The organism is Burkholderia sp. B10 (genome assembly GCF_004368385.1).
In the GTDB taxonomy this organism is placed as follows: domain Bacteria; phylum Pseudomonadota; class Gammaproteobacteria; order Burkholderiales; family Burkholderiaceae; genus Burkholderia; species Burkholderia vietnamiensis.
In genome coordinates this window covers 1-56183 of sequence record NZ_PQMX01000035.1, presented here as the reverse complement: position 1 = coordinate 56183, position 56183 = coordinate 1, and the positions used below count along the sequence as shown (strand labels likewise).

Annotated in this window: 54 protein-coding genes (1 of these 54 running past the window's edge); 29 read left to right on the top strand and 25 right to left on the bottom strand. The window is 65.6% G+C overall.

Annotated features, from left to right (window positions below):
- From C3Y15_RS18435 to C3Y15_RS18425, 3 genes are all read left to right on the top strand, one after another.
- Positions 1-246: the 3' end of a LysR family transcriptional regulator gene (locus tag C3Y15_RS18435; RefSeq protein ID WP_011881088.1), read on the top strand. 681 nt of this gene lie to the left of the window's left edge; only the last 246 of its 927 coding nucleotides appear in the window; the start codon falls outside the window, past its left edge; its stop codon occupies positions 244-246.
- Between the two features lie 111 nt (positions 247-357).
- The gene (gene folE / locus C3Y15_RS18430; RefSeq protein WP_011881089.1) at positions 358-987 is read left to right on the top strand and encodes a GTP cyclohydrolase I FolE; all 630 of its coding nucleotides are present in this window, start codon (positions 358-360) and stop codon (positions 985-987) included.
- Positions 987-1790 (top strand): SDR family oxidoreductase, encoded by an 804-nt coding sequence (locus C3Y15_RS18425; RefSeq protein ID WP_011881090.1) that lies wholly within the window; start codon positions 987-989, stop codon positions 1788-1790. Before folE ends, C3Y15_RS18425 begins: the two co-directional genes overlap by 1 nt.
- Before the next feature lie 178 nt (positions 1791-1968).
- Here the strand turns inward: C3Y15_RS18425 and epsC are convergent, their stop codons facing one another.
- Positions 1969-2889, bottom strand: coding sequence for a serine O-acetyltransferase EpsC (gene epsC, locus C3Y15_RS18420; protein WP_041494248.1), 921 nt, complete (start codon positions 2887-2889; stop codon positions 1969-1971).
- Positions 2890-3024: 135 nt separating this feature from the next.
- Positions 3025-3258, bottom strand: a complete 234-nt coding sequence (locus C3Y15_RS18415) for a hypothetical protein (protein WP_011659947.1) — start codon at positions 3256-3258, stop codon at positions 3025-3027.
- Between the two features lie 238 nt (positions 3259-3496).
- Here C3Y15_RS18415 and C3Y15_RS18410 point away from each other — a divergent pair, with 238 nt between their 5' ends.
- From C3Y15_RS18410 to fnr, 3 genes are all read left to right on the top strand, one after another.
- Positions 3497-3751: a hypothetical protein gene (locus tag C3Y15_RS18410; RefSeq protein ID WP_124259652.1), complete on the top strand. Its 255-nt coding sequence runs from the start codon at positions 3497-3499 to the stop codon at positions 3749-3751.
- A 180-nt stretch (positions 3752-3931) separates the two neighbouring features.
- Positions 3932-4399 (top strand): universal stress protein, encoded by a 468-nt coding sequence (locus C3Y15_RS18405; protein ID WP_045578369.1) that lies wholly within the window; start codon positions 3932-3934, stop codon positions 4397-4399.
- A 125-nt stretch (positions 4400-4524) separates the two neighbouring features.
- Positions 4525-5271, top strand: coding sequence for a fumarate/nitrate reduction transcriptional regulator Fnr (gene fnr, locus C3Y15_RS18395; protein ID WP_011881094.1), 747 nt, complete (start codon positions 4525-4527; stop codon positions 5269-5271).
- 50 nt (positions 5272-5321) lie between these two features.
- Here the strand turns inward: fnr and C3Y15_RS18390 are convergent, their stop codons facing one another.
- Positions 5322-6215 (bottom strand): LysR family transcriptional regulator ArgP, encoded by an 894-nt coding sequence (locus C3Y15_RS18390; protein ID WP_059475327.1) that lies wholly within the window; start codon positions 6213-6215, stop codon positions 5322-5324.
- Between the two features lie 104 nt (positions 6216-6319).
- Here C3Y15_RS18390 and C3Y15_RS18385 point away from each other — a divergent pair, with 104 nt between their 5' ends.
- The 8 genes from C3Y15_RS18385 (at position 6320) to C3Y15_RS18350 (ending at position 15275) form a co-directional block, all read left to right on the top strand.
- Positions 6320-6940 carry a LysE/ArgO family amino acid transporter gene (locus tag C3Y15_RS18385; RefSeq protein WP_034193423.1) on the top strand — a complete coding sequence of 207 codons (621 nt, stop codon included), beginning with the start codon at positions 6320-6322 and terminating at the stop codon, positions 6938-6940.
- A gap of 292 nt (positions 6941-7232) precedes the next feature.
- Positions 7233-8177: an aldo/keto reductase gene (locus tag C3Y15_RS18380; protein ID WP_014724229.1), complete on the top strand. Its 945-nt coding sequence runs from the start codon at positions 7233-7235 to the stop codon at positions 8175-8177.
- 387 nt (positions 8178-8564) lie between these two features.
- Positions 8565-8918, top strand: coding sequence for a hypothetical protein (locus C3Y15_RS18375; protein ID WP_069240571.1), 354 nt, complete (start codon positions 8565-8567; stop codon positions 8916-8918).
- Between the two features lie 136 nt (positions 8919-9054).
- On the top strand, positions 9055-11403 hold the full coding sequence (locus tag C3Y15_RS18370) for an FdhF/YdeP family oxidoreductase (RefSeq protein ID WP_069246398.1): 2349 nt from the start codon (positions 9055-9057) through the stop codon (positions 11401-11403).
- A complete protein-coding gene (locus C3Y15_RS18365) occupies positions 11393-12787 on the top strand; it encodes a cytochrome ubiquinol oxidase subunit I (protein ID WP_034193427.1) in 1395 nt (464 codons plus the stop codon). The genes C3Y15_RS18370 and C3Y15_RS18365 overlap by 11 nt, the downstream gene beginning before the upstream one ends.
- 43 nt (positions 12788-12830) lie before the next feature.
- Positions 12831-13820 carry a cytochrome d ubiquinol oxidase subunit II gene (locus C3Y15_RS18360; protein WP_011881102.1) on the top strand — a complete coding sequence of 330 codons (990 nt, stop codon included), beginning with the start codon at positions 12831-12833 and terminating at the stop codon, positions 13818-13820.
- A gap of 105 nt (positions 13821-13925) precedes the next feature.
- Positions 13926-14270, top strand: coding sequence for a DUF4148 domain-containing protein (locus C3Y15_RS18355; protein WP_011881103.1), 345 nt, complete (start codon positions 13926-13928; stop codon positions 14268-14270).
- Between the two features lie 96 nt (positions 14271-14366).
- Positions 14367-15275 carry a LysR family transcriptional regulator gene (locus C3Y15_RS18350; protein WP_011881104.1) on the top strand — a complete coding sequence of 303 codons (909 nt, stop codon included), beginning with the start codon at positions 14367-14369 and terminating at the stop codon, positions 15273-15275.
- Positions 15276-15394: 119 nt separating this feature from the next.
- Here C3Y15_RS18350 and C3Y15_RS18345 read toward each other — a convergent pair whose 3' ends face one another.
- The 9 genes from C3Y15_RS18345 to C3Y15_RS18305 all read right to left on the bottom strand — a co-directional run bounded on the left by C3Y15_RS18345 (position 15395) and on the right by C3Y15_RS18305 (position 26026).
- Complete coding sequence (locus C3Y15_RS18345; RefSeq protein ID WP_014724234.1) at positions 15395-15967, bottom strand: DUF3331 domain-containing protein; 573 nt, start codon at positions 15965-15967, stop codon at positions 15395-15397.
- Positions 15954-16904 carry an AraC family transcriptional regulator gene (locus C3Y15_RS18340; protein WP_080484442.1) on the bottom strand — a complete coding sequence of 317 codons (951 nt, stop codon included), beginning with the start codon at positions 16902-16904 and terminating at the stop codon, positions 15954-15956. The genes C3Y15_RS18345 and C3Y15_RS18340 overlap by 14 nt, the downstream gene beginning before the upstream one ends.
- Before the next feature lie 770 nt (positions 16905-17674).
- Positions 17675-18451, bottom strand: a complete 777-nt coding sequence (locus C3Y15_RS18335) for a substrate-binding domain-containing protein (RefSeq protein WP_045578484.1) — start codon at positions 18449-18451, stop codon at positions 17675-17677.
- 91 nt (positions 18452-18542) lie between these two features.
- Entirely contained in the window at positions 18543-19529 is a 987-nt protein-coding gene (locus C3Y15_RS18330) for a malate dehydrogenase (RefSeq protein WP_011881108.1), read from the bottom strand.
- A 104-nt stretch (positions 19530-19633) separates the two neighbouring features.
- Positions 19634-20785, bottom strand: coding sequence for a TDT family transporter (locus C3Y15_RS18325; protein WP_069240573.1), 1152 nt, complete (start codon positions 20783-20785; stop codon positions 19634-19636).
- Between the two features lie 414 nt (positions 20786-21199).
- Entirely contained in the window at positions 21200-22237 is a 1038-nt protein-coding gene (locus tag C3Y15_RS18320) for a fimbrial protein (protein ID WP_060122673.1), read from the bottom strand.
- Positions 22234-22950 carry a molecular chaperone gene (locus tag C3Y15_RS18315; RefSeq protein WP_041494249.1) on the bottom strand — a complete coding sequence of 239 codons (717 nt, stop codon included), beginning with the start codon at positions 22948-22950 and terminating at the stop codon, positions 22234-22236. Before C3Y15_RS18315 ends, C3Y15_RS18320 begins: the two co-directional genes overlap by 4 nt.
- A 21-nt stretch (positions 22951-22971) precedes the next feature.
- Positions 22972-25449: a fimbria/pilus outer membrane usher protein gene (locus C3Y15_RS18310; protein ID WP_069246397.1), complete on the bottom strand. Its 2478-nt coding sequence runs from the start codon at positions 25447-25449 to the stop codon at positions 22972-22974.
- A 64-nt stretch (positions 25450-25513) separates the two neighbouring features.
- Positions 25514-26026 (bottom strand): fimbrial protein, encoded by a 513-nt coding sequence (locus C3Y15_RS18305; protein ID WP_011881114.1) that lies wholly within the window; start codon positions 26024-26026, stop codon positions 25514-25516.
- Between the two features lie 659 nt (positions 26027-26685).
- On the opposite strand from C3Y15_RS18305, the gene C3Y15_RS18300 reads away from it, so the two are divergent.
- From C3Y15_RS18300 to C3Y15_RS18290, 3 genes are all read left to right on the top strand, one after another.
- Entirely contained in the window at positions 26686-27396 is a 711-nt protein-coding gene (locus C3Y15_RS18300; protein WP_034193433.1) for a PadR family transcriptional regulator, read from the top strand.
- Between the two features lie 37 nt (positions 27397-27433).
- Positions 27434-28258: a siderophore-interacting protein gene (locus C3Y15_RS18295; RefSeq protein WP_185499729.1), complete on the top strand. Its 825-nt coding sequence runs from the start codon at positions 27434-27436 to the stop codon at positions 28256-28258.
- A 117-nt stretch (positions 28259-28375) separates the two neighbouring features.
- Positions 28376-28600, top strand: coding sequence for a hypothetical protein (locus C3Y15_RS18290; RefSeq protein ID WP_014724245.1), 225 nt, complete (start codon positions 28376-28378; stop codon positions 28598-28600).
- A 37-nt stretch (positions 28601-28637) separates the two neighbouring features.
- On the opposite strand, the gene C3Y15_RS18285 is transcribed toward C3Y15_RS18290, so the two are convergent.
- The gene (locus tag C3Y15_RS18285) at positions 28638-29219 is read right to left on the bottom strand and encodes an undecaprenyl-diphosphatase (protein ID WP_059460616.1); all 582 of its coding nucleotides are present in this window, start codon (positions 29217-29219) and stop codon (positions 28638-28640) included.
- Positions 29220-29656: 437 nt separating this feature from the next.
- Between C3Y15_RS18285 and C3Y15_RS18280 the strand changes: the two genes are divergently transcribed.
- The 4 genes from C3Y15_RS18280 (at position 29657) to C3Y15_RS18265 (ending at position 33106) form a co-directional block, all read left to right on the top strand.
- Positions 29657-30397: an acetoacetate decarboxylase gene (locus C3Y15_RS18280; RefSeq protein WP_011881119.1), complete on the top strand. Its 741-nt coding sequence runs from the start codon at positions 29657-29659 to the stop codon at positions 30395-30397.
- Positions 30398-30450: 53 nt separating this feature from the next.
- Complete coding sequence (locus tag C3Y15_RS18275; protein ID WP_014724248.1) at positions 30451-31236, top strand: 3-hydroxybutyrate dehydrogenase; 786 nt, start codon at positions 30451-30453, stop codon at positions 31234-31236.
- 130 nt (positions 31237-31366) lie between these two features.
- Positions 31367-32584, top strand: coding sequence for a patatin-like phospholipase family protein (locus C3Y15_RS18270; protein ID WP_014724249.1), 1218 nt, complete (start codon positions 31367-31369; stop codon positions 32582-32584).
- 57 nt (positions 32585-32641) lie between these two features.
- The gene (locus tag C3Y15_RS18265; protein ID WP_011881122.1) at positions 32642-33106 is read left to right on the top strand and encodes a hypothetical protein; all 465 of its coding nucleotides are present in this window, start codon (positions 32642-32644) and stop codon (positions 33104-33106) included.
- Positions 33107-33170: 64 nt separating this feature from the next.
- On the opposite strand, the gene C3Y15_RS18260 is transcribed toward C3Y15_RS18265, so the two are convergent.
- Positions 33171-34055: a LysR family transcriptional regulator gene (locus C3Y15_RS18260; RefSeq protein ID WP_069246396.1), complete on the bottom strand. Its 885-nt coding sequence runs from the start codon at positions 34053-34055 to the stop codon at positions 33171-33173.
- Between the two features lie 118 nt (positions 34056-34173).
- On the opposite strand from C3Y15_RS18260, the gene argC reads away from it, so the two are divergent.
- On the top strand, positions 34174-35121 hold the full coding sequence (gene argC / locus C3Y15_RS18255) for an N-acetyl-gamma-glutamyl-phosphate reductase (RefSeq protein WP_069246588.1): 948 nt from the start codon (positions 34174-34176) through the stop codon (positions 35119-35121).
- A gap of 216 nt (positions 35122-35337) precedes the next feature.
- On the opposite strand, the gene C3Y15_RS18250 is transcribed toward argC, so the two are convergent.
- On the bottom strand, positions 35338-36261 hold the full coding sequence (locus C3Y15_RS18250) for a LysR substrate-binding domain-containing protein (protein ID WP_011881125.1): 924 nt from the start codon (positions 36259-36261) through the stop codon (positions 35338-35340).
- A 118-nt stretch (positions 36262-36379) separates the two neighbouring features.
- Between C3Y15_RS18250 and C3Y15_RS18245 the strand changes: the two genes are divergently transcribed.
- A complete protein-coding gene (locus C3Y15_RS18245; RefSeq protein ID WP_034193772.1) occupies positions 36380-37465 on the top strand; it encodes a tartrate dehydrogenase in 1086 nt (361 codons plus the stop codon).
- Between the two features lie 292 nt (positions 37466-37757).
- Here C3Y15_RS18245 and C3Y15_RS18240 read toward each other — a convergent pair whose 3' ends face one another.
- The 4 genes from C3Y15_RS18240 to C3Y15_RS18225 form a co-directional block, all read right to left on the bottom strand.
- Positions 37758-38237 (bottom strand): nuclear transport factor 2 family protein, encoded by a 480-nt coding sequence (locus tag C3Y15_RS18240; RefSeq protein ID WP_045578361.1) that lies wholly within the window; start codon positions 38235-38237, stop codon positions 37758-37760.
- Between the two features lie 59 nt (positions 38238-38296).
- Complete coding sequence (locus C3Y15_RS18235) at positions 38297-38911, bottom strand: TetR/AcrR family transcriptional regulator (RefSeq protein ID WP_059462441.1); 615 nt, start codon at positions 38909-38911, stop codon at positions 38297-38299.
- Positions 38912-39631: 720 nt separating this feature from the next.
- Positions 39632-40660, bottom strand: coding sequence for an L-threonine 3-dehydrogenase (tdh, locus tag C3Y15_RS18230; protein ID WP_011881129.1), 1029 nt, complete (start codon positions 40658-40660; stop codon positions 39632-39634).
- A 13-nt stretch (positions 40661-40673) separates the two neighbouring features.
- On the bottom strand, positions 40674-41873 hold the full coding sequence (locus C3Y15_RS18225) for a glycine C-acetyltransferase (RefSeq protein WP_011881130.1): 1200 nt from the start codon (positions 41871-41873) through the stop codon (positions 40674-40676).
- 160 nt (positions 41874-42033) lie between these two features.
- Between C3Y15_RS18225 and C3Y15_RS18220 the strand changes: the two genes are divergently transcribed.
- The 3 genes from C3Y15_RS18220 (at position 42034) to C3Y15_RS18210 (ending at position 44264) form a co-directional block, all read left to right on the top strand.
- On the top strand, positions 42034-42645 hold the full coding sequence (locus C3Y15_RS18220; RefSeq protein ID WP_011881131.1) for an XRE family transcriptional regulator: 612 nt from the start codon (positions 42034-42036) through the stop codon (positions 42643-42645).
- Positions 42646-42772: 127 nt separating this feature from the next.
- Positions 42773-43150, top strand: a complete 378-nt coding sequence (locus tag C3Y15_RS18215; protein ID WP_011881132.1) for a DUF2471 family protein — start codon at positions 42773-42775, stop codon at positions 43148-43150.
- A 100-nt stretch (positions 43151-43250) separates the two neighbouring features.
- Entirely contained in the window at positions 43251-44264 is a 1014-nt protein-coding gene (locus C3Y15_RS18210; RefSeq protein ID WP_046425777.1) for a tyrosine-type recombinase/integrase, read from the top strand.
- 140 nt (positions 44265-44404) lie between these two features.
- Here C3Y15_RS18210 and C3Y15_RS18205 read toward each other — a convergent pair whose 3' ends face one another.
- Positions 44405-45586 carry a DNA-binding protein gene (locus C3Y15_RS18205; RefSeq protein ID WP_069246395.1) on the bottom strand — a complete coding sequence of 394 codons (1182 nt, stop codon included), beginning with the start codon at positions 45584-45586 and terminating at the stop codon, positions 44405-44407.
- A 1800-nt stretch (positions 45587-47386) separates the two neighbouring features.
- On the opposite strand from C3Y15_RS18205, the gene C3Y15_RS18200 reads away from it, so the two are divergent.
- Entirely contained in the window at positions 47387-48751 is a 1365-nt protein-coding gene (locus C3Y15_RS18200; RefSeq protein ID WP_059476111.1) for a replication initiation protein, read from the top strand.
- A 95-nt stretch (positions 48752-48846) separates the two neighbouring features.
- Here the strand turns inward: C3Y15_RS18200 and C3Y15_RS18195 are convergent, their stop codons facing one another.
- Together C3Y15_RS18195 and parA are read right to left on the bottom strand one after the other, a co-directional pair.
- On the bottom strand, positions 48847-49908 hold the full coding sequence (locus C3Y15_RS18195; RefSeq protein ID WP_014724257.1) for a ParB/RepB/Spo0J family partition protein: 1062 nt from the start codon (positions 49906-49908) through the stop codon (positions 48847-48849).
- Between the two features lie 23 nt (positions 49909-49931).
- Positions 49932-50594 (bottom strand): ParA family partition ATPase, encoded by a 663-nt coding sequence (parA, locus tag C3Y15_RS18190; protein ID WP_059476112.1) that lies wholly within the window; start codon positions 50592-50594, stop codon positions 49932-49934.
- Between the two features lie 1064 nt (positions 50595-51658).
- On the opposite strand from parA, the gene arsC reads away from it, so the two are divergent.
- Entirely contained in the window at positions 51659-52015 is a 357-nt protein-coding gene (gene arsC, locus C3Y15_RS18185; protein WP_059476113.1) for an arsenate reductase (glutaredoxin), read from the top strand.
- 184 nt (positions 52016-52199) lie between these two features.
- Here the strand turns inward: arsC and C3Y15_RS18180 are convergent, their stop codons facing one another.
- The gene (locus C3Y15_RS18180; protein WP_059476114.1) at positions 52200-52409 is read right to left on the bottom strand and encodes a zf-HC2 domain-containing protein; all 210 of its coding nucleotides are present in this window, start codon (positions 52407-52409) and stop codon (positions 52200-52202) included.
- Positions 52390-52986 (bottom strand): RNA polymerase factor sigma-70, encoded by a 597-nt coding sequence (locus tag C3Y15_RS18175; RefSeq protein ID WP_011881140.1) that lies wholly within the window; start codon positions 52984-52986, stop codon positions 52390-52392. The genes C3Y15_RS18180 and C3Y15_RS18175 overlap by 20 nt, the downstream gene beginning before the upstream one ends.
- A 361-nt stretch (positions 52987-53347) precedes the next feature.
- Between C3Y15_RS18175 and C3Y15_RS18170 the strand changes: the two genes are divergently transcribed.
- Positions 53348-53902 carry an NADPH-dependent FMN reductase gene (locus C3Y15_RS18170; RefSeq protein ID WP_046425781.1) on the top strand — a complete coding sequence of 185 codons (555 nt, stop codon included), beginning with the start codon at positions 53348-53350 and terminating at the stop codon, positions 53900-53902.
- Between the two features lie 56 nt (positions 53903-53958).
- Here C3Y15_RS18170 and C3Y15_RS18165 read toward each other — a convergent pair.
- Positions 53959-56183, bottom strand: a 2225-nt coding sequence (locus C3Y15_RS18165) for a hybrid sensor histidine kinase/response regulator (protein ID WP_243860240.1), incomplete at its 5' end; no start/stop codon positions are given.

Below are 56183 nucleotides of genomic sequence, written 5' to 3'. Positions count from 1 at the left end.
CACTTCATGAGCCTGCCGTTCATCCTGAGCCGCACCGACCTGATCGCGACCGTGCCGCATGCGATCGGCTACGCGTATGCGGCCGAGCACGCGTTCATCGTGCCGGTCGAGCCGCCGCTGCCGCTGCCGCGCTTCGACCTGAAGCAGCACTGGCATCGCAAGTTCCACAACGATCCGCGCACCGCGTGGCTGCGCGGCGTCGTCGCGTCGCTGTTCAACGACGAGCAGGACGAATGGCCGAAGTAGCGGACGCGCGCGGCAGGCGGTACGCACGTACGCACGGGCGGCCAAAGCATGAAACAATGTCCGGATATCCGCGCCGCCGCTGGCGGCCGCATTCGATGGAGCGATCAGAAGATGGGTAAGAAAACCACGCGGCCCGAACCGGCCGCCTCCCGGCCGACCCGGGAAGAAGCCGAGGATGCCGTTCGCGTGCTGCTGCGCTGGGCCGGCGACGATCCGGCCCGCGAAGGCCTGCTCGACACCCCGGCGCGGGTCGTGCGCGCATACGAGCAGTTCTTCGCCGGCTATGCGCTGGAGCCGCGCGACATCCTCGCGCGCACCTTCAGCGAAGTCGACGGCTACGACGAAATGATCGTGCTGAAGGACATCCGCTTCGAGAGCTACTGCGAGCATCACATGGTGCCGATCATCGGCCGTGCGCACGTCGCCTATCTGCCGAACCATCGCGTCGTCGGCATCTCGAAGCTCGCGCGCCTCGTCGATGCCTTCGCCAAGCGCCTGCAGATCCAGGAAAAGATGACCGTGCAGATCGCCGATACGCTGTTCGACGTGCTGCAGCCGAAGGGCGTCGGCGTGATCCTCGAAGCCGCGCACCAGTGCATCTCGACGCGCGGCGTGCACAAGCCCGGCGTGGAAATGGTCACGTCGCGCATGCTCGGCACGTTCCGCACCGATCCGTCGACGCGGCGCGAATTCCTGTCGATCGTCGCGAACCCTTCTTCAGTCAACCTCACCAACACGTAATGCAGCCCCTGAAGCAAGCGGCGAACACGCCCGTCGTGCTCGTGACCGGCGCCGCGCGCCGGGCCGGGCGCGCATTCGCCGAGTATTTCGCCGATCACGGCTACCGCACCGCGATCCACTACGATCGCTCGGCCGACGCCGCCCATACGGCTGCCCGCGCGATCGCCGAACGCGGGCACGATTCAGTCGCGCTGCAGGCCGACCTGTCGGATGCCGCGCAGATCAGCGCGCTGATCGATCAGGTGTATGCGCGCTTCGGCCGCCTCGACGTGCTGGTCAACAATGCGTCGGTGTTCTGGCAGGACCATTTTCCGAGCTTCGAACTCGCGGCGTTCGATCAGGCGTGGGCCGTGAACTGCCGCGCGCCGATCCTCCTCACGCGTGCGTTCTACGAGCGGGCGCGCGCGGCCGGCGCGCAGGGCGTCGTGGTCAACGTGGTCGATCAGAAGATCAAGGAGAACTTCCACCGCGACCACTTCAGCTACACGGTCGCGAAGGCGGCGCTCGGCAACCTCACGCAGATGCTCGCGCTTTCGTCGGCGCCGGTGCTGCGCGTGAACGCGGTGTTCCCGGGGCTGATGCTGCCAAGCGACGATCAAACGCAGGCCGACTTCGAACACGCGAGCCGCGCGTCGACACCGCTCGCGCGCATCGCCGGCCCCGACGACGTGGCGAGCGCGATCCTGCTGCTCACCGGCAGTGCCTACAACGGCGTGGATTTCGTCGTCGATGCGGGGCAGAACCTGATCCGCGTCGATCAGGACGTGCTGTACAAGCACCGATCGCCGGCCGGCAAGCATTGACGCCGGATGAGCGGCGGCGCAGCGCGCTGCCTGCAGCCGCTGGCAACCGGTATCCAGTATCCGGTATCCGGGATGAAACGCATGTCGCCTCGCTGACCGCGAGGCCGGTCGTCGGCCGCCGCGCCGGCCGCTGCGTCGGATGCCGCGCGACCGCGCGCGGCCCCGCTCGCCCGCCGCGTTACGGCTTCTCGGCGCTGCCGCCCTCGCGGACCTTGCCCTGCGCGACGCTCGTGCCGGGCGGCACGCTGTGCGTGAGCCACACGTTGCCGCCGATCACCGAGCCGCGCCCGATCGTCACGCGGCCGAGAATGGTCGCGCCCGCGTAGATCACCACGTCGTCCTCGACGATCGGATGGCGTGCGTTGCCCTTCACCAGCGCGCCGTCGCCGTCGGCCGGGAAGCTCTTCGCGCCGAGCGTGACGGCCTGGTACACGCGCACGCGCTCGCCGATGATCGCGGTTTCGCCGATCACGACGCCGGTGCCGTGGTCGATGAAAAAGCTCGGACCGATCTGCGCGCCGGGGTGGATGTCGATGCCGGTGGCCGAATGCGCGATCTCGTTGATGAAGCGCGCGAGCAGCGGCACGCCGAGCTGGTGCAGCGCATGGGCGAGCCGGTGGTGCATCATCGCGAGCACGCCGGGATAGCAGAGCAGGATCTCGGTGATGTGCTGCGCGGCCGGATCGCCCGCGTACGCCGCCTGGATGTCGCTCACCAGCAGCGCGCGAATCGACGGCAGCTGCCGCCCGAACTCGCGTGCGATCTCGAACGCGCGTTCGTCGAGTGCCGCGAACGGCGTGTCCGCGTGCTCGGGCAGGAACGGCAACGCACGGCGAATTTGTTCAGAGAGGATCCGCAGCGTGCTCTCGAGCGTATGACCCACGTAATAGTCGACGCTTTCGTCGGTGAGATCCGGCGCGCCGTAATGCGTCGGAAACATCGACGCGCGCAGGCCGGTCACGATCTTGCAGATCGCGTCGCGCGACGGCAGTTCACGGATGCCGCGCGGATGGCGGGTGCGATGCAGTTCCTCGCGCGATTCGCGCAAGCCGGCAACGATTTCTTCGAGGCCCCACTGACGGGCGGGTGATGTCGACATATGCCAATGCAGGCGGCCGCGCATCGGCGCGGCCGCTCATGAAGTAACGGGTTCCGCAAGATTACCGCGTTTTCGAGCGGCAGCGGCACGCCGGGCTATCGGCCGGATGGCCGACGCGGTTGCCGCCCGGCGACGTCAGATCGTGATGCTGCTCGCGTCGATCCAGCGCACGGCCCAGTCGCGCGCGTGCGCGATCGCGTCGCCTTCGTCGTTGAACTGGAGCTCGGTCGGAAAGAAACGGTTAGCGACGAGCTCCCCGTCGCTCGATCGGGAGATCACGACGTAGGGCTTGAATGAACCGTCGCTCGCGCGCGCGGGCGCGCAATTCAACAAATAACCGCGGTGCGTGAAGGCAGTAGTCGCTTGCATGAATCCGCCACCTCTAGTCCCTTGTTTGTTGTTCGCTGCCCGTCGTTAAGGGTGTTGCGGCGCCCCGGTGCGGGCAGAGGCGGCGAGACTGCGTCCCCTGTCGCCGCTTCGCAGGAAAGGAATCATACTCTGTAGGAAACGCGGGTTCTAGCTGAAATAAATCAGGACAAATCAGCGCACGCCGCACGACTGTGGCGACCGCCCACCCACCGTTTTCCCGTCGTGTCCGGAACGGGATTTGCTTCGATTCGACACACTTCGCCGCGAGAAAAGCGTCGGCGCGAGCGCCCTTCCCGCACCGTCCGGCATCGAATTCAACGACGTCGACACGCCCGGCGGCGCCATCGGCAAGCCCCTCGCGTTTCAATCGAACGTTCGAAACGCTGCCTGTCGCCGCACACGCCCATCCAGCGCCGTGCCGACACATCCGGCAATATCGGCATCGTCCGTGAAGGACACCCCGCCCGCGCCGGTTTCGATGCACCGGAATTGATCGACGTCATATCCGCGCGAGATTATTGCGATTCAATGAACGCTGCGTACTCATGGGCGCGCGCCGCCCGGCACGACGCTGCAGAATCACGGCCGTTGGTTTACGCTGCCCCGCAGCCGTGCACGGTCGGCTCGGCCATCCGGCCGGCTTTCGTCGTTCAACCCGCCACTCGGAGACACCATGTACAAGCGCATCCTCGTTGCCATCGACGGCAGCGACACGTCCCGCCACGCATTCGACGCAGCCCTCGCGCTCGCGAAGGAACACGGCGCCGAACTGCAACCGTTCTACGTCGTCGAAAACGCCGCGATCTATTACAACGTGCCGGGCTACGATCCGTCCGTGCTGCGCGACCAGTTGCTCGCCCAGGGCAACGCGCTCGCGGCGGAGTTCTCGAAGCAGATGGAGGCGGCCGGCGTGAAGGGCGCCACGCGGATCAACGAGGCATCGTCGCTGAACGACGTGTCGGCGCTGATCCTCGACGGTGCGAAGGCGTTCGGCGCCGACCTGCTGGTACTCGGCACGCACGGGCGCCGCGGGTTCCGCCGGCTGGTGCTCGGCAGCATTGCCGAACAGTGCGTGCGCCATGCGACGCTGCCCGTGCTGCTGATCCCGGCCGCCGCGCACGCGGACGAACAGCACAGCTGAACGATGCGCGCCCACCGCGTGCGACGTCCGTGGCAGGTGCGCGCCATCGCGACGTTTTGTCACCCGACAGCCCGAGCTTGCGGTGGGACAATGATTTCATCAATTCAAAGCCGGAGTAAACGATCATGTTGACGCCCGTCGCCACGCGTCCCGCCGCCACGTCTGCTGCGGCCAACTGGGCTCCCCGTCAGGCACCGCACTGCTCGTCGTGCGCGATGCGGCACCTGTGCATGCCGCAGGGCCTGGCGCCCGAAGTGCTCAGCCGTCTCGAGTCGGTGATCTGCGCATCCCGTCCGGTCAAGCGCGGCGAAGCGCTGTTCCGCGAGGGCGACAACTTCGACAACCTGTTCGCCGTGCGCTCCGGTTCGCTGAAAACCGTCGCCACGCGCCACGACGGCCGCGAGCAGGTCACCGGCCTGCATCTGGCCGGCGAAGCGCTCGGCCTCGACGGCATCTGCGACGACACGCATCCGCGCACCGCGGTCGCGCTGGAAGACAGCTCCGTCTGCGTGATTCCGTACAGCGCGCTGAAGTCGCTGTGCTCGGAAGCGGGTTCGGTGCAGTTGCGCATGCACAAGCTGATGAGCGAGCAGATCGTGCGCGAAACGACGCAGACGATGCTGCTCGGTTCGCTGAACGCCGAGGAGCGCGTCGCCGCGTTCCTGCTCGACGTGTCGTCGCGCTACCTGAAGCGCGGCTACTCGCCGTCGGAGTTCAACCTGCGGATGACGCGCGAAGACATCGGCAGCTACCTCGGCATGACGCTCGAAACGGTCAGCCGCACGCTGTCGAAATTCCAGAAGCGCGGCCTGATCGAAATGCGCGGCCGCCTCGTGCAAATCGTCGACTTCGACGGCCTGCATCACGTCTGATCTCGCGGCGGCGCACGACACGCGCGCCGCCCGCAGCCTTGCCGCGCCGCTCAGTCGAGAAACAGAGCGGCGCGCGCCTTCAGCGCCGCACTGAAATCGTCGAGCCAGCCGATCGACAGGCGCCAGCTCTGCCAGTACAGCTCGATATCGACGGTCCGTCCGCGTGACATGTCGACCAGTTCGCCGGCGGCGAGCTGGCGATCGACCATCCGGTCCGGGCACATGCCCCATCCCAGCCCCGTTTCGCATGCGCGCAGATAGCCCGCGACGTGCGGTATCCAGTGTTGCGGCGGATCGAGATCCGCGCGCGTCACGCGCCGGATGAAACGCGCCTGCAGCCCATCCTTCGGATTGAACATCACGCACGGCGCGCGACGCAGCGCATCGCGCGTGATGCCCGCGCCGAAGTAGCGATCGTGGAACGCCGGCGAGCATACCGCGCGATAACGGATGCGCCCGAGCCGGATCGACCTGCATCCCTGGATCGGTTCGGCCTGCGCCGTCACCGCACCCTGCACGCTGCCGTCGCGAATGCGTGCGGCCGTGTAGTCCTGGTCGTCGATCACCAGATCGAGCAGCGTCTCGCGCTCGGTGCAGAACGGCCCGACCGCATCGATGAACCACGTCGCGACGCTGTCGTCGTTGACGGCCACGCGCAACGTCGGCCATGCGCCCGCAATCTGGCCCGGCAACGCCGGCATCCGGCCGCCCAGCTCGGCTTCGAGCAGTTGCACGCGCTCGGTGTGCCGGCACAGCAGCGCGCCGGACGTCGTCGCGACGCACGGCTGGCCGCGCTTGACCAGCACGCTGCCGACGCGCTCCTCCAGCAGCTTCACGCGCTGCGATACGGCCGATGGCGTGACGTTCAGCTCCTTCGCCGCCCGTTCGAACGAACCGTGCCGAATCACGGCCGCGAGGGCGTCGAGCAACGCGTAGTCGAGCATTAGATTTCCTTAATCCGCATTATGTGAATTAGCTTCTCTTATCTGGACGCTGCCCGCAGACTAGCGCCAACCGATTCACCCGTCTACTGCCTCGATTCCCCATCATGAACTGGATTGCCTTTTCCCACGGCGCCGCGCTGTGCGGGTCGCTCATCGTCACCATCGGCGCACAGAACGCGTTCGTGCTCCGGCAAGGCATCATGCGCTCGCATGTCGGCAAGATCGTGCTGCTGTGCGCGCTGTCCGACATGATCCTGATCGGTGCGGGCGTCGGCGGCGCGTCGGTGCTCGTCGAGCGCTATCCGACCTTCGTTCACGTGGTGCTGTACGTGGGCCTCGCCTATCTCGCGTGGTTCGGCGTCAATGCGCTGCGCCGTGCGCTCAAGCCGGGGCACGACACGCTCGACGTGCGCGGCGACGCGGTCGCGCCGCCGCCGCAACGCGCGGTGTCGATCGTGCTGATGACGCTGGCGTTCACGTGGCTCAACCCGCACGTCTATCTCGACACGTTCCTGCTGATCGGCACGGCCGGCGCGCGGGAGCCGGAAGGCGCGCGACTCGCCTTCGCGATCGGCGCGATGTCGGTGAGCATCGTCTGGTTCGTGGCGCTCGGATACGGCGCGCGACTGCTCGCGCCGTGGTTCCGCAAGGCCGTCGCGTGGCGCGTGCTGGATGGTGCGATCGGCAGCATGGTGCTGTTTCTGGCGGCCGTGCAACTGCGATAGCGAATGCTCGATCGGCCGCTGCGCGCCGGTGGCGGCTTGCCGGTTTTCGTATCGCCTCGGCCGGGCGCGGCGGCTGGCGTATCTGCCGCAGCAGCAAGTATTGCGTCCATCGTGGACGGATCCTCCGCCATTCACCGCCATTTCTCCGTGTCGACGGCGCTGCACGCGCTGCACGTTCCGAGCCGATCAGCGAGAATGTTCGTGCGCCCCGCGACACCGACGCAGGCAGTTCGATCGTTCGCCATCGCGTCGGATTCGGTCCGGGCCCATCCCGCAGATTCCGGAGAACAGCATGGCACTACGCACCCTCGGCACGTCTGACATTCAGGTTTCCCCGCTCGCCTTCGGCGGCAACGTATTCGGCTGGACCGTCGACGAGAACGCATCGTTTGCGCTGCTCGATGCACTCGCCGACACCGGCATCACCTTCATCGACACCGCCGACGTCTATTCGGCCTGGGCGCCCGGCAACCGCGGCGGCGAGTCGGAGACCATCATCGGCAAGTGGCTCAAGCGCTCGGGCAAGCGCGAGCGCGTCGTGATCGCGACCAAGGTCGGCATGCTCAAGGGGCGCGAGGGACTGAGCCGGGACAATATCCTGAAGGCCGCCGACGATTCGCTGCGCCGCCTGCAGACCGACTACATCGACCTGTATTTCTCGCACCGCGATCTGGCCGACACGCCCCTCGAAGAAACGCTCGGCGCGTATCAGACGCTGATCGACGCGGGCAAGGTGCGCATCATCGGCGCGTCGAACTACAGCGGCGCGCGGCTGCGCGAAGCCGCCGACATCAGCACGCGCCACAGGCTCCCCGCATATCAGGTGATCCAGCCGGAATACAACCTCGTCGACCGCGCCGAATACGAGCGCGATCTCGAGCCGGTGGTGCGCGAGCTGAAACTCGGCGTCGTGAACTACTACGCGCTCGCGAGCGGCTTCCTGTCCGGCAAGTATCGCAGCGAGGCGGATCTGAAGAAGAGCGTGCGCGGCGATCGCGTCGCCGGTTATCTCGATGCGCGCGGCCTGCGCATCCTCGCGGCGCTCGACGAGGTGTCGGCGAAGCACAGCACCGAGCCGGCCGCGATCGCGCTCGCATGGCAGATCGCGCGCCCGACGATCACCGCGCCGATCGCGAGCGCCACCTCGCTCGCGCAACTCGCGCTGCTCGGCGAAGCGATGCGCGTGACGCTCGACGACGACGATATCCGCAAGATCGACGAGGCCAGCGCGGTTTGATATCGCGCGCCGCATGCCCGCGTACCGGAACGCATCCGCCATGCGCTACGGCAGGCGCGCGCCGCCCCGGCTGAATCCGTAAAACGGCGCGGCCAGATCCTCCACAAACTGCGAGCGGCGTTCGACGCCGCTCCTGTCACGCACCGCATCGGTATCGAACCGGCCGCCGCCTTTTCGTCGCAAGCCTGCATTTTTCCGCTCGGCTCGGTCGCCACCCGCGCCGGTTGTGCGGCTTCGCGCCCTCGCCTCGCCCGCCATCGTGCAAATCGACCGCACGCCGGGCGAATTCGAAAGCCCTCGCGCACGCGAACGGGCAACATCGGCTCATGCATTCACCGCTCGCCCACGCCGGCTCGCATCGGCGTCCGTTCTGCCCGGAGAGTTGACATGAAGCCGATCGACATCAGGTCCATGAAGCCTTGGCGCGCGGTCGCGCTGGCCGCCGTGGCGGCCGTGGCCGCCGCGCTCACCCACGTCGCCGGATTGCCGACGTTCGACGACGCCGTGCTTTCCGTCGGCGCCGACATGCAGTTGCCGCTGGAACGCATCGCAAGCGATGCGCCGGACGCATCCGCACCGGCCGAAAGCGCAGCGTATCGCCCGGCAGCGCGCTCCGCCGCGGCGCATGCGGCGCAGCTGACCGGTTCGAGCGATGCGCTGCCCCCGCGCGCGACACATCGCGCGTCGCATTCCGCGCCGGCCGACCGGCCCGCGGCCGGCGCTTCGAAAAACTGGATCTGAACCCGCACCGCACGACGCACGCCGACGCACGCCGACACGCACCGCAACGTGCGAATCCGCAACGCGCAAGGCAACGACTCAATCGCGCCGAACGCGAAGCGACGACGATCGAAGCTACCGAAACGAGGAATCTGACATGGCTCGCAACAAAGTCGTACGCATCTACAGCGAACCCGCCGGCGGATGGGGTGCGCTCAAGGCAACCGGCGAAGCGCTCGCGGTGCAGGGCATCGCCGTGTCGGGCGCGAAGACGCTGCTGCAGATGAACCAGCCCGAAGGGTTCGACTGCCCCGGCTGCGCGTGGCCCGACCCGAAGCACACGTCGTCGTTCGAGTTTTGCGAGAACGGCGCCAAGGCCGTGGCCTGGGAAGCCACGGCGAAGCGCTGCACGCCGGCGTTCTTCGCCGCGCACAGCGTGGCGGAACTCGAAACCTGGGACGACTACGACCTCGAAATGGCCGGGCGCCTCACGCACCCGATGGTCTACGAGCGCGCATCGGACCGCTACGTGCCCATCGAGTGGGACGCGGCGTTCGCGCTGATCGGCAAGCACCTGAATGCGCTCGACCATCCCGACCAGGCCGACTTCTACACGTCGGGCCGCGCTTCCAACGAAGCGGCATTCCTCTATCAGCTGTTCGTGCGCGAATTCGGCACGAACAATTTTCCCGATTGCTCGAACATGTGCCACGAGGCCACGAGCGTCGGGCTGCCGCAGTCGATCGGCGTCGGCAAAGGCACCGTGCTGCTCGAAGACTTCGAGCACGCGGACGCCATCTTCATCTTCGGACAAAACCCCGGCACGAACAGCCCGCGCATGATGAGCGACCTGCATGCGGCGTCGCGGCGCGGCGCGAAGATCGTCTCGTTCAATCCGTTCCGCGAGCGCGCGCTGGAACGCTTCGCCGCGCCGCAAGACCCGCTCGAAATGGCGACGCTCGGCTCCACGCCCATCAGCACGTTCCTCTATCAGGTGCGCGTGGGCGGCGACGTGGCCGTGCTCAAGGGCATGATGAAAGCGCTCGTCGAAGCGGACGATGCCGCGCTCGCCGCAGGCGCGCCGCGCATCCTCGACACCACCTTCATCGCCGGCCACACCGTCGGCATCGACGCGTTGCTGGCCGACCTGCGCGCCACGTCGTGGGACGCGATAGAACGCCACGCCGGGCTCTCGCACGCCGACATCGCGAACGCCGCGCAGGTCTACATGCAGGCGCGCAACGTGATTCTGGTCTACGGCATGGGGCTCACGCAGCATCGGCGCGGCACGGAGAACGTGCAGCAGATCGCGAATCTGGCGCTGTTGCGCGGCAATATCGGCCGTCCGGGCGCGGGCATCTGCCCGGTTCGCGGCCACTCGAACGTGCAGGGCAACCGCACGGTCGGCATCACCGAAAAGCCCACGCCCGCGCTGATGGACGGCATCGAGCGCGCCTTCGGCTTTCGCCCGCCCGCCGCGCACGGCCACGACGTGCTGGCCGCCATCGATTCGATGATGCGCGGCTACGCGCGCGTCTTCATCGCGCTGGGCGGCAACTTCGCGGCGGCCGTGCCCGACTGGGTCCGCGTGCAGGCCGCGATGCGCACGCTCGACCTGACCGTGCACGTGGCGACCAAGCTCAACCGCAGCCATCTCGTGCATGGCAAGGACGCGCTGATCCTGCCGTGTCTCGGCCGCACCGAAATCGACCTGCAGGCCGACGGGCCGCAATCGATCACCGTCGAGGATTCGATGTCGATGGTCCACGCGTCCGCCGGGCGCAATGCGCCGGCCTCGGCCCACCTCCGCAGCGAGCCGGCGATCGTCGCCGGCATCGCCCGCGCGACGCTCGGTCATGCGTCGCGCGTGCCCTGGGAGCAGCTGGTCGCGAACTACGACCGCATTCGCGACGCCATCGAAACCGTGTTGCCGATCTTCCAGGCCTACAACGAACGCATTCGTGTGCCGGGCGGTTTCCATCTGGCTTCCACGGCGCGCGAGCGCGTGTGGGCCACACCGAGCGGACGCGCGAATTTCTTCGTGTTCAGCGGCCTCGATGAAGACCTTCATCACGACGATCCCGATGCGCTGCGGCTCACGACCATGCGCAGCCACGACCAGTACAACACCACGCTCTACTCGCACTCGGACCGCTATCGCGGTGTGTTCGGGCAGCGCGACGTCGTGTTCATGAATCCGCGCGAGCTCGGCAGACGCAACCTGCATCCCGGCGAGCGAGTGGACATCGTGGCGCTCGCGGCCGACGGCATCGAACGCATCGTGCGCGGCTTCAAGGTGGTCGAATACTCGCTGCCCGACGGCTGCTGCGGCGCCTACTATCCGGAAGCGAACCCGCTCGTGCCGCTCGACGCCTTCGATCCGCAAAGCCGCACGCCGTCGTACAAGTCGGTGCCGGTCAAAGTGGTGCGCGCGGCCGCGGTCGGGCCGGACTCCGCCGCGTTCGCCGTGGCGCTCAACGCCGGGGAGCACGATCATGCTCAGTGATGTCGTCAGCCTGTCGCGGGCGCAGTTCGCCATGACCGCGATCTTCCACATCCTGTGGCCGATCCTGACCATCAGCCTCTCGGCGTTTCTGCTGCTGGTCGAAGCGCTGTGGATTCGCACCGGCGACGCGCTGTATTACCGCCACGCGCGCTTCTGGAGCCGCCTGCTCGTGCTGAACTTCGCCGTGGGCGTGGTGAGCGGCATTCCGATGGAGTTCCAGTTCGGCACCAACTGGGCCGGGTTCGCGCAGTTCAGCGGGTCGTTCTTCGGCAACATCCTCGGCTTCGAAGGCGCGATGGCGTTCATGCTCGAAGCGGGGTTCGTCGGCGTGATGATGCTCGGCTGGAACCGCGTGTCGCCGAAGGTCCACCTGTTCGCCACGTCGATGGTCGCGCTGGGGTCCACGCTCTCCGCGTTCTGGATCATGGTGGCGAATTCGTGGATGCAAACCCCCGCGGGCGTGAAGCTGGTGGACGGCAAGCTGGTGGTGACGGACTACGTGGCCGCCATCTTCAATCCGGACATGGCATGGGGCGTGTCGCACATGTGGGTGGCCGCGATCGAGACGGGGATGGTCGTGATCGCCGGCATCTCCGCATGGCAGATGCTTCGCCGCCGCGAACCCGCGTTCTTTGCGCGCTCGTTCAAGCTCGCGCTCGTCATGCTCGCCGTGGTGGCACCGCTGCAGATCTGGCTCGGCGATTCGAGCGGCGTCAGCGTATTCGCGACGCAACCGGCGAAAGGCGCGGCCATCGAGGGCCACTGGACCACCAACGCACCCGGCACCGGCGCGCCGTGGTCGCTGCTGGCGTGGCCCGATCGGCAACGACAGCGCAACGACTGGTCGATCGAAATCCCGGGGCTGTTGAGCGTCATCGGCACGCATTCGCTGCACGGGCAGGTGAAAGGCCTCGCCGACTTCCCGCGCGCCGACCAGCCGCCGATGATCCCGCTGATCTACTACGCGTTCCGCGCGATGGCCGGCATCGGCTTCGTGCTGGCGCTGCTCGCCGGGTGGACGGCGTACGCGGTGTATCAGGCGCGCGGCGACCTGGCCCGGCTGCTCGCGAGGCGCAGGCTCCTCATCGCGTGGGTGCTCTGCATTCCGCTGCCGTACGTCGCCGTGGAAGCCGGCTGGATCGTGCGCGAGGTGGGGCGGCAACCGTGGGTGATCTACGGGCTGCTGCGCACGAGCGACGCCGCGTCGGCCGTGGCGGCCGCCCCGGTGGCGGGCAGCCTCGCGATGTTCGCCGCGTTCTACGTGGTGCTGATCGTCACGTTCTTCGCGCTCGCGCGGCGCTGGTTGAAGCGCGGCCCCGACCTCGCCGCGCCGCTGCCCGGCGCCGTCGCGGTCCGCGAGCAGGCGACCGCCGTGACCTATTGATTTCTTATCGACCTCTTTGCGCGCCCCTGCGGGCGAAATGACGATGAACACTTCCGCTCATTCGATGCTGGCCTTCACGTGGTTCGCGCTGATCGGCCTGATGCTCGTCTTCTATGTCGTCACCGACGGCTTCGATCTCGGCGTCGGCATGCTCACGTTGCTCAAACGTACGCGCGACGAACGCGACGTGATGGTCGAGACGATCGGCCACGTGTGGGATGCGAACGAGACCTGGCTCGTCGTGGTGGGCGGCGCACTGTTCGGCGCCTTTCCGGCCGCCTACGCGCTGTTGATGCAGAGCCTCTACGTGCCCGTGATGACGATGATCGCCGGACTCATCATGCGCGGCGCGGCGATCGAATTTCGTCACGGCGACCGGCACGGGCCGGCGTGGGATACGGTATTCGGCGCGGGCAGCCTGGTGGCCGCGATTTCGCAGGGCGTCATGCTCGGCCGCATCGTCACGGGGCTCGCGCCCGGCGCGTTCGGCGTCGCGTTTTCCGGCGTCGCGGCGCTCGGCGTGGTGACGGGTTATGCGTTGCTCGGCGCCACCTACGTCGCGAAGAAGACGGTGGGCGCCCTCGAACAGTGGGCTCGTCGTATCGCGTTGCTGTGCGCCGTGCTCACCGTGGCGGCGGCGGCCGTGCTGACGGCGGCCACCTGGGCCGGCAGCGCGGTGGGACGCGAGCGGTGGCTCGAGCCCGGCGTGTTCCCGGTGCTCGCGGCACTGGCCCTGTGCGCCGCACTGTCGTTCGCGTGGCTGGTCGCTTCGCTCTATCTGGGCAGCGTGCGCGGGCCGTTTCGCGCCGCCGTGGCGCTCTTCGTGGTCTCGTTCACGGGGCTCGCGGTCAGCGTCTATCCCGACTTCGTGCCCGGCAGGCTCGCCATTCTCGCGGCTTCGTCGGATACGGCGACGCTGGTGTTCATGCTGATCGGCATCGGCTTCATCTTTCCGGTGATGATCGGCTACAACCTTTATCAGTACTCGGTCTTTCGCGGCAAGGTGACGGGGACGGCCCGAGCGGGCGACTGACCCGCTCCGCGCGGCACGACGATCGTTCGGCGGGTCTCGACGTCGCCCCACGCGGGGAGGCAGGGATCGTTGCGGCGTACTCAACCGAACCGAAGGAGTCTCATCATGAAAACGCTCGCATGCATCGCGCTCGTCCTCGGCACCCTCGCCGCTCCTGCGTCGGGCTTCGCGCAAAGCAACACGCCGCTCACGCGCGCACAAGTCCGCGCCGATCTGGTCCGCGTCGAACGCGCTGGCTATAATCCGGCACCCGGAAACGATCCTCGGTATCCGTCGGACATCCAGGCAGCCGAAGCGACGGTCGCCGCGCAGCAGCAGGCGGCGAGCGGCTTCGGCAGCGCGCCGGCGGACGGCACCTCGGCAAGCGGCAAGCGCATTCACGCGGCTACGCGCGCAGGCGCGTCGTGCGTCGGCCCGGCGAGCTTCTGCAATTCCTATTTCGGCAGCTGACCGCACGTGCCGTACACCGTCCAGCCGAGGCCGCCCGCCGGGCAGCCCGGCCCGGATACGTGGCGCGCGGGGCAGCCGGCCTCTGTCCCGCACTCTATGAACTTCACTCACCTTCTCGCCTTTTACGAAGTCGCGCGCGCCGGCAGTATCAGCGCAGGTGCGGAACGACTGCACGTCAGTCAGCCGGCTGTCACCCGCGAGGTCCGCGAACTCGAGGATCGCATCGGCGTCGTGCTGTTCGACCGGCTGCCGCGCGGCGTCGCGCTGACCGAAGGCGGCAAGCTGCTCTACGAGTATGCGAGCCGCATCTTCACGCTCGCCGATACGGCCGAGAAAGAGCTCGCGGAGCTGGCGGGCCTCGGGTCGGGCCACATGAAGATCGGCGCCAGCGGCACGCTCGGCGTGTTTTTCGTCCCCGAAGCGATTGCGCGGTTCAATGCGCTGCATCCCCGTGTCGCGATCGATCTGACCGTCACGAACACCGAACGCGTGGAAGCGGGCCTGCACGACCTGACCTTCACGATCGGTTTCATCGAAGGGCCGTTCGACGAGTCCATTCTCCATGCCCGCCGTATCGGCTCCGACGAAATTGCCGTCATCGCAGCGGCCGGTCACCCGCTTGCGGGCAAGAAAGTACGGGCGCGCGATCTGGCCGAACGCGCCGTCATCATGCGTGAGCCGGGGTCCGGCACGCGCGCGATCGTCGAAGAATCCTATCGTCGCGCCGGCCTCGAAATCGAGCCGCTGATGTCGGTGAGCCATACGGAGGCGATCAAGCGGATGCTGCTGTCCCAGCACGCGCTCGGCTACATTTCGACGCTCAGCGTAACGGACGAATTGCGACGCGGCGAGCTGACCGTCATCGAAGTCGACGACATGAAGATCGTCAGGCCGCTGCACATGGTCTGGGCGAAAGGGCGCTCGCTGTCCCCCAGCGGCCAGGCATTGTTCGACCTCGTGGCGAGCGGCACGCTGAACACCGCGATCGCTGCGGGCGCCGAGTAGCCTGCTGCTTGCCGCCGCGTTGCGTGCTCAGCGCCGCGCGGGGCTCGCACGGCGTTGCGCGCGGCGAGCGGGCACGCGAGTGTTGCGTTTGTTGGGTGCTTGCCGCGTCGCCGCCGACGTCAGCGATCGGTTTCGGTTTCGGCTTCGGCTTCGTGCAGCACCGACTCCAGAATCATCGCCCCGGCATTGAGCGGCTTCGGACGCGCACGCGGTTGATAGACGGCGTCGCCGATGCGAACGGGTTCGCCGCTGAGCGCACACACTCCGCTGGCGCGGGCGCGTGTCACGTGCCAGGTCTGGTCGCCATACGAGCAGTGCGTGGAATCGCGCCATGCGATCGTAACCACGGTCGAGCTGACACGATCGACGAAACTCACCGAAACGGCTCGGCGCTCGGCATCGCTCGCTCGCACGTTTGCACGATGCGCCATCCCGCGCGCGCGCAGCGGCTCGCGCGCCGGCGCGCGCAATCGCAGATCGTCACGGCACAGTTGGGACAGCAGACTCAGCGTTTGCTGCCACGGATCCAGCGCGATCACATCGGTCGAGACGTTCATCGTCGTCCTCATTGCGTCATGGGTTGAACCGTTGCGGCGAGCGTGCTGCGCGATCGCGCGGGCGTCGCTCGATGCGCCGCGAAGAAATCCATCGCTGACGGCCAGGAAGGCCGTGACCCGTTCATTGATCGACATTCGTCTTCGCCCTCCAGCAAAACGGCGTCTCTCCGACGAAGCGTTTGAACACCGTCGTGAAATGGGCTTGCGAGCGGAAGCCGCAGCCCAGTGCGACGTCGAGCAGCCCGTCGCGTGATTCGAGCAGCAGCTGCTGCGCGCGCTCGATGCGCCGCCGCATCAGATACTCGTGCGGCCGCAACCCGGTGGCTCGACGAAACTGCGCGGCAAAGTGCATCCGCGTCAGCCCGACACTGTCTGCCATGTCGGCAAGGCCGATCGGCTCCGCGAGGTTCGCTTCGACGAACTCGACCACGCGACGCATGCGCCACGACGGCAGCGCGGCCGCAACGCGCACCTCGCTCCGGTTGGTCGAGAAGTGGCGAAGGACCACGCGCGACACGATCGCGAGGCTGATGCTGTCGGCGAACACCTTGCCCAATGCCGCGTGCTCCTTGTGCGACACGGCAAGCGCCTGACCGAGCCGCTCGAGCGCCGGATCGCGGATCAGCCGCGGATCGTCGATGACGATGTCGCCCGCATGGGGGCGGCCGAAGAGGTCGGCGTAGCACTCGGCCAATACCGTCTGGGACGCGAACAAGTGCAGCACGTCGCTCGGCGCGCCGAACACGGCGCGACACGCGACGCCGGGCGCCGTTATCTGCGCGGTACCGGCCGTCAACCGGCCTTCGACGAGCGTGCGGCCCGCGTGCGAAAAAGTCAACGACGTGCATTTGAGGTTGATGCCGATGCAGTGCCAGTTCTCGCCGCAGTCGTTCGCCACTTCGAGCGTCTGCGCGCCATTGCGTGTCCAGCGCGAAAGGGCGATATCGATATCGCGGCCGACGCCCGGCTCGCGCCACGCGTGCTCCGCAGCAATAGGGCTGGACGCGCGCGCACCGGCAAGCACGTTGAAACCGGCGGCTGTCTTGCAAGGACTCGACGACGAAAGAATCATGGCTGGCTACCTGACGGGAACATGAAGCGTTACGCACGAGCGGTGCAGTGAATCCACGGTATCGAAACGACACGCGCTGCACCAGTTATACGAAGGGTTGCTCGAACCGCATCGATGGATGAGGCCGGTCATATCGACGTTCAATTCACGATTCGGCACGGCGGCAACCGAACGCCATCGCGTGCGCGGCCGGAACGCCGGCGGCCGATCTCCCGTCGCGGCAGACACCTGCCGCTCGCGGCAACGGCATCGCTCGCGCGTCGTCGCGCCACGAACCGGCGGCCCGAGCCGTGCGGACGTATCGGCAAGCGCGCGAAGCCGGTGCGCTCCTCGCTCCATCGCCGGATGATTCCGCGCGCCGTAGCGTGGCCGTTGGTTCGTGGATCAGGTCGTTCATCGCTGACACCTTGCATAAGCGGTGAGGTGCGCATCCTTGGCGATCACGAGGCACGTCGCCGGATACGGTCGTTGTTCAGTGCTCCCATTGTGATGATCCGACTTGACCTCAGTCGAACACGCGGATGACAAAACTGAAATCTGCGCCGCAGCCACACGCGCGGATGAACCGGGGCTGCTTGTCGGCTACCGGCGTATCCCGGCGTGCGATGGTGCGTACGTAACCGTCCCGAGATGAGGTGAGGTAGTCATCGCGTGTGTTGAAAACGGGCAGTGGCTGCGCGGCCGCCATGCATATCGACTGCGGCAAGACATACGTGTCGCGGGCCGTTCGCCTGGGAACGCACGTTCCGCCGTCGCGCTCCGTCATCCGCTCAACGCACCCAGCCCTCGGTCTTCATGATGGCGGCGCCGCGATCGCTGTTCAGGAAATCGAGGAATTGCTTCGCTTCAGGATCGGCATCCGGGGCGAGCGCAACGTTGACGTCTCGCCAGATCGCCCGGTTCGCGGACAAGCTCACGTAATCGGCTTGGTCGGGATGCGTGATCGGCCAGTCCGGCCAGGTGATCCAGGCATCCGCGTCCTTGTCGACGAACATCCTGAAGCTCGGCCCGCTGCCCTTGCCGAATCCGACGATGTTCCGCCGGAACCGCCTGACGTCGTCGAGACGTCCCATGCGGCCGGCGATGTCCTCCCACGTGCCGGTGCCGGACGTATTCGCCACGCCCGCGCCTTCGGTGACGACGATGCGCATGCCGTCCGCGAGCAGATCGTCGAAGCCGTGGATGTGTTTCGGATTGCCCTTCTTCACGGCGATGACGGCCGGGCGAACATAGATCGGCGTCACGTCGCCCCATCGAAACACCGTGTAGGTTTCGAGCAGCCCGGCCATATCCTCTTCGGAGGTGCCCCACAGAATGTCGGCATCGGCCTGCGCCTTGCGGCTCCACGTGGGCTCCGGTCCGCCGGTCACTGCCACCTTGATGCCCGTTTCGTCGGTGAAGACCTTCGCGACTTTCGCGAATGCGGTATCGGGGCCGCCTGCGCCGTACAGGCGCACGACGCCGTCGCGCGCATCGCGCCGTATCGTCGGATCGGCCGTTTCGTGGGCGGACGCACCGCACGCGAACAGCAGTAACGCCAATGACATGGCCATGTTCTTTTTCAATGCGTTCAGCACGATGGATTCCTTTAGGTGGGTCGTTCGAGCGGGAGTCGGCTTCGATGCGCTTCGGATCGCGCTACAGCGCCAGAATCGCGCGCACGGCCTGCATCTCGTCCACGAGTTCCGCAACCGACGCATCGATGCGCGCGCGCGCCAGCGCGTCGATCTCGAGATCCGGGACGACGCGATAGCGGCCTTCGCTGCAGATCGTCGGCATCCCGAACATCAGGCCGCGCGGAATGCCATACTCGCCGCCGGACACGATGCTCATCGACACCCAGCGCCCGCCGCTGCCGCGAATCCAGTCGCGCATCTGGTCGATCGCCGCATTGGCGGCCGACGCCGCCGACGAGGCGCCGCGCGCTTCGATGATCGCCGTGCCGCGGCGCGCGACTTCGGGGATGAACGTGTCGAGATACCAGCGCTCGTCGCCGACACGCATCGGCGCAGGCTGCTGGTCGATCAGCGCGTGACGGTAGTCGGGGAACATGGTCGGCGAATGATTGCCCCACACCGCCATGCGGCTGACGGCATCGACCGTTACGCCGCATCGGGCGGCCAGCTTCGACACGGCGCGATTGTGGTCGAGACGGATCATCGCGGTAATCGCATCCGCCGGCAGGTCGGGCGCGTAGTGGCGGGCCACCCACGCGTTGGTATTGGCCGGGTTGCCGACGACGAGCACCTTCACCTGCCGGTTCGCCACTTCGTTGAGCGCCTCGCCCTGGGAGCGGAAGATGGCGGCGTTCGCGGCCAGCAGATCGCGCCGTTCCATGCCTTTGCCACGCGGGCGCGATCCGACGAGCATCGCGTAATCGGCATCGCGGAACGCGACGCGCGGATCGTCGCTGATTTCGACCGACTGCAGCAGCGGGAAGGCGCAGTCTTCCAGTTCCATCACCACGCCGCGCAGCGCGTCCAGCGCGTGCGGCAATTCCAGGAGCTGAAGGATGACGGGCTGATCGTCGCCGAGCAGATCGCCGCGGGCGATTCGAAACAGCAATGAGTAGGCGATTTGACCGGCGGCTCCGGTCACGGCGACACGGCGGGCAGGTTTGGACATGCTGGATCTCCTTCGAGGTTGGGTTCGGTGACGCGGATGGAAAGCTGCGCTGCGGCCGGCCGCGTGTTGCACGTGCCGCCGGCGGCAGCGGTTCGACGACGGGTTCAACCGAGCGCGGGCTGCGCACGGACGACGAGACACGGAGCGTGAAACAGTTCGCCGCGGGCGAGGCCGCGCAGCGTGCGGGACAGCACGATCAACCAGAGGCTGCCGAGCAGCGCCGCCAGCGCCATCCCGAGCACGGCGAACGCGGCAAAGCCCGTGGTCCGATAGAGACTGAACGTCACGACGGTGTAGACGCCGAGCGGGAACGTGAAGCCCCACCATCCGAGATTGAACGGCAGCCCGTCGCGGGAATACCGCAGCGTGAACAGCATCGCCGTGGCGAGCCACCACAGGCCGGTGCCCCAGAGCAGCAAGCCGCCGATCACGCCGATCTCGCGCGCGACGAGCGCGGTCGCCTCGAACGCCGTGCCGGCGAACGCGTCGGGCGCGACGTGGCCGAGAGCGAGCAGGCCCAGCGCGCCCGTTCCGATCGGCCCGAGCGTCAGCCAGCTCGACGGACCGAGATCGCGATGCGGCAGCTTGTGGATCACCAGCCGGAAGAACACGACCGTCAGCACGGAAAACGCGAGCGGCACCGACACGGCCCACAGCACGTACCCGGCGGCCACCAGAAAGCGCGCGGTGTATGCGTCGACATGCGGCGCGAGGACGGCGGCGCTCGACGCCGCCACTTCCGGCGCGACGATCGGCAGCAACAACACGGCCGTGATGCGCTCGAACGCATGGTCCTGCGCGGTGAACATCATGTACGGCACGCCGACTGCGACGGCGAGCGCCAGTACCGCATCGACGCACCACAAGCCGTAGGCCAGTTGGCTCGCCGCTTCGCCCGCATGCGAGCCGGCGAACATGACCAGCCCGTTGATGATCGGCGCGAGCCCCATCGGCACGGCGCCGAGGAACATCGACTGCAGCGGGTGATGCAGCATCGGGCGGATCGTTTCCGGATAGAAGATCCAGCGTGCCAACAGCATGCCGGCAAACACCATGTAGAGCGCGCTGTCGGCCACCCACAGCGTGTGGGCCAACGCCATCTGCCCTGCGAAGTGCCACGGCAATCCGGCAAGGACGAGGAATACGATTCCGTTGCCCATCGTCATCGCGAACCAGTTCGGGGTGAACTGCCGAATCTTGTCAGCGAGATTTTGTCGGCTATGGGCCGCCGTCGTGCCAGGCCTTGTCGGATTCATCGCTGTTCTCTCGAAAGGGATCGAATATCGACAATGTAGGTGCGTGCGAAGCATAGGGAAAATACATACTTCGCATGCTTGGCATGCTTTGTATTTATGGATCGCGGCGGGCTGGGCGAAATAGGCTGGGGCGGCCCGATGTGTATCGGCAGAGTTTTGATTGGCTGCCGGGCAGCCGGTAGCCGAGCGGCGACTGGGATTTGCTGCGGTAGACGTCGACGTAGTCGAAAGAAAGCCGGCGTCGGAACGTCGCAAACACGATGGATGCGCGTACCGTCCTCAGTTGCCACGTGCGGAAGTGCGTCGCCGACGTGGGAGGCAAGCCGGCGCTCGCGCTGCGGATAACGAAGAGACCGCTTTCGTCGTCTTCACCACCCGCAGCGCGAGCGACGCGTTCCGCGGTGTCCGGCGACCTCAATCGTAGAGAATCTGCACCGTCGCCGTCACGGTGAACGGACCGATCTTCGGTGTCCCCAACGACCTTAGCACCGCGCTCATCGGCACGTCGATACGCGCTTGTGTCGCCGAGAAGTTCGCAAGATCGAACGGCTCGCGCAGCGGCACCTGGCGCCCGTTGCGGTCGAGAATCTCGACGCCGAAGCCGCTGTCGGCTGACGGCAGGACGACGTTGCCCTGCACCGGATTCGGCGTGTCGAAGTACCCCTGAATCTTCACGGGCGTGTCGCATTGCCGCTTGTCCAGCGCAAGCGAGAACGGTTGAGTCGGCGTCTCCGGAGAAAAACCCGTCGGGGTCGCCTTCACTTTCCCGAAATCGACGAGGCCCGGCTCGGGCGTCACGGTCACGTCGACGACGCAGGGTGACGGCTTCAGGTTTTGCATTCCGCTCAGGGTGTACCGGAAGCTCGTGTTGCGCGCATTGATCCCCTTCACGCCGTCGAACTGGAACGCCGCATAGCTGTCCTGCGGAATCCCCACCCACGTCCCCGCCTTCCTGATGACGACCTGATACGTGATGCTGACCGGAATCCTCGGGCATCCCCCCAACTTATTAAAATCCCGACGGCTACAGGGCGGCACGACGATTCCGGTCGGCACCCCCGTGCCCGGCTGGTTGCCCGCCCCGAAATAGTCGACGCCGCGATAGCGGATGCCAATCTCGAGCCCCCACGCCAGCGGGCTCTCGCCGTTCGGGTTCGCGTAGAACGAAATCGGATCGTCGAACGTCAGCGACTCGCCGCCAAGATCCTTGTAACAGTAGCCGGTGGTCGTGCGCGTCGGCGAGATCCAGATCACATAGCCGTCGGGTGCGTTGATCGGATAGGTCTGCACGGAGCCGATCGGCTGGACGAACCGGTCGACTCCGTCGCTCGTCACGCACCGGACGGCCCACGCGGATTGCGCGACGACCAGGCAGCCGAGCAGCAACATTACGCGCGAGAACAGCCCGATGAGACGGGCACGCACGCCGCGGCGCGAAATCGCCGCGCTCATTTCGGTTGGCTCCGGCATGCGGATGCATCGCACGCGTACCTGACGGCGGTTTCGCCGCCGGAGTCGTTGATGTGCACGACCGACAGCGTTGCCGGCAGCGGGCCTGCCACGTCGGTGGTCGCGGCCGACATCGGCGCCACCATCAGGCCGCCGAACTTCAGCGGTGTCTTGCTCTCCCCGGCGAACAGCTTGACCACCGTGACGTGATACGGCGTGGGGTTGTCCAGCACGAGCCTGTGCGTCGACGGATCGAGACGCACCGTCATCGGCAGCGTCGGATCTTCGTCCGCCGCCGGCTGCAGCCCCTTCGGGCGATAGAACAGCTTCAGCTTCGAATGCAGCGCGATCTGCAGCGCATTGACGGCATCCGTTTTCGGCGGAATCTCGCGGATGTTCAGATAGAACACCGACTCGCGATCGCTCGGCAGTGCATCGCCCGGCAACCGGACGATTCGCAACACGTTGCGCTCCGTCGGCTCGATCCGCTGCAGCGGCGGCAGCACCATGAACGGCGACGTGATCTTCTTGCCGTGCTCGTCTTCGATCCACGACTGGACGACGTACGGGTACTTCTCGCTCTTGTTTGCCACGGTCACGCTCTGCCACTGCGCATCGCCGTCGTAGATCACGCGCGTACGGTCGGGCACGACGGCCGCATGCACGGTCGCAGCCGCGATCAGCATCGTCACGCCGACGGCGGCCGCGAGCCGCATCAACGGGTTCGAATTCATCATTTATCTCCGGGAAAGTGTGTCGGGCTCGGCGCAATCGAGTGGAACCGGATCGGCGCCGAGCGTCATCGATTCAGGAAGGACGGGAAGCCGGCAGATGTCGCGGTCGACCACGCGCACCACCAGCTCGGCGTCCTTGCGTACACCGGTCAGATAGGTCACGCCGTGTTCGCCGACGATGCCGACTTCCTTGCCGGTGCGACGGTCGACCACCGATGCGCCGAACGGCGCGTCCTTGCCTGACGGCAAGCGCAGCACGACGAGCGCGTTCCGGCCGTGCGTCGTATCGAAATGCACGTAGCCGATCGCGCCGTCGGTCAGGACGACGCGCTGCACCGGGTTCGACACGGTCGTCTGCAACGACGCGCGATTGGTGTTGACCCGCGCGTCGAACGTGCTGAACGGCGATACCGCGCCGATCACCGCGTAGCCGCGCGCGTCGGAACTCGCCTGCGTGCCCGAGAACGGCACGTCAGGCACGCCGTCGGTGGACAGCAGCAGGCGCGTATCGCCGTTGTAGCTGTTCGCATGCGCGGTCACGCCGTGCTGCGTCGCGACGAACGAGCCATCGAGTTCGATCGACGCGGACGTGTTCGAGCGCGTATTGGCTGCCGCCTGCACGTTCGCGATGATCGAGCTGAACTGCTTGCGCAGATTGCCGCTCGCCGATGCGGCGCCGTTGGTCGTCCCCGCGTACAGCGAATAGGAGAGCCCCTTGTCGGTGCCGCCGAGATAGCCGGCCGTCACGTTCGTGCCGCCGCCGCTGGTCGATGCGACGCTGGTCGTCACCGTCTGGCGCGAACCGAACGGAATCGTCGCCGACACGAACAGCTGGTTGCCGCTGCCGCCGCCACCGCGAGTGCGGTACGCCGACAGGTTCAGCGAGACGTTGCGCAGCGAACCGATCCGCACGGCCGTCGCGGCCGTCACGCCGATCCGCTCGTCCGACGGGCGATTCCAGTAGCTCGTATGGTCGTAGGACACGAACGTCGACACGTCCATCACGCGCTTCGCGAGGCTGATCGAGTAGCGCTGCTTGCCGGGCGCGAGGCCAGCGGCAGTCGGATCGCCGAAATACTGCGGAAACGACGTGTAGGTGCGATCGGAGAACCGATAGCCGAAAAAGCGCACATCCGAATCGATCGAATCGAAGTGCTTCGAATAGTTGAAGCGATACGAGCGGCCGACGCGCGTTTCACCGCTCCACCACAGCCGGGCGCGCACCGTCGTCACGTCGGCCGACACCGCGCCGAACGCGCCGAGATTCTTGCCGACGCCGAACGCGAGCGCCGCATAACCCGACGCACCGAGCGCCCCGCCGTAGATCGTGATCTCGTGCGGCAAGCCATATGCGGCTTCCACGAAACCGAATGCGGGATCGATACCCGCGCCGCCGAACAGCCGCGGCTTGCCGACCGCCGTGCGGTAACGCAATTCACCTGCGCGCGCGAGGAACGGCACGGCCGCGCTCTGCACCGTGAAGCGCTGCTCGCTGCCGTCTTCTTCCTGCACGGTCACGTCGAGCGTGCCCTGCACGCTCGCGGAAAAGTCCTGCAACGCGAACGCACCGGCCGGCACGCGGGTCGCATACAGCACGCGCCCCTGCTGCGACACCGTCACCGTCGCGTTGGAATGCGCGACACCCGTGATCAGCGGCGCATAGCCGCGCATGCCGGGCGGCAGCATGCGGTCGTCGCTCTGCAGCGTCGCGCCGTCGAGCGCGAACGTGTCGAAGATGTCGGAATTCAGATAGCTCTGTCCGAGCGATACCGTCGAGCGAATCTGCGGAAACGCCCGGAACGCGTATAGCCGGTTGAACTGGAACGTCTTGGAGCTGCCGCCGAAGTTTGCGTTGCCGCCGGACGCGAGCTGCGCTTGATAGTCGCCGCGCAAGCGCCATGCGCCGGCATTGGCGCCGATCGTTCCATAGCTTTGCACCGTGCTCGAATGCGTGCCGTGACCGTGCGACGTGTTGCCGATCACGCGATAGTCGAGCAACGCGCCGGGGATCCCGTCGCTCCATGCGGCGGGCGGTATGTAGTCGGGGTCGCTGTATTCGAACGCAATCTGCGGAATCGCGATCCGCAGGCGCGCGGATGCGCGGTCGTGCCGCACCGATGCGCCGTCGATCGCGAGCAGGTCGATGCAGCGGCCGTCGTACGTGCGCGGCAGCGTGGCGAGCAACGTCTGCTTGAGGCCGATCTGCGCGACGAGGTCGGCCGGCACGCAAGCGACGCTGGTGCCGGGCTGGTTGCCCTGGACATAGTCGATGGCACGCGCCGCCAGCAGCCTGCCGTTGACGACCACGTCCAGCAAATAGGTGCCGGGCACCGTGTAGTCGGCGTGCGTGAACTGCGCGAGGTCGACGTCCTTCGCACCGTCGACATCCAGAAAGTCGGCGTTGAATTCGGTGGCGTGCGCGGTTTTGGCGGTCAGCAGGCAGGTGACGAGGATGCCGAGAAGGCGACGGGGGGTGTTCACATTGATCAGCCGGACGAATGCGTGGAACGGGGGGAGCCGAGCTCCCCCCAGGAGCTCCCGGCGATTACTGGTAGCGCACGGTGAAGTTGGCGACCGCGTTCGCGATACCCGGCGTGACCGCTGCGGCCGTCGCCTCATACATCGCGCCGAACGTCACGGTGTTGCCGCTCTTCGACAGCACAACCGGGGACGACTGCTCGGTGCCGTTCTTCAGGTAATCGTTCGCGCCCGCCTGCAGGCGAATGCCGACGTTGCTCGCGCTGCCGGTCGTGGCGATCAAGTCTGCGTTGGTGGCGTCGGACGCGCCCGTGAACGTGAAGAACGCGTTGGTCTGCGTCGACGTATCGCAGTCGGTGAGCACGATGTTGAAATTCTTCGCCTCCGAACGATCGCCGACCTTCTTGAACACGTGCGACGGAACCTGACCGAGCGACACGGTCTGGTCGAGCGTTTCCTGGCTGATGCCGCATGCGCCGGCGACGATCTCGCCCTGGAACCGGATCGTGCCCGGGGTCGCCGCCGCAAACGTCGATGCCGAAACTGCGGCGAGCGCCGCTGCTGCCAAAATCTTTTTCATTTTCCTATCCGTAACTTTTGTCGAATTGAATGCACGCAAAATTGCGTACGGAGCGGATTGTCTCGACCACGGATCGGCGGCGGAATCTTAGTAGTGAGAAATGCGATGGGAGGTATCGCGAACGGTCTGGTGCTCGCGAAATGCGTGCGCTGAGGGCTGCGTTTGGCCGCGTTTTGGACCGTGGCCAACGAGACATCGAATTTGGTCGATCACATCGCGGCCGAGAGAGCCGCACTCGTGTTCGGCGCATGGATTCGTATGGGTCAGACGGGATGAGTATCGGATGCGTCGAACAGTTGGCGACGGCAGTCGGCGAATTATCGACAACCATCGGTATGGCAGTACGGCGGTCAATGCGAACGCCACGATCGCGGCCGAGCGGCTTCGGCGCGATCGCGTCCGGACGATGCGCAATCGCGGTCGGCCAGCACGCGAGCGACACGGCAAGCGACCTCCCTGCACTCGGCACGAATGCGAGGGCAACCGGCACGCGTAAAGTCGCGCGCCGCGGCGCTGCAATTCCTTACATCAATAGGCGAGGAGCAGCCCCATTCGTGGAGCCCCACCCTTCAAACCCATCCAACCCCAAATCCCACCCTTGACACCCTATCTTTCGATATATATCTTTAGATATGTTTTCCGACACATAGGACACGATCATGCGACACACCCCTTTCGATGGCGACGCCCGCTGCCGCGGCCACGGCCATCATCCCGGCCTCGAGTGGTTCGCCAGCCTGCGGCACGCGATCGGCCGTCATCGCCGCGGCCACGATCCCTTCGGCGGCGGCCCGTTCGGCGGCCGTGGCGGACGCGGCGGCTTTGGCGATTTCGGTGACGACGGCATGCCGCGCGGCCGCCAGTTCAGCTCCGACGACCTTCAACTGCTGTTGCTCGCGCTGGTCGCCGAACAACCGAGCCACGGCTACGAACTCATCAAGGCGCTCGACACGCGCTCGAACGGCTTCTACAGCCCGAGCCCCGGCATGGTCTATCCGGCGCTGACCTATCTCGAGGAAGTCGGCTTCGTCGTCTCGCAAGCAGAAGGCAACCGCAAACGCTACGCGCTGACGGACGCCGGCCGCGCGCATCTCGAGGCGCAGCGCGAACGGGTCGACACGTTGTTCGCGCGTCTCACGCACCTCGCCCGCAAGATGGAATTCATGCGGCGTGCGTTCGCCGGCGAATCGGCGGGCAGCGAAGCAGCGGACGATGCACAAGCCGGCTGGCTGCCGGAATTCGTCGCGGCTCGCTTGGCACTGAAGCGCGCGCTGCTGCACAAGAGCGCCGCCGACGCCGACGAGCAGCGTCGCATCGCAGCGATCATGCGCCGCGCGACGGCCGAAATCGAAGGCGGCAGCGGCGCGTAACCCATGCCGCACCACCACAAACCATCAGGAGCACGGATTGATACAGAACACACCGGAGCGCACCGTGACCCGCGTGCGCCATCCGCTCAAATTCCGCTTGCTGCAAGTCGTGCGCGTGCGTGCGATCACGCCACACCTGCTGCGCGTCACGCTCGGCGGCGCCGACCTCGCGGATTTCGAATCGTCGTCGTTCGACGACCACGTGAAGGTGTTTTTCCCGCCGCCCGGCGCGGAGCGACCGGCGCTGCCGACGCTCGGCGCGAACGGCCCGGAATTCCCGGCAGGCGAGCCGAAACCGGTCGCGCGCGATTTCACGCCGCGCCGCTTCGACCGCGCCGCCTGCGAACTCGACCTGGAGTTCGTGCTGAACCATCCAGGCCCCGCATCGCAATGGGCAGCGCAGGCACGCGTCGGCCAGTGGCTCGGTATCGGCGGGCCGCGCGGCTCGTTCGTCGTGCCGACCGACTTCGACTGGCATCTGTTGATCGGCGACGACACGGCGCTGCCGGCCGTCGCACGCCGCCTCGAGCAGTTGCCGGCCGGCGCGCGCGTGGCGGTGGTGCTGGAAGTGGTTGATCGCACCGCGCAAATCGCGTTCGACACGCGTGCCGACGTGCACGAAATCTGGCGCTTTCGCGCCGAAGCCGACACAAGCGACGGCGATGCGCTGCTGAATGCGGTGCGCGAGCTGCCGCTGCCGTCCTCCGGCGACGGATACGTGTGGGCCGCAGGCGAAGCGCAATCGATGCGCGCGGTGCGTCAGCACCTGAGCGGCGAGCGCGGGATCGACAAGTCGCGCATCCGCGCGGCCGCATACTGGAAGCGCGGCGCAGCGGCCGTGCATGAAACGCTGGAAGACTGACGCAACGGGCGCTTTCGCGCGGCGGGCTTGGCATCGGCGCCGCGGCTGGTATATATGTATGTCTGCGACGCCGCTGTCGCGCGACAGCCGCCGCAGTCCGCCCAGGAGCGCCCGGTCATGACAAAAGCAAACCCCGCTTCGCCTTTCCTTCGCCACCTGAAGATCGCCGGCTATTGCGGCCTGGCGGCCGTTGCGCTCGCGCTGTTCGTCGCGATGTGCGCGATCCTCAAGGAAAGTTCGCTCGAACGCGACGCCGCCCGGCATACGGGCGAAACGCCCGAACTGCACGAAGCGGGCGGCGGCACGTCGGCGTCGGCCGACGCGGCCAAGACAGCCGGTTGACGTCGGCAACCGGCGCTTCACGCGCGCCGCAGCCCGCTCACGGCGTGCGCTCGCGCCCCATCATGACCGCGTGCACAGCGTCGCCGATGCGTTCGAGCAGATCGACGGCCCGGTAACCGTACAGGTGCGCAGCCAGCGCGCCGGCGGTGCCCACCAGCACGCCGCCGACCATGTCGTAGGGCCAGTGAACACCCACGTACACGCGCCCCCACGCGATCGCGACGGCCATCGCGGCCATCACGAACCCGGTGAGCCGCGTCGTACCGGCCAGCAGCATGCCGGCCGCGAGGCTCCATGCAAACGTCATGTGATCGCTCGGAAACGAGCTGTCCGGCGCATGCGGAATCAGCTGCGTACCGACGCCGACCATGAACGGCCGCGGCGAAAACCAGAAATGCCCGACCACCTGTGCGAGCGCCAGCGCCACGCACGCGCCGGCGCCGGCTTCGATCGCCTGCCGCCGCGTCGGGCGCTCGCCGAAGATCCACGTCAGCAGCAGCATCGCAGGCAGTGCATAAACGAGCCAGTCGGCGGCGAAAAAAGCGACGCGGGCCACCGCGGGGTGCGGCGCGGCGCCGGCATTGACGGCGTCGAACAGGGTGAGATTGAGGTTCTGCATGAATCCGGTCAGGTGTGGGCCGATGGGGAGACCGGGCGCGCCGGTCGGATGCGAACGATGCTAGTGCTCACTCGCTTATGTGATCGTTAACGCGCGACGACGGCAGCCGAAGCGGTCCGCGCGCGAACGCACTTAGAACGTGCACCGCAGCAAGAGTTCACACAATTGACATATTCCCGCGCCACCTTCGCCCGCGAAGGCTCACCTACCTTCCCGTAAATACTCACCTTTTTCATATCGCGGCATCGCTGCGTGCCCCGGAAATGCGGCCATCGCGGGCGATCGCCGTGGTTCAACTCACTCGTCTCAACATTTACGCCGCAACGGATCCGAAATCGGCAACAATTAATTCCCGATGCGGCATCGCACAACGGCAACGCACAGGCATACGATTTAGACCCACTCACCCCCGTAGCGCTCGACAACAAGGAGTCCGCATGAAGCCCAGCGATGTCCGATCCAAAGCGTTTGCGATGCCGTTGACCAGCCCGGCCTTTCCGATGGGCCCGTATCGTTTCGTCGACCGTGAGTTCGTGATCATCACGTACCGCACCGATCCCGAGCGCTTGCGCGCGGTCGTCCCGGAGCCGCTACAGATTGCCGAGCCGCTCGTGCATTACGAATTCATCCGGATGGCCGATTCGACCGGCTTCGGCGACTACACCGAAAGCGGCCAGGTGATTCCGGTCGAATACAACGGGCAGGCCGGCGGCTACACGCTCGCGATGTATCTCGACGATCATCCGCCGATCGCCGGCGGCCGCGAACTGTGGGGCTTTCCGAAGAAGCTCGCGTCGCCGACGCTGCACGTGAACACCGATCACATCCTGGGCACGCTCGACTACGGCAAGGTGCGCGTCGCGACCGGCACGATGGGCTACAAGCACAAGGAACTCGACCTCGACGAGCAGATGAAGCGTCTCGCCGGCCCGAACTTCCTGCTGAAGATCATCCCGCACGTCGACGGCTCCGCGCGCGTGTGCGAACTGGTGCGCTACTACCTGCAGGACATCAAGATGAAAGGCGCGTGGACCGGCCCCGCGTCGCTCGAGCTGGCGCCGCACGCGCTGGCGCCGGTGGCCGACCTGCCGGTGCTCGAGATCGTCGAGGCTCGTCACATCGTCGCCGATCTGACGCTCGGGCTCGGCGAAGTCGTCTACGATTATCTGGCTCAGTAACCAGCACGTCCCAGGGGCCTCCCCTGTCCATCCTTCACCACGGGAAATTCGAAATGAGCAACCTGAATGGCAAGACCGCAGTCGTCACGGGCGCCGCGAGCGGCATCGGCAAAGAAATCGCGCTGGAGCTGGCGAAGGCCGGCGCGGCCGTCGCGATCGCCGACCTGAACCAGGACGGCGCGAACGCGGTGGCCGACGAGATCAACAAGGCCGGCGGCAAGGCGATCGGCGTCGCGATGGACGTCACCAACGAGGACGCGGTCAACAGCGGCATCGACAAGGTCGCCGAGACGTTCGGCTCGGTCGACATCCTCGTGTCGAACGCGGGCATCCAGATCGTCAACCCGATCGAGAACTACTCGTTCGCCGACTGGAAGAAGATGCAGGCGATTCACGTCGACGGCGCGTTCCTCACGACCAAGGCTGCGCTCAAGCACATGTACAAGGACGATCGCGGCGGCGTCGTCATCTACATGGGCTCGGTGCACTCGCACGAGGCGTCGCCGCTGAAGTCGGCGTACGTGACGGCCAAGCATGGGCTGCTGGGGCTCGCGCGCGTGCTGGCGAAGGAAGGCGCGAAGCACAACGTGCGCTCGCATGTGGTGTGTCCGGGCTTCGTGCGCACGCCGCTGGTCGACAAGCAGATTCCGGAGCAGGCGAAGGAGCTCGGCATCAGCGAGGAAGAAGTGGTGAAGAAGGTGATGCTCGGCAACACGGTGGACGGCGTGTTCACGACGGTGCAGGACGTCGCGCAGACGGTGCTGTTCCTGTCGGCGTTCCCGAGCGCCGCGCTCACCGGCCAGTCGTTCGTCGTCAGCCACGGCTGGTTCATGCAATAACGTCGCGCGCCTTGCGCGCCTCCGGAACGGAGGCGCATCGCGAACCACGGCTTATTCTCGCAACGGAGCGCGTCGGTCGACGTCGCTCCGTTCATCCCCGCCGTCGACGGCGGATTTCCCGGAGCAACTGATGAAACCGCACGCGCGTACAGAAAAGCAGGCCGTCGATGCGACGGACCTGCGACACGAGGCCGGTGCACCGGCAACGGCGCGGTCGCTGCCATACGAAACGATCGCGCTCGTCCTGCAGGGCGGCGGCGCGCTCGGCGCTTACCAGGCCGGCGTATTCGAAGGGCTGCACGAGGCCGGCATTCCGCTCGACTGGATCGCCGGCATCTCGATCGGCGCACTCAATACCGCGCTGATCGCGGGCAACGCGCCCGAACATCGCGTCGAACGGCTGCGCGAATTCTGGGAGACGATCTGCCAGCCCGCGTACTTTCCCGCGATGCCGGCCGCATTCGAATTCGCGCTGTTCAACAGCATCGACCAGATCCGCACGTTCTTCACTGCATCGCAGGCCGCCAGCGCGATGATGCAGGGCCAGCAGGGCTTCTTCGTGCCGCGCTTTCCGCCGCCGCTGCCCGGCGTGTCCGATCATCCGGAGAAGATCAGCTGGTACGACACGTCCGCGCTGCGCGCGACGCTGCTCAAGCTGTGCGACTTCGACCGAATCAACTCGGGCGAGACGCGCGTGTCGGTCGGCGCGGTCAACGTCGGCACCGGCAACTTCGTGTACTTCGACAACGCGCGCATCCGGCTCGAGCCCGAGCACTTCATGGCGTCCGGCGCATTGCCGCCGGCGTTCCCGCCGGTCGAGATCGACGGCGAGTACTACTGGGACGGCGGCATCGTGTCGAACACGCCGCTGATGGAGGTGCTGCGCGCGCATCCGCGCCGCGACACGCTCGCGTTCCAGGTCGATCTGTGGAGCGCTCGCGGGCCGCTGCCGCGCACCATGGCCGACGTCGCGGAACGCACGAAGGACGTGCAGTATTCGAGCCGCACGCGTCTGGTCACCGATACGCTGCAACGCGAACAGCGCTTTCGCAACGTGCTGCGGCACGTGCTCGAACAGGTGCCCGAAGCGCAGCGCAAGAACGATCCGTGGTGCGTCGAAGCCGAAGCGATGTCGAGCGGCAAGAAGTACAACGTTCAGCATCTGATCTATCAGCAGAAGGCTTACGAGCATCACTACAAGGACTACCAGTTCGGTCTGTCGACGATGCGCGACCACTGGTCCGCGGGTCTCGACGACATCCGCAAGACGCTCGCGGTCAAGGACGGCCTCGCGCTGCCCGTCAACGACGCAGGCTTCGTCACGCACGACATTCACCGCCACCGGTGATGCCGTCTGCAACGGGCCGCGCGCGCTGCGCCGGCCCGTTCTCATTTCCGATTCGACATGCCGATTTTTCTTGCGCTGTTTGCGCTCATCGCCCTCGGATGGGGGGCCGTTCATCTGTTTCACGTGATCGCCGCACAGTTCGGCCAGCCGGTCGCGATCGCGGCCGCGGTGCTCGCCGCCGTCGCCGTGATCGCGCTGATTGCGTGGTGGCTCAAGCGCCGTCGCGACATCGCACCGAATACGCGGGAGCCGGGCTGGACCCATATCGAACAGCGCGGATGGGGCGAATTGCGCGTGTCCGCGACGCAAGGGCTGCTGTGGCTGTCGCACGACGGCGCGGACGGCCGCTATACGCTGTCGCAGCTCGACGGCTGCGACGCCGAGCCGAGCGACGGCCGCTGGTATCTGCTCGTGCGCGTGCGCGACGGAGTGCGAAGCGAGTGGAAGTTGCCGATGATGGACCGGCGCGATGCGCAGCGCTGGGCGCGTGTGCTGATGCTCGCGAAGGAGCATCGGCTGTAATGGCCGGCCACGGCGGCGCTCTCGATGCGTTGCTTTCGAGTGGAGGCTTACCCCCCGCGACTTGCTATCGCGCGCCGAGCGCCCACAACGCGTCGAGCACGTGCTGCGTCGGCCGCTCGACCGGGCCGGCACGATGGGCGATCCCGAGCTCGCGCCGCAACGCCGGGCGTAGCGGCCGCATGACGATACGCGCATCGGGCAGCGGCGCGCCGGCCTCGTGCGGCAACAGCGTCGCGCCGTAACCCGCGGCGACCAGACTCTTGATCGCATCGTTGTAGTTCAGTTCGATGCGCGGCTCGGGCCGGTGGCCGCCGAGCGCGAACCATTCCGTCGTGAGCCGCGACAAGCGGGTGGTCGCATCGTTGAGAATCAACGGACGCGCGGCCAGATACGCCGGCGTCGCCCGCGCCGGCGCTTGCCAGTCGGCGGGCAGAAACGCGAGCACCGGATCGCGCCGCCACGCGCGAATCGACAACCCCGCGACCGCCGGCTGCGGCAACGCGACGAGCCCGACGTCGAGCGTGCCCTGCGCAAGACGCGCGAGCGTGTCTTGCGACGTGAGCACGGCGATCTGCACGTCGATGTCCGGATGGCGCTCGCGCAGCCGCGCCACCGCCTGCGGCAACAGATGCGCGATCGCGCCGGTCGATGCGCCGAGCCGCACGCGCCCGGTCAATCCCTGCACTTGCCGCTCAACGTCGTCGAGCGTCGCTTCGACGTCGGCCAGCAGGCGGCGCGCTCGCTCGACCAGCACCGCGCCAATGGCCGACGGCCGCACGTTGCCGCGCGTGCGCGACAGCAATGGCGCGCCGATCCTGCTTTCGAGTTCGGCGACATGAAGGCTGACCGTCGGCGGCGCAAGATGCAGCAGTTGCGCAGCGGCGACGAAGGAACCCTGGTCGGCGATCGCGACGAGCGTGCGCAGCCGGTCCAGACTGATCTCCCGCATTCCCACCTCTCGTTCAGGAACTCTGAATCCTGTGGTCAGAAAATTCAACTTTTCCAATTCTAGGCGTTCAGTGGACGATACGGCTTTCCCGAGGCCCGAAACGCGGAACACGACGATCATGAATCACGCCACTGTCTACATCGACGGCGATCAAGGCACGACCGGTTTGCAGATCCACGAGCGCCTGCGCGATCGCACCGACCTGCGGCTCGTCACGCTGGCCGATGCCGAGCGCAAGAATCCCGCGCGGCGCGCCGAAGCGATCAACGCATCGGACTTCACGATTCTGTGCCTGCCCGACGCGGCCGCGCGTGAAGCGGTCGGCTTCATCCGCAATCCGGCCGTACGCGTGATCGATGCGAGTTCAGCCCATCGCACCGACCCGGAGTGGGTCTACGGCTTTCCCGAGATGGCCGCCGGACACGCTCGGACCATCGCCGGCGCGCGGCGCGTGACCAACCCCGGCTGCTATCCGACCGGCGCGATCGGCCTGCTGCGGCCGCTGCAGCAGGCCGGACTGCTGCCACGCGACTATCCGGTGAGCATCCATGCGGTGTCGGGTTACTCGGGCGGCGGCCGGGCTGCCGTCGACGCGTTCGAATCGAACGACGCTGCCCGCGCGAAACCGCTGCAGATCTACGGCCTCACGCTCGCGCACAAGCATGTGCCCGAAATCCAGCAACATGCCGGCCTCGCGCACCGACCGCTGTTCGTGCCGGCCTACGGTGCCTATCGACAGGGCATCGTCCTCACCGTGCCGATCGAGTTGCGTCTTCTGTCCGCCGGCGTGACCGGTGAGACGCTGCAAGCCTGTCTTGCGCACCATTACGCCGGCGCGCGCCACGTCGACGTCATGCCGCTCGCGGATACCCGCGCGATCGCGCATCTCGATCCGCAAGCGCTGAACGGGACGAACGACCTGCGGCTCGGTGTGTTCGTCAACGAGGAGCACGGCCAGGTGCTGCTGTCCGCGGTGTTCGACAATCTCGGCAAAGGAGCGTCCGGCGCGGCCGTGCAGAATCTCGATCTGATGCTCGGGGCGATGAGTGTGGCGCAGGGGACGTGAGCTTTAGGTTTGGGCTTTGAACCCGGTGTCCTGCGCTTGAGCCTTCGGCGTTGGGTTGAGGGCAGGCACAATCGTCAGCCTGCAGGGTGCTTCGCCGCTGATCGCGCGTCGGCGCCCGCCGCAGGCCGTCGCACCTGTACGTGGTGGCAAGTCGGCAGGCGAGCATGATTCGCCGATGCCACTCATGCCCCCGTAAAAGCTCACCTTTCGCCGATTTCAGCCCGCATCGTTGCCCGCCGCGGCATTCAACCCGGCGAGCGCATCCGCCAGAAAATCGACGCACACCCGCACCTTCGCGGAAGCCGCCACACGCTCCGGATACACCGCCCAGATGTTCGCCGGCTGAATTGCGTCCGGCAGCACGCGACGCAACTCGCCGCGCTCGATCAACGGACCCGCTTCCCAGATCGAACGCAGCACGATCCCGCGTCCGGCGAGCGCCCATTGCACGGCCACCTCGCCGTGGTTCGTCGACAACGCGCCGCCGACCTTCACCGTCGCCGTTTCGCCGCGCACGTTCAGCCGCCACACGCCGAGCGGATGGTCGCGCTCCTTGATGGCGAGACAGTCGTGCGACGCGAGATCGGCGAGCGTGCGCGGCGTGCCGCGCCGCGCGAGGTACTCGGGCGACGCGCACAGCACGCGATAGTTCGCCGCGAGACGGCGCGCGATCAGGTGATCGGCGATCTCGTCGCCGATGCGCACGTCGACGTCGTAGCCTTCGCCCACGACATCGACGAGCCGGTCGAACAGATCGAGCCGCACGTTCAGCTGCGGATAGCGCGCGGAAAAATCCAGCAGCGCCGGCGCGACGACATGCCGCCCGAACCCGAAGCTGCTCGAGATGCGCAGCGTGCCGCGCGGCACCGTGCGCGTGGTCGACACGTCTTCGACGAGATGATCGACGTCGTCGAGAATCTTCTCGGCGCGCGCGAACACGCGTTCACCGGCGTCCGTGACCGTCACGCGGCGCGTCGAACGATGCAGCAGGCGCGTGCCGAGCTGCGCCTCGAGCAGCGCGATCCGCTTGCTCACGTACGCGGGCGACACCGCGAGCTGCTCGGCGGCCGCGCTGAAGCTCGTCAGGCGCACGACCAGGCTGAACACGCGCAGGTCGTCGAGGTTCGGTGATTTGTTCACGATTCGTGGAAAGTGGATTAACCTTTCGAGCGATTTTAATCTGAATGGAAATAAATAGAATGGCCGCATGTCCCGCTGCGCACGCCGCGGGCGCCCCTCATCAGTAAAGGAGACTTGCATGTCCGACAGCACCTACAGAATCGCCGTCATTCCCGGTGACGGCATCGGCCGAGAAGTGATGCCCGAGGGCCTGCGCGCGCTGGCAGCCGTGACCGCGCGCTTCGGCATCCGGTTCGAGTTCGAGCAGATCGACTGGGCGAGCTGCGACTACTACGCGCAGCACGGCAAGATGATGCCGGACGACTGGAAGGCGCAGTTGTCGGGCGTGGACGCGATCCTGTTCGGCGCGGTCGGCTGGCCTGCGACGGTGCCCGACCATATCTCGCTGTGGGGCTCGCTGCTGAAATTCCGGCGCGAATTCGACCAGTACATCAATCTGCGGCCCGCGCGCCTGTTCGACGGCGTGCCGTCGCCGCTCGCCGGCCGCAAGGCGGGCGACATCGACTTCATGATCGTGCGCGAGAACACCGAGGGCGAATATTCGTCGGTCGGCGGCACGATGTTCGAAGGCACCGAGCGCGAAGTCGTGATGCAGCAGTCGATCTTCACGCGCCACGGCACCGAGCGCGTGCTGAAGTTCGCATTCGAGCTCGCGCAGCGCCGCGCAAAGCGGCTCACCGTCGCGACCAAGAGCAACGGCATCGCGATCAGCATGCCGTGGTGGGACGCACGCGCTGCCGAAATGGCCGAGCGCTATCCCGATATCGCCGTCGACAAGCAGCACATCGACATCCTGTGTGCGCGCTTCGTGTTGCAGCCGGATCGTTTCGACGTCGTGGTCGCGTCGAATCTGTTCGGCGACATCCTGTCCGACCTCGGGCCGGCCTGCACCGGCACGATCGGCATCGCGCCGTCGGCGAACCTGAACCCGGACCGCACGTTTCCGTCGCTGTTCGAACCCGTGCACGGCTCCGCACCGGACATCGCGGGCCAGTACATCGCGAACCCGATCGCGATGATCTGGTCGGCGGCGATGATGCTCGACTTCCTCGGCAACGGCGCGGGCCGCGAACGCGAAGCGCACGATGCGATCGTCGCGGCGATCGAGGACGTACTGCGCAACGGGCCGCGCACGCGCGATCTCGGCGGCCAGGCGGCAACGCAGGAAGTCGGCGAGGCGATCGCCGCGCGGATCGCCGGCTGATCGGACTCCGTGGAAGGCGCGCGGCGCGGACGATCGTCGGCGGTGAGATGCACGATCGGTCGTCGCGCACCTTGGGCGCAAGGCACGGTGTCGATGTCTGGTCGATACGCGTGCTTTGCGCGTCCGCGCAATCGCACCGTTGGCTGCGAAGATCGATCGGTGAGTCGCCGCGCTCGAGTCGTCACACCGTCGCGCGCTAAAGCCATGTTCTCCCGAAAACGCTCACCTCAGCGCGGCTCCCGTATTCCCTCACCGTTGAACACGAACGCCGCGCGTCTTCCTGCGTGTTGCGTTACAACCCGAGATCGGACAGCCCCGGATGATCGTCCGGGCGGCGGCCCAGCGGCCAGTGATACAGCCGGTCCGCTTCGCGAATCGGCAGATCGTTGATGCTCGCATGGCGATGCGCCATCAGTCCGTTTTCGTCGAATTCCCAGTTTTCGTTCCCGTATGAGCGGAACCAGTTGCCCGCGTCGTCATGCCATTCGTACGCGAACCGCACCGCGATGCGATTGCCGTCGAATGCCCACAGCTCCTTGATCAGTCGATAGTCGAGCTCGCGCGCCCATTTCCGTTGCAGCAGGCCGACGATCTCGTCGCGGCCCGTCACGAATTCGGCGCGATTGCGCCACCGGCTCTGCGGCGTGTATGCGAGCGACACGCGTTGCGGATCACGCGTGTTCCACGCATCCTCGGCGGCGCGCACTTTCTGGCGCGCCGTCTCGAGCGTGAACGGCGGTACGGGCGGACGGACTTCGGGGGAAACGGACATGGGATGCTCCTGTGGAGGGTTCAGGCTGCATGCGGTCGCGCGCAGCCGGTCGGGAAACGCTAATTCGCTGCTCGCGACACCGTGTCGAGCAACAGTTCGGCGGTTGCGCGTGCGTCACGCGCGGCGGTCGGATCACCGTTGACGAGCGCCACGCCGATCGCACCGTCGATCAGCACGAGCCACTGACGCGCGAGGCGCGCGAGCCCGCGGCGCTCGATCGCCGCTTCATCGGCATACGCGTCGAGCCGCTCGCGCACGAACGCGAGCAGCCGCGCCTTGTGCATCCGCGCGACGACTCGCACCGGATCGTCCGGGTCCGCAATCTCGCCGGACGCGTTGAGGAACGCACAACCGTGGAATTCAGGTTGCGCAAACCATTCGCGCAGCACGTCGAACATGCCGAGCAACTGCGCACGCGGCGACTTGCCGCGCGCCAGCGTCGCGTCGACGAACCAGGTCATCCAGCGCGCGTCGCGGCGCTCGAGCGCGGCCACGACCAACGCTTCCTTCGATTCGAAGTTCGAATAGAAGCTCTTGCGCGCGGCACCGGAGCGCTTCACGATCGCGTCGACGCCCGTGGCATGAATGCCGCCCGAGTAGATCAGCGCCTCGGCGGCGTCGAGCAGGCGGTCGCGCACGGGTGGTTCTGGGGTGAGGTCTTGGGGCGTGTTCATGCGTTTACGGTAGAACGATCGTTCTACCTCGTCAAGCTCGGGAGCGAGTACCCCTGCGGCTGGCAGGGCGTTGCTTCGGTCGTGGGATGAGGGGTGGATGCGCGCGAGCGTATTTTTGTAGTGGTCGGTTTCCGGCTCGAGGCAGAGGCGTCGCTTGCGTATCGGCATGCGATGCGATGGGGACTCTTCGAGGTATATCCGGCGTGGATAGTGAACGACCGGACATCGCACTCTGCGATGCCCGAAACGCTGGCTCGTCGTGCCGAGCCTGTCGCTGGAACCGAGGGGGTTGAGCGGTGAGTGGACCGAATCGCAGCCGGCTCACCGCTCGCCGTTCGATGCGGGCCGGCGTGCCTTATGGTGAGCTCGCATACGGTCGCTCTGCTCGCGCTCGACGTGGCGTGGCGAATCGACGGCATGCCGGCGTGATGACGCGGAAAGCATGCGCCCTTCGAGCACCGCAAGTTGAATAGAGGAGTGACGCGTAAGCGCGGCGGCGCGCGAAGCGTTGCCGCCTAGCCGTGACGCATGCATCACGGCCACGGATCAACCACTCGTACATGACGCACGCGCACGGTGATTACAGCGTCATACGAGATGCCATTGCGGCTCCCGAATATCCTCACCTCAAGCGTCTGTCGGCGCGGCAGGCTTCGACAAACGCTCGAGACGAAACGGCGCGGCGGCCGTCAAACGCGCCGCTCGTGCCGCTGCAGACGCTCACGCGGTCCAGTCGAGAATCACCTTGCCGCTTTCACCGGACAGCATCGCGGCGAAGCCTTTCTCGTAATCGTCGACGGCAAAGCGATGCGTGACGATCGGCGACAGGTCGAGCCCACTCTGGAGCATCGCGACCATCTTGTACCAGGTCTCGAACATTTCGCGGCCGTAGATGCCCTTGATCTCGAGCCCCTTGAAGATCACCTGATTCCAGTCGATTGCCGTCTGCGCGGGCGGAATGCCGAGCAGCGCGACCTTGCCGCCGTGATTCATCGCTTCGAGCAGGCTCGTGAATGCGCTCGGCACGCCCGACATCTCGAGCCCGACATCGAAGCCTTCGGTCATGCGCAGTTCGGCCATCACGTCGCGCAGCGACTCGCGCGCGACGTTGACCGCGCGCGTCGCGCCCATCTTGCGCGCAAGCTCCAGCCGATAGTCGTTGATGTCTGTGATCACGACATTGCGCGCGCCGACATGCTTCGCGATTGCGACGGCCATGATGCCGATCGGCCCCGCGCCGGTGATCAATACGTCCTCGCCGACGAGGTTGAACGACAGCGCCGTATGCGTCGCGTTGCCGAACGGATCGAAGATCGACGCGAGATCGTCGGAGATCTCCGGCGGAATCTTGAACGCGTTGAATGCGGGAATCGCCAGATATTCGGCGAACGCGCCCTCGCGGTTCACGCCGACGCCGACGGTATTGCGGCACAGATGCCGACGCCCCGCACGACAGTTACGGCAGAAACCGCAGGTTATGTGCCCTTCGCCGGACACGCGGTCACCGATCGCGAAGCCGCGCACTTCCTGCCCCATCTCGACGATCTCGCCGACGTATTCGTGGCCGACATGCATCGGCACGGGGATCGTCTTCTGCGCCCAGTCGTCCCACTTCCAGATATGGATGTCGGTGCCGCAGATCGCCGTGCGGCGGATCTTGATCAGCACGTCGTTGTGTCCGACCTCGGGACGCTTCACGCGCGTCAACGTGAGACCCGGAGCGCGTTCGAGCTTTGCCAGTGCTTTCATGGTCGCACCTCCGTCAGACGATGCCGAGCGACTTGCCGACGCGCACGAACGCGGCCACGGTCTGGTCGATCTGTTCGGCGGTATGTGCGGCGCTCATCTGCGTGCGGATCCGTGCGCGCCCGCGCGGCACGACCGGGAACGAAAAGCCGATCACGTACACCCCTTCGGCGAGCAGCTTGTCGGCCATGTTGGTGGCGAGCTGCGCATCGCCGAGCATCACCGGGATGATCGGATGCGCGCCCGGCACGAGCGTGAAGCCCGCAGCCGTCATCTGCTCGCGGAAGCGCACGCCGTTTTCGCGGACGCGCTCGCGCAGCTTCGCGCCTTCATCGCTGCCGAGCAGTTCGAGCACCTTCAACGACGCCGCGGCAATGCTCGGCGTGAGCGTGTTCGAAAACAGGTACGGGCGCGAACGCTGGCGCAGCAGCTCGACGATCTCGCGGCGCGCGGCGACGTAGCCGCCCGATGCGCCGCCCAGCGCCTTGCCAAGCGTGCCGGTAATGATGTCGACGCGCCCGTCGACGCCGCAGTGCTCGGGCGTGCCGCGGCCATGAGCGCCGATGAAGCCGACCGCGTGCGAATCGTCGACCATCACCAGCGCGCCGTATCGGTCGGCGAGATCGCAAATGCCTTTGAGGTCGGCGATGATGCCGTCCATCGAGAACACGCCGTCGGTCGCGATCAGCTTGTGACGCGCACCGGCCGCGTCGGCTTCCTTCAGCTTGGCCTCGAGATCGGCGAGATCGTTGTTCTTGTAGCGAAAACGCTTCGCCTTGCAGAGGCGAATGCCGTCGATGATGCTTGCGTGATTCAGCTCGTCGCTGATGACGGCGTCGTTCTCGTCGAGCAACGTCTCGAACAGGCCGCCGTTCGCGTCGAAGCAGCTCGAATAGAGAATGCTGTCCTCGGTGCCGAGAAACGATGCGAGTGCGCTTTCGAGCTGCTTGTGCACGGTCTGCGTGCCGCAGATGAAACGCACCGATGCCATGCCGAAGCCGTCCTGGTCGAGGCCGTCCTTCGCGGCGGCGATCAGGCGCGGATCGTTCGCCAGACCCAGATAGTTGTTCGCGCAGAAATTGAGCACGCCGGCACCGCCGGCCAGCCGCACCGCGGCAGCTTGAGGGCTCGCGATCTCGCGCTCGGTCTTGTAAAAACCGTCCGCGCGGATCTGATCGAGCGTCCCGCGCACCTGGGCGAGAAAGGCATCACGCATCGCAAAGCTCCTGACAGGGTTCGCAAGCCGTCGCACGCCACTCGTGGCGGCAGCGCGACGGGCTGCTACTGTTATAGTCGGTCGTTCGGTTGACCGCATTTATCCGATATTCCGAACTTAAATTCGGAATATCGAACAACTCTAAGCGAACGGAAAACAAATGGCAAGTTCCTCCGCGCCGCGACGCACACCCGCCGGCGCCGCACCGCAGCCGCCGGCCGCGACGCCGCCCCGCGTCGGCGAGCAGATCCAGCGCCTGCGCAACGAGCGCAAGCTGACCCTCGACGATCTGTCACGCGCGGCCGGCGTATCGAAATCGATGCTTTCCGAGATCGAGCGTGACAAGGCCAATCCGACCATCGCCGTTGCATGGCGGCTCACGAACGCGCTCGGCATTACGCTCGACGAGCTGTTCTCGCAACCCAAGGCGCCGGAGACGATCCGCGTGGACGGCCCGCACGACATCCCGACGCTCGCAGGCCACGACGGCCGCTACCAGCTGCGCGTATGGGGCCCGATCGACCTCGCCGGCAAGTTCGAGTGGTACGAGCTGACGCTGCCGAGCGGCGGCGCGCTCGTATCGAACGCACACGAGCCCGGTACCCGCGAACACCTGACCGTGTTGCAGGGTGCGATGGAAATCGAAGCCGCCGCGGCCACCCGACGCCTGAAAGCCGGTGACACCGCCCGCTACCCGGCCGACACACCGCACGCGATCCGCAATCCAGGCAAGGCCGAAGCGCGCGCACTTCTGATCGTGATCCATCGCTGACGCTGCCGATAGTCGGCCAACTGGCCAGTTGCGGAAAATACTGTATGTTTGTACAGTACGAACATTCCGCCACGCATGGCCGGGGTTGGCGCACCGAGGCGCCCGTTCCGGTCGACAGGAGCCTGCGATGACAGAAGAACAAGATTTGGCCGCGCTCAGCTTCAAGGCTGCCGCGCACGACCTCGAACTGATCGTTCGGCACATAGCCGAGCGCTATATCCGCCACGGTGTACCGCTGTCGTGGCGCCTGCTGCACGCCATCGAAGCCGAGGCGCTGGCCGATCTCGGCTTTGCGAGCCGGCACGATGCCGGCATGCGGCAGCTGTTCGAAAGACCGTCGGACATGACCTTTCCCGAGACGGACGATCCGATCGACTTCGGCCGTTCCAACGCCCTGCCCGCGGTGTTCTCGTTCGCGGTGCTAGCGTACGAGGCAGCGGACAAAGCGCAGAACCATGCAGCCCGCGAGCGCGTCCACCGTCCGTCGAAGGCGTGGGGCGACTGATATTCGCCATGAGAAGCGCGGACTGCCGGCGCTCGCCCAGGCTACTGCCCGCGATGTTGCGCAAAGGGCTACCATGCACGCAACTAACGGAATGAATCAAATGTCTCTCCCAACATCCCCCGACACCCCGGCACGCCCTGAGGAAAAGGACTTGTTCGACCGCGGCGCATCCGACTGGATCGTCTCGCCCGACACCGCATTCGACGCGTGGCTTGCCATGCAGGAATACCGCCGCTCATCGGCCGACGTCTATCGCGCACAATGGGGGGCCTTTCTGGCCTGGCTGCGCGCCAATCAGAAAAACCTCGCCACCGTCGATACCGCGTCGATTGCAAATTTCGTCGGCGAACTACCGATCCGAAAAACACAGCGCATGCGCTATTTGCGGTTGATCGAACGCGTGCTCGATCACATCCGGCAAACCGAACTGGCCTCGACCAACCCGGCCCGCTTCATCGCTCAGGATGGCGAAGCGACGTGGCGCCACGCGCGCGACAACGAGCCGACCGGTTTCCTGACGCCAGCCGAACGCGCGAAATTGCTGGCCTACCTGTTTTCGCCCATCGGCGTGTCGGGCTCCGCGTACTGGAAGGAACGTCGCGACCGCGCGCTCGTCGCTGCGTTTCTCGGTGCCGGCGTGAAAACCGGCGAAGCGCGCGTGCTTACTATTAGTTGCATAAACACGAGTGGGACATCGCTGCACATTCCGTCGACGCACCCGGATTTCGCACGTGAAACCCACCTCGCGTCATTTGCGATCGCGCTGCTCGAAGCCTGGCTCGTCGAGCGCAAGCGCCAAAACATCGCCGGCGATCTCGTGTTCCCCGCATCACACGCCGGGCGACCGATGCACAAGGCGACCATGTTGCGTGCGATCGACGCGATCGTGGAATCAGCGGGCCTCGCATCGTCGCGCACTGCGCGCGCGAGTCCGCAGACGCTCCGCAACACGTACGCCGCGGAGCTGTTCGAGCACGATGTACCGCCGGAACGTGTCGGCAAATGGCTCGGCTTCGTGCGGCCCATTTCATCGAACCGGCTGCACCGTGCGTGGAAGAACTGGCGAGAGGAACTCCTCAACGGTGATGAGGCGGATCGGGACGAAACTCACTGAAGGGCGGCCGGCTGCTTACGGGTGTGATCCGTGAGCAGCCTTGATCCACTGGGCCTCACCGTTGCACAGCTCCCGAATAATCTCACCTTGACGGTCCCGAATTACCTCACCTTGCGCGACGGCAGTGCTGCTCTGCAGTGTCAGTCGCGTGCAAACCGCGTAGCTGCTTCGAAACGGGATGGCCAGAATCCCGATGCATGGTCGCATTCGGGGCACGACACTTCGAACCCGTTGTCGCCATGCGACAACTCCGGCTCGCCATCGCAACGCGGGCACCGGCTCGGTACAGGCACCTCGTGATCCAGCGACGTCCCAATTGCGGAAAACGCGTCGGCGTCCAGTTGACCCGCATCAGCCAGACGCCGCATCAGCGCCGAAATCTCGGGGCTCATCCCGCGGCTCGCGCGTAACGTGTTCGCGTCACGCGTTGCGCGCTCGAGCTCGTCGCTCTGGCTGCGCAACTGTTCCTCGAGGCGATCGGCGCGCGCCTTCGCCGCGCTCAGCTGCTGGAGGAAATCGAACTCCTTGCGCTGCACATCGCGCAAGCCGCTCTGATAGGTCGACGCCATGCTGCGTAGCGAGTCCAGCTCCACCAGCATCGGTTTGACCCGGCGTTCGGCTTCGGCTACCGCATCCTTGATTTGCTGCGCGTAATGCTCGGTGCGTTGCTGCAACTCGGCTTGCAGCGCGTCGATTCGGTCGCGCAGCGCAGCGTTTTGCGTCTGCTCGGCATCGACTCGGCCCGTCGTCGCGGCCAGTTCTTTTTCGAGCCGTGCGATGGTGGCGAGGAGTGTGGCTTCGTTCGCCGAGCCGTGCGTCGACTGCGACGCCAGCTGTACTTCCAGTTCGGTCAGGCGCGCCTGCAACTGATCGTTGCGGTTTTCGCTGCGTGCCAGTGCGGCTTCCAGCGTTTCCTGGCGGACCGCGGCGTCGCGTAAACGTTGTTCCGCGTCGACCATGCTCGAGCGGATTTGCTCGCGATCGCCATCGAGACTCTCCTTCGCTGCCTTCAGCGCCTCGTCATAGAGCGCGGTGAGCAAAGCCCCGGCTTTCTCTTCGACTGCTTTGGGAATCGCTGCGCCGTCGAGCTTGATTTTCGACGCGGCGCGAATCCGTTCCCAGAAATGATCGATGTCCTTCGGGATGTCGCTCGCGCTGCCGGTCTGCGTCAGGTCGCGAACGTTCGCGGCCGACGGCCGAATACCAAGATCGAAGAACAGGCGCTTGCACGCGTGTAGCGAGAGTTCCTGGCGTCGTGCACCGCTTGCGCGCAGCGATTCCAGCTCTCGTCGGATAGCTTCACGTATTTCATCCAGCGTCATGATGGAGCTCGTCGGTGTTCGATGTTGCGATCATAACGAAATACGTGTTCTTTGATACCTTATTTGGTTGGTCGTGGCGAATTTACGTCAATTTGTATGGCAGGCGTGGCTGTGCGTCGTTTTCGTCGATAGAGACCGTACATATCGTGAAACAAAGCGAAGATTGACCGCCAAGTCCTTGTTTTATCAGGATATACCGGAGGCCATCAAAAACACCGATATGTTTCACATGCTGGCGCATCTGGGCTACGGTCGGTGTTCGGCGAGTAGCGTCTCTGTGGAAAACTCGGTGAACTGAGTCTTGAGAGTATTAGAAGTAAACACCCTTGAACCCTTAGTTAAAAACGTTAACGCCACCGCAGATCCTTATGCAGCAAGGCTTTCGAGCCGACAAGGTGAAGTTTTACGGGAGCCAAGGTGATCTTCTGCGGGAGCAGAAGTGATGGGGTTCGGGGAGCTGCGTGAGCCGATGCGGGAAAGGTCGTGAGCGGATTCGGGATCACAGTAAAACATCAAATTTGGCCAAGGTGAGGCTTTTCGGGAGCTCGCATCCCCAGAACCCTCATGGCGCCTGCATACACAGTTGTCTGCCTGTGCAGCGATGGGTGAGAACTTGCGGGTTCCGTTTCCCGCCCTGTTTTTGCCCATCTTTTAGGCAATTCCGACAAAAGGTGAGGTTTCACGGGACGTCACAGGTTTTTACTGTGAGGTTTTTCGGGAGTCTACGGTGTTTTTGCACAGAAAAAGTGCGCTCGAGCGCCTGTGGCCGGGGAAAGGTGAGTCTTTTCGGGAGCGAAGTGCGGGGTTTCCGGGCGGGATTCCGTTGAGGTGAGGTTTTTCGGGGGACGAGTCACAGGCCGGAGGAGCACTTCAAAGGTGAGCCTTTTCAGGAGTGTCAGTTGCACAAAAAGGCATCAGAGGTGAGCTTTTTCGGGACCCAGGAGGGTCTTGATTCGCCGGAAAGCCCACGGGAGGCGGCGAAAATCGGTTTTTTGCTGTGCCTCTTTTTGGCAAAGGTGAGATTTTTCGGGAGCGGCCATCGGGGCACCGTGCCGATTCATAGGTGCTACAGGTGAGGTTTTGCGGGAGGGTGTGTCGCCGAACTTGTGAGCCAGAGGATCTCGTAAGTACCGGGCGCGATTGACATTTTTGATACTGCGACGGTTACGGTGAGGTTTTTCGGGAGTGACGTTGGTGGCAGTTCCGACGTCGAATTCGTCGAAAAGGTGAGCGTTTTCGGGAGGAGCGAATACCTGAGCCTAGATGTGTCGGGGATGCCCCGGCTCCTCGCGCACAGTCTGTGGAGTCCATAAGGTGAGCGTTTTCGGGAACATCCGGTTTCCAGGCGCTGTACAATGCGCGCCCGCGGTTGCGAAACGATCTCGGCAGGCTTGTGGGAGCGGTCCTCGGCTGGTATCGCCGTTACGTCGGACGGACTTCGCGGGTGCGGTTTGCGTCGCTGTACATGCATACAGGATCCACAGAAGCATCCGCTGACGTCCCGGTGAGGCACGGGTCCCGCTGAGTCGTAAAATTACGACAAATCGAAAGGTGAGCCGATACGGGAGCAAGTTGCGCACGTGTCCGGCACAGGCGAAAATCTGTGAAGTTAGCGCATCCCGCGACACATCTGGATTGGCCCGAAACGCCGTAAATCCGGACTGGTGAGGGTTTTCGGGAGTCGGTTGGGGTGAGTGCGGCGTGACACGTCCGCATCACCGCGTATGGTGAGCATGTCGTTCTGGACGCACATCACCACAGGCGCTATCCTTCCGTGAAACTTCTCCTCCGACCCGACGCATGGCCACGAAGCGCGCCAAGAAGACCGATGTGGATGTGGTGAGTGCCAGTTCAGCCGAATTGCGGAAGGCCGTCGAGGCGATCGCGATTCAGCCGAAGAGCGGCAAGATCACCCTCCTGACCCGCAAGCTGTTCAATGTGCTGCTCGCCGTCGCGCAGCAGGCCGACGAGTCGGGCGATACCTATCGCGCGCTGTTGTCGGACATCGTCGCCAATTCCGCCTTCGACTCGAACGACACCGCTCTGGTGAAGGAACACCTGCGTCGCATGGTGTCGGTCCAGGTCGAGTGGAGCACCGGCACGTCGAGCCAGAAGCCCGGCCGCAAGTGGGGGATCTCGACGCTGATCGCCGATGCGGAAATCCTCGAGGATCCGTCGACGCGCCGCGTATGGGTCGAGTTCTCGTTCGCGCCGAAGATCAAGAAGAAGCTGCTGGATCCGGTGCAGTACGCGCGTCTGAGCCTGCAGTTTCAGAGCCAGTTGCGCAGCAGCGCCGGCCTGGCGCTGTATGAAATCTGCGTACGCTACCTGACGAACCCGAGCCACCTGACGATGCGCGAGCCGTGGGAGTGGTGGCGCCCGATCCTGTCCGGCACGCCGGACACGGAAGCCGGCGACGAGGCGAAGCGCGAGTACAAATATTTCAAGCGCGACTATCTGCGTCCGGCGATCGCCGAAGTCAATGCGGTCACCAACATCTTCGTCGAGTTGATCGAGCATCGCGAAGGCCGGCGGGTTGCCGAGATCCAGTTCCGTGTGACCGAGCGCAAGCAGCCGATGCTCGCGCTCGACGAGCATCCGAACGTGTTCGACAGCACGCTGGTCGACCGCATGGTGAAGCTCGGGATTCCGCTCAAGGAAGCGCAGACGCTCTACGCCGACAGCGAGGAAAACCGGATTCGCGCGGCGCTGCAGATGACCGAGCAGCGGATGCGCAGCACGACGCTGCCGCCGGTGCGCAGTGCGCCGGCCTTGTTCAAGGACGCGTTGAAGAAGGGGTATGCGCCGCCGGTCGAGTCGGTCGACACGCTGCCGGCCGGCACGCCGTCCATGAAGGCCGTTAGCGCGCAGCCCGACGATCTGAAGGCCCGCCTGCTGAGCGAATTCGCCGCGTTCCGCCGCAAGGAAGCGAAGGTGCTGTACGAGGAGCAGGGCGACGCGGAGCGCGAAGTGGCGCGTGAGTCGTTCGAGGCGGAAGTGTTGCCGACGATGGGCTCGCACCTACGTGACGACTGGCGCAAGCGCGGCCTCGATTCCAAGCTGGCCGAGACGGCGTTTTTCGACTGGCTGGCCCAGAAGACCTGGGGCGAGCCGACGGACGGCGACCTGCTGTCCTTTACCCTGAATCAATCGCGGGCCGCCTGAGGCCCGCCTGCGGCGTCTCCGACTGACCGTGGCCGGCGGCCTCATGTCCAGCGGCGAGCGGGCCGCGCGACTCGAGGCCCTGCCGGCCGGCTCGGTCAATCCGACAACAGCATCCGCTCGAGTTGCTCGAGAATAGCGTCGCGCTTCTCCTTCGGCAGGCCGCGCAGGCGCAGTTCGATGCGATCGTCGCCGTACGATTTGAGGTCGCCCACCGATTTGCCGCCGAGCTTGATCTCTAAGCGCTGCGCATAGCGCTGGCGGCCCGCCGGCTTCGGCGTTTCCTGCGCCGCGACGCGACCTTTGACGATGTCCGATACCTGACGCGTGCTGAGATCGTCGGACACGATCTTGTTGATCAGCCGTAGCGTCGCCTCGGTGCCGCGTGCATTGTGATAGCGGCCGACCTGATACGCCATGTTCGAGCCGAAGCGATCCGGACGCGCGACCATTTCCTGCATGACCGACTCCGGCAGTTTGCCGATCGACAGCGCAACCGCGACCGTCGATTCATCGAGGCCGAGATGTTCGGACAGTTCCTTCTGGCTCTGGAAATGTTTGTCGTCGAGGAAGCGTCGCCACACGACGGCATTGTCGAACACCGTCTGCGAATCGCGCTGCACGTTCAGATCGTAGCCGAGCTTGTAGCTCTGGATCCCGATAGGCACGTCGATCACGATCGCCTTGACCGATTCCTTGTTCGCTTCCTTCAGCGCGCGCACGCGGCGGCCGCCGTCGCTGACGAAATACGAGCCCGGATTGTCGTAGTCGGGAATCACGTGAATCGCCTGCTGCTGACCCTGCTTCGCGAGGTTCACTGCGAGTTCGGCGATCGACGACTTCAGATAGAAATGTCGCGGGTTGAACGGACTATGTTTGATTGCCTTCAGCGGCAGTTCGATCACTTGGCCCGGCGCATAGCGGTGCTCGAGGCGCCAAGCGCGATATTGCGGCGACTCGTCGGTGGACGCGTCGAGCAGGAACTCGGGAGCCGCAGCCTGCTGCGTCTCTTTTCGAGCCGATTTCGTTGCAGCCGGCGTAGCCGTCTCGGACTTGACGATACCGTCGATGGCATTCAGTCGATCAAGCGCCGTGCGCTTCTCGCTCGTCGTGATGTCCGGGCGCGCCTGGAAGCCCTTTGCAAATTGGGAGGGTTTCATGTGAATCCTTTATGCGCATAAAGTCAGGGCAGCATGGCGACGATTTCGTCGGCGCATGCGCGGATTTCCGCGGCGGCCAGCCGCGCGCCGCGATCGTTCATCTGCAGCACGGTCTGGCCAAGCGCCATCGCCTGCTTGTATGCCTCGCGGGTGGGGATTTGCGTCTTCAACAGCGGGAAGCCGAGTTCCTCGAGAGCCCGCTTGAGCTCGCGGGTCAGCATGCGCTTCTCTTCCGTCTTGTTGAGCAGGAACACGGCGCGCAGGTCTTGGTTCATCACCTGCGCCTGCTGGATCAGCTTGACGAGCCCGACGCTCGACCAATAGTCGGCAGGCGACGACGACGTCGGAATCACGGCGATGGAGGCCGCGAGGAGCACGACACCGGAAACCTTTTCCGTGATCGACGGAGGGCAGTCGACGACGATGATGTCGTAGTCGTTGATGAACTTCTTGATCTCGCGATGGATCTGGCCGCCGGCTTCCGCAAGGTTGACGACGGGGAACGGGATACCTGCGTCGCTGTCACCCGATGCACTCGACCAGTGAACCAGTGTGTTTTGACCGTCTGCGTCGATGACGAGGACCCGCTTGCCCTTTTCATGGAATGCCGCGCCGAGATGCATGGCAATCGTGCTCTTCCCGACACCGCCTTTTTGTTGAGTGACTGCAATGATTTCCGCGGCCAATTTTCACTCCTGTTTTTGGTCGTTGGAATTCTACCGCACGACATTTATATTTCAATGAAATTGTGGTTCCGAAGATGCGGGTTAGCCATTTGGCAGGTAGGTTTATGCGCATAAACGGCTGAGGCGACGGGCGGGTAGCCAAGAACGGAGGTTTGGGTCAACGATTCACGCGAATCGTGGGGTCGCCGGAGCGCATTTGGGAGGCGGGTTTATGCGCATAAACGGGCCGGGGCGACGGATGGATAGCCAAGGAGGATGTTCGCGCGCCAGCGATGCGAGCGAACGCTGCAGGTGCTGCGGGGTAGCGTGTTGCTGCCCGAATGGAGGGGGGCCGATTGCCGCCATCGGTACGGTGTTTCCGTAACTGCCAGGTTGCGTCCGGCGCCGCGCGCGAATGCGTGGGTTTGTGCGCATAAACTTCCGCGGCTCCTGGCGACGGCCGACGACGCGCCTTCGGTTCGAAGTAGGCAATGTACTGGCAAGTCATCGAGCCGCCCACGACGGCGGCTGCGGAACGACGACGACAGCAATGCTTGGATTGCTTTCACGGCTCGCCAAACCGCATACGCTTCCGGGCGTTTATGCGCATAAACCGGCGAGCGTGCTTGTCGTCAACGGTCGTTTCCCGGCGCGATATATAAATCGGCCGTCGCGTACGGCACTCCGGTCGCCGGGAGGACACGCTAGGCGGTTGCGCGTCACCCAATGGCTTGGATGACGTATCCGGCGAAGCGCCACACCTCGGCGCAGGGGCGCTCGATGCGCATAAGGCCGGCGTACGGCGCGCTGGCGCGTCATCGTTGGCACTCGCGCAATCATCGAGGCTCGTAGCAATTGCGCGCACCGTTCGCCACATTGGTCGCAACGACTAGGTGAGACACCCGCGGACAGCGCCCCCGCTTTCCGCTTTATGCGCATAAACCCATCGCACAAGCGCCCCCATCTCTCCAGGCAGACGTCTCGCCACGCGAAACGCGGCCTCCCATCCCCTACAGCCTGCCTGAAGCGCTTGCACCGAGACTAGCTACAATACGCCCCTTCCTCTCCCGCAGCCCTTCTGAACGATGATCACGATCTACCACAACCCACGCTGCTCAAAATCCCGCGAAACGCTCGCGCTCGTCGAGTCGTTGAATGTCGCTGGCATACCACTGAACGTCATCGAATATCTGAAAACGCCGCCTACGGTCGAAGAACTGGAAGCCCTGCATCGTCAGCTCGGCTGCGCCGTGCGCGACATGCTCCGCGACGGCGAGGAGCCGTACAAGACGTTGGACCTGGGCCGCGCAAACCTGACGGACGCGGAGGCTTATGAAGCCATCGCCGCGCATCCGGTGTTGCTGCAGCGGCCGATCGTCGTATATGGAGACAAGGCCGCCATTGGTCGTCCGCCCGAGTTGGTGCGCGCGCTTTTCGAATAATTTCTATAACGCATATTCGACATATCACATCAACCAGGCGCATAGACACCCGGTTGATGTGCAGCACGCACCGACTCCACCTGCTCGGGCACGGCACGGCCGCGACGCCTTCAACAACGGCGGCCACAACAGCCCCAAACCCACCACCACGTGCGCTTGTCGACAAAAACGACGACACGGCCCGTCACTCTTCCCCGCCATCCGGCGCACCGCCCTCGCCCCCCGCCGCCGCATGCGCGGCCACCCGCAGCACCGCGATCTGCCCGCGATAGGCCCTGCATCCGCTGCAGCCCGGCAGATGCATGCGCACGCGCATACGCTCATGAAGCGTCAACGGACGGTCGAGCGCATCCGACAGCAGGCGCGTCACGTCCTTACATTTCCCCGGCAGCATCTTCGGTCGTCAGTCCTTTTTCGCTGAGGCACGTGCGCAGGCGCGTGCGCGCCCGATACAGCAGCACGCTGCAATGATTGGCGGTCAATGTGAGTTCGCTGCAGATGTCGTCGATCTCGACATCGAGGAATTCACGCATCATGAATACGCGGCCGATGTTTTCCGGCAGATGGTCGAGACACGCCTGGAACAGCGTCCAGAACTGCCGTTGCTGTAGCAGCGTCTCGGGGCGAGGCCACGGCCGCGGCTTCGTGTGCGCAGCCCAGTGTCCGTTGTCCTGGAACAACTCGCGATCGAGCACGGATTCGCCGTCGAGCTCCGCATCGAGCGCGGTGAGGCTCACCGTCCGCTGCCGCGCGCGCAGGATGTCGACCAGCTTGTTGCGCAGGATCCCGAACACCCAGGTCTTGTGCGCGGACCGTCCCGCAAAGTCACCCGCATGCGACCATGCGGCGGCCAGCGCCTCCTGCACGGCATCCTCGGACGCATCGGCGTCGCGCAGTTGCAGCCGCGCGAAGCGCAACAGGTCGCGCCGCAGTTGGGCGAGATAAACGGGATCGTCGTACGTGGACGGCATGGCGGCGGGTCGAAAGTCTCTTGTACCGATTGCGTCCGGCGAGCCCGGCGCATCGCGGTGCCAGCAGCTTACTGGGCGCGGCACCGCGCGGCAATCTTCCGTCGCGCACTCGCGATCCGTATCGGCCCACTACGCTATGCTTGCCCTAACCCGCGCAGCGTGCCGCGCATTCCGGCGGCGAGCGGTGGGTAACATCAGACCTTAACGGCGAAGTTATCCACAATTTCTGTGGAAAACCTTGTGGAAAGCCGGCCGCCCGGCCCCGTGGGATGGCTCACGGGCTGGCTTGCCTATAAACAGACCTTTGTCGCCTGCTCGGAAGCAATCGAGCGGATTCCCTACCCATCGGAAGGAGAAAGCCATGTCTCATCGCATTGCGGTCGTCGTCGGCAGTCTGCGTCGCGGTTCGTGGAATCGCGCACTGGCGCACGCCGTGATTTCGCTCGCGCCCGCCGATTTCTCGTTCGAGTTCGTCGAGATCGGCGAGTTGCCGCTCTATAGTCAGGATTACGACGCGGATTTTCCGGAAGTCGCGAAGCGTTTCAAACAGTCGATCGAAGCGGCCGACGCGCTGCTGTTCGTCACGCCCGAATACAACCGCTCGATTCCCGGCGTGCTGAAGAACGCGCTCGACTGGGGCTCGCGCCCGTGGGGGCACAACTCGTGGTCGGGCAAGCCGGGTGCGGTGCTCGGCACGTCGCCGGGCGCGGTCGGCACGGCGCTCGCGCAGCAGCACCTGCGCAACGTGCTCGCGTATCTCGACGTGAAGATGCTCACGCAACCGGAAATGTTCATCAAGCACGATCCGTCACGTATCGACGACGAAGGCCGCATCATCAGCGACGACACGCGTACGTTCCTGCAAGGCTTCGTCGACCGCTACGCCGATTGGGTGCGCACGCTCAAGGCCGCCTGACCGCGTTGCCCGTCCCGCGAGCGGCGCCCATGCGCGGCTCGCTCCTCGCGCGCAGGTCAGCGGCCGTCGTGCCGCGCATCGTCGCGCGCTTCGCGAATGCCCAGCAGAATCTCGTCGAGCAGCGCAATGTCGAACGGCTTCGACAGTACGCGTACATTGACGGTGCGCGTGCGGTCGAGCTCCTCGGCGTAACCGGTCACCAGGATCACGGGCAGCTTGTCCGGGCGTTTGCCGACCGCCTCGGCGAGGTCGATGCCGTTCAGGCGGCCCGGCATGTGGATATCCGAAATCACCAGATCGAATGCGTCGTTCGCGGCGACGCCCTCGATCAGGCGCAACGCGTCGTCGGCGGTGGGTGCATAGGTCACGCGATGTCCGAGCAGCGTGAGCAGCGCCTCGGTGCCGGCCGCGACCTCGCCATTGTCTTCCACCAGCAGCACGTGCAGGCCCGTGAGCGCGCCGCCGTCGTGTACCGCGGCCGGCGGCCGCACGACGATGTCCTCGGCGCGCGCACGCGGAAGATAGAGACGCACCGACGTGCCGGCGCCGACCGCGCTGTCGATCGTCGCGAGGCCGCCGGAGCGTTCGCAGAACGCGAATACCTGCGGCAGCCCGAGGCCGGTGCCCATTCCCTGCCCCTTCGTCGTGAACAGCGGCTCGAACGCGCGCGCCAGCACGTCGGGCGCCATGCCGATGCCCGTATCGTCGAGCGAGATCTGCACGAAGTCGCCGGTCAGCGGAAAGCCGTCCTCGCGGCGCAGCGTCACGTTGCGTGCGCCGACCGTGAAGCGGCCGCCAGCCGGCATCGCGTCGCGCGCGTTGACGGCGAGGTTGATGACGGCAAGCTCGAGCTCCGCGACGTCGATGCGCACGGGCCACACGCCCGGCTCGATCGCGACGACCAGCGACGACTTCGAGCCGAGCGACGTCTTCAGCAGTTCACGGCACGTGCCGAGCCACTGGCCGACGTCGATCGTCTCGTTGTGCAGCGGCTGCTTGCGCGCGACGCCGAGCAGCTGGCGCGTGAGCGACTGGCCGTTCTTCAACGCGCGCTCGATTGCGGCGAGTTCCTTGTCGAGCTGCGCGACGCCGCGCCGCCGCACGATCTGCACGTTGCTCGAGATGATCATCAACAGGTTGTTGAAGTCGTGCGCGACGCTGCCGACCAGGTTGCCGAGCGCCTGCATCTTGCGCGACTGCCGGTACGCCGATTCGATCGAGCGCCGCATCGACGCCTCCGCCTGCCAGCGGTCCCACGCCTGCTCTTCGGCCTTCAACCGCTTCAGCGACAGCCAGATCACCCACCACAGCGCGATCGACGGCGCGAACATCGAGATGAACAGCACGCTCAGATGCTCGTACCACTCGTGCCAGATCGCCGAGGTCCGATACGCGCACGTGACGTACACCGGATAGCTGCCGACCTGCCGGTACGCGACGATCTCGCTGCCGGCGTCGTCGTGCCCGACCCGCACGACGCCCGCGCGCGGATCGTTGTGCGGATTGCCGAAGGTGGCCGTGCGATCGGTGTGCGCGAGCGACGGCGGCGGCGGATACGAGGCGATCACGGCGCCGTCGGAGCGCGCGAGCGCCATCGTCATCGGCGTGGCCGAGCCGCCGAGCAGGTTGCGGTAGAACGCATTGAAATACGACGACTTCAGCGCGATCGACACCATGCCGGCGAACGAGCCGTCGCTGTGTCGGCGTGCGACGCCCGTGTTGAACACGGGGATGTTCTCGAGCTTGAGCGGCCCCATCATCAGCCGCGAGATGTGCTCGATGACCTTGCCGTCGCGGATGCCGACGAAATCGTCGCGGTTCGCGATCGACGCGTACGGCGCAGGATAGTAGAGACTGTTCGCGAGCAGCATGCCGCTCGCGCCGAAGATCGACACGGCCGCCACCTGCGGATAGCCGCCGCCGATCGTGTTCAACGCCTCGTGGATGTCGGATTCCTGGCGGCGCACGGTCGCGTCGTCCATGTCCTGCACGAGATCGACGATGCGCGCATCGAGCGTCTCGGTCAGATCGAACACTTTAAGCGCATGTTCTTCCGCCACGCGCACGGTGCGCATCGTCACGTCGCTCGCTGCCGCTTCGCGCGCCTTCAGGTCGTTGTACGCCATCACCGACACGTAAATGCACGGCAGCACGATCGCCGCCACCAGCAGCACGATCAGCGTCACGCGCCGGACCGCAAAATCGTGCTCGGGCGCGCCGGACGCGTAGGCGCCGTCGTCCTGCCAGTCGTCGGCGGGTGTGGCGGCGGGAGGGCGGGAAT

What these genes read in the sequence shown, in the direction of transcription:
- C3Y15_RS18280 (WP_011881119.1), top strand. Translation starts at nt 29,657, where the DNA reads ATGAAGCCCAGCGATGTCCGATCCAAAGCGTTTGCGATGCCGTTGACC.
- C3Y15_RS18325 (WP_069240573.1), bottom strand. Translation starts at nt 20,785, where the DNA reads ATGAATCCGACAAGGCCTGGCACGACGGCGGCCCATAGCCGACAAAAT.
- C3Y15_RS18330 (WP_011881108.1), bottom strand. Translation starts at nt 19,529, where the DNA reads ATGTCCAAACCTGCCCGCCGTGTCGCCGTGACCGGAGCCGCCGGTCAA.
- C3Y15_RS18205 (WP_069246395.1), bottom strand. Translation starts at nt 45,586, where the DNA reads ATGACGCTGGATGAAATACGTGAAGCTATCCGACGAGAGCTGGAATCG.
- C3Y15_RS18415 (WP_011659947.1), bottom strand. Translation starts at nt 3,258, where the DNA reads ATGCAAGCGACTACTGCCTTCACGCACCGCGGTTATTTGTTGAATTGC.
- C3Y15_RS18260 (WP_069246396.1), bottom strand. Translation starts at nt 34,055, where the DNA reads ATGCGGGAGATCAGTCTGGACCGGCTGCGCACGCTCGTCGCGATCGCC.
- C3Y15_RS18380 (WP_014724229.1), top strand. Translation starts at nt 7,233, where the DNA reads ATGGCACTACGCACCCTCGGCACGTCTGACATTCAGGTTTCCCCGCTC.
- fnr (WP_011881094.1), top strand. Translation starts at nt 4,525, where the DNA reads ATGTTGACGCCCGTCGCCACGCGTCCCGCCGCCACGTCTGCTGCGGCC.
- C3Y15_RS18335 (WP_045578484.1), bottom strand. Translation starts at nt 18,451, where the DNA reads ATGTCATTGGCGTTACTGCTGTTCGCGTGCGGTGCGTCCGCCCACGAA.
- C3Y15_RS18320 (WP_060122673.1), bottom strand. Translation starts at nt 22,237, where the DNA reads ATGAGCGCGGCGATTTCGCGCCGCGGCGTGCGTGCCCGTCTCATCGGG.
- C3Y15_RS18235 (WP_059462441.1), bottom strand. Translation starts at nt 38,911, where the DNA reads ATGAACACGCCCCAAGACCTCACCCCAGAACCACCCGTGCGCGACCGC.
- C3Y15_RS18365 (WP_034193427.1), top strand. Translation starts at nt 11,393, where the DNA reads ATGCTCAGTGATGTCGTCAGCCTGTCGCGGGCGCAGTTCGCCATGACC.
- C3Y15_RS18175 (WP_011881140.1), bottom strand. Translation starts at nt 52,986, where the DNA reads ATGCCGTCCACGTACGACGATCCCGTTTATCTCGCCCAACTGCGGCGC.
- C3Y15_RS18350 (WP_011881104.1), top strand. Translation starts at nt 14,367, where the DNA reads ATGAACTTCACTCACCTTCTCGCCTTTTACGAAGTCGCGCGCGCCGGC.
- C3Y15_RS18305 (WP_011881114.1), bottom strand. Translation starts at nt 26,026, where the DNA reads ATGAAAAAGATTTTGGCAGCAGCGGCGCTCGCCGCAGTTTCGGCATCG.
- C3Y15_RS18425 (WP_011881090.1), top strand. Translation starts at nt 987, where the DNA reads ATGCAGCCCCTGAAGCAAGCGGCGAACACGCCCGTCGTGCTCGTGACC.
- C3Y15_RS18300 (WP_034193433.1), top strand. Translation starts at nt 26,686, where the DNA reads ATGCGACACACCCCTTTCGATGGCGACGCCCGCTGCCGCGGCCACGGC.
- C3Y15_RS18290 (WP_014724245.1), top strand. Translation starts at nt 28,376, where the DNA reads ATGACAAAAGCAAACCCCGCTTCGCCTTTCCTTCGCCACCTGAAGATC.
- argC (WP_069246588.1), top strand. Translation starts at nt 34,174, where the DNA reads ATGAATCACGCCACTGTCTACATCGACGGCGATCAAGGCACGACCGGT.
- C3Y15_RS18375 (WP_069240571.1), top strand. Translation starts at nt 8,565, where the DNA reads ATGAAGCCGATCGACATCAGGTCCATGAAGCCTTGGCGCGCGGTCGCG.
- C3Y15_RS18340 (WP_080484442.1), bottom strand. Translation starts at nt 16,904, where the DNA reads ATGATTCTTTCGTCGTCGAGTCCTTGCAAGACAGCCGCCGGTTTCAAC.
- C3Y15_RS18220 (WP_011881131.1), top strand. Translation starts at nt 42,034, where the DNA reads ATGGCAAGTTCCTCCGCGCCGCGACGCACACCCGCCGGCGCCGCACCG.
- C3Y15_RS18355 (WP_011881103.1), top strand. Translation starts at nt 13,926, where the DNA reads ATGAAAACGCTCGCATGCATCGCGCTCGTCCTCGGCACCCTCGCCGCT.
- C3Y15_RS18215 (WP_011881132.1), top strand. Translation starts at nt 42,773, where the DNA reads ATGACAGAAGAACAAGATTTGGCCGCGCTCAGCTTCAAGGCTGCCGCG.
- C3Y15_RS18345 (WP_014724234.1), bottom strand. Translation starts at nt 15,967, where the DNA reads ATGTCGATCAATGAACGGGTCACGGCCTTCCTGGCCGTCAGCGATGGA.
- C3Y15_RS18275 (WP_014724248.1), top strand. Translation starts at nt 30,451, where the DNA reads ATGAGCAACCTGAATGGCAAGACCGCAGTCGTCACGGGCGCCGCGAGC.
- C3Y15_RS18195 (WP_014724257.1), bottom strand. Translation starts at nt 49,908, where the DNA reads ATGAAACCCTCCCAATTTGCAAAGGGCTTCCAGGCGCGCCCGGACATC.
- C3Y15_RS18170 (WP_046425781.1), top strand. Translation starts at nt 53,348, where the DNA reads ATGTCTCATCGCATTGCGGTCGTCGTCGGCAGTCTGCGTCGCGGTTCG.
- C3Y15_RS18225 (WP_011881130.1), bottom strand. Translation starts at nt 41,873, where the DNA reads ATGCGTGATGCCTTTCTCGCCCAGGTGCGCGGGACGCTCGATCAGATC.
- C3Y15_RS18360 (WP_011881102.1), top strand. Translation starts at nt 12,831, where the DNA reads ATGAACACTTCCGCTCATTCGATGCTGGCCTTCACGTGGTTCGCGCTG.
- C3Y15_RS18285 (WP_059460616.1), bottom strand. Translation starts at nt 29,219, where the DNA reads ATGCAGAACCTCAATCTCACCCTGTTCGACGCCGTCAATGCCGGCGCC.
- C3Y15_RS18240 (WP_045578361.1), bottom strand. Translation starts at nt 38,237, where the DNA reads ATGTCCGTTTCCCCCGAAGTCCGTCCGCCCGTACCGCCGTTCACGCTC.
- tdh (WP_011881129.1), bottom strand. Translation starts at nt 40,660, where the DNA reads ATGAAAGCACTGGCAAAGCTCGAACGCGCTCCGGGTCTCACGTTGACG.
- folE (WP_011881089.1), top strand. Translation starts at nt 358, where the DNA reads ATGGGTAAGAAAACCACGCGGCCCGAACCGGCCGCCTCCCGGCCGACC.
- C3Y15_RS18385 (WP_034193423.1), top strand. Translation starts at nt 6,320, where the DNA reads ATGAACTGGATTGCCTTTTCCCACGGCGCCGCGCTGTGCGGGTCGCTC.
- C3Y15_RS18200 (WP_059476111.1), top strand. Translation starts at nt 47,387, where the DNA reads ATGGCCACGAAGCGCGCCAAGAAGACCGATGTGGATGTGGTGAGTGCC.
- C3Y15_RS18315 (WP_041494249.1), bottom strand. Translation starts at nt 22,950, where the DNA reads ATGCGGCTCGCGGCCGCCGTCGGCGTGACGATGCTGATCGCGGCTGCG.
- C3Y15_RS18245 (WP_034193772.1), top strand. Translation starts at nt 36,380, where the DNA reads ATGTCCGACAGCACCTACAGAATCGCCGTCATTCCCGGTGACGGCATC.
- C3Y15_RS18180 (WP_059476114.1), bottom strand. Translation starts at nt 52,409, where the DNA reads ATGCTGCCGGGGAAATGTAAGGACGTGACGCGCCTGCTGTCGGATGCG.
- C3Y15_RS18210 (WP_046425777.1), top strand. Translation starts at nt 43,251, where the DNA reads ATGTCTCTCCCAACATCCCCCGACACCCCGGCACGCCCTGAGGAAAAG.
- C3Y15_RS18405 (WP_045578369.1), top strand. Translation starts at nt 3,932, where the DNA reads ATGTACAAGCGCATCCTCGTTGCCATCGACGGCAGCGACACGTCCCGC.
- C3Y15_RS18270 (WP_014724249.1), top strand. Translation starts at nt 31,367, where the DNA reads ATGAAACCGCACGCGCGTACAGAAAAGCAGGCCGTCGATGCGACGGAC.
- epsC (WP_041494248.1), bottom strand. Translation starts at nt 2,889, where the DNA reads ATGTCGACATCACCCGCCCGTCAGTGGGGCCTCGAAGAAATCGTTGCC.
- arsC (WP_059476113.1), top strand. Translation starts at nt 51,659, where the DNA reads ATGATCACGATCTACCACAACCCACGCTGCTCAAAATCCCGCGAAACG.
- C3Y15_RS18370 (WP_069246398.1), top strand. Translation starts at nt 9,055, where the DNA reads ATGGCTCGCAACAAAGTCGTACGCATCTACAGCGAACCCGCCGGCGGA.
- C3Y15_RS18390 (WP_059475327.1), bottom strand. Translation starts at nt 6,215, where the DNA reads ATGCTCGACTACGCGTTGCTCGACGCCCTCGCGGCCGTGATTCGGCAC.
- C3Y15_RS18265 (WP_011881122.1), top strand. Translation starts at nt 32,642, where the DNA reads ATGCCGATTTTTCTTGCGCTGTTTGCGCTCATCGCCCTCGGATGGGGG.